This window comes from Streptomyces sp. NPDC096013, from assembly GCF_044763565.1.
Lineage (GTDB): Bacteria > Actinomycetota > Actinomycetes > Streptomycetales > Streptomycetaceae > Streptomyces.
Genome location: NZ_JBIWGK010000002.1, coordinates 426,239 through 482,427, shown reverse-complemented (window position 1 = coordinate 482,427; position 56,189 = coordinate 426,239). Strand labels below are relative to the sequence as shown.

Here is a 56,189-nt window from a genome sequence, read left to right as displayed (position 1 = left end):
TGCTGCCGCTGGTCTGCGCGACCGTGCTCTACCGCACCCGCTACCGGGTGGCCGGCAGCCGCCGGCTCTCCCCCGGGCGCGTGCCCGCCGGCTCCGAGGCCCGCGTCCACCTGCGCATGGACAACGTCTCCCGGCTGCCCACGGGCCTGCTGATGCTCCAGGACCGGGTGCCGTACGTGCTCGGTCCGCGCCCCCGCTTCGTCCTGGACCGGGTGGAGGCGGGCGGACGGCGCGAGGTGTCCTACCGGGTCCGCTCCGACCTGCGCGGGCGCTACCCCCTGGGCCCGCTCCAGCTCCGCCTGACGGACCCCTTCGGGATGTGCGAGCTGACCCGCTCCTTCTCGACCTTCGACACCCTGACGGTCATCCCGCGCGTGGAGGCCCTCCCCCCGGTCCGCCTCAGCGGCGAGGCCAAGGGCTACGGCGACGGCCGCAACCGCTCGCTGGCCCTGGCGGGCGAGGACGACGTGATCCCGCGCGGGTACCGCTACGGCGACGACCTGCGCCGCGTGCACTGGCGCTCCACCGCACGCTACGGCGAGCTGATGGTCCGGCGTGAGGAGCAGCCGCAGCGCGCCCGCTGCACGGTCCTGCTGGACACCCGGGGCATCGCCTACGCGGGCCAGGGCCCGGACTCGGCCTTCGAGTGGGCCGTCTCCGGCGCCGCCTCCGTCCTGGTGCACATGCTGGAACGGGGCTTCTCCGTAAGGCTGTTGAGCGACACGGGCAACTCGGTGCCCGGCCAGGACGCCGACGGGTTCGCGGGCGCGAGCCAGGAGTCGGCGGACGCGGCCGGACTGATGATGGACACCCTCGCGGTGATCGACCACTCGGACGGCTCGGGCCTGTCCCGGGCCTACGACGTCCTGCGCGGCGGGAACGAAGGACTGCTGGTGGCCTTCTTCGGCGACCTCGACGAGGAACAGGCGGCGGTGGTCGCCCGGATGCGCCAGCGCAGCGGAGGCGCCCTCGCCTTCGTGCTGGACAACGACGGCTGGGTCCGCGAGCCGACCGACGTACCCGGTCCCGGTGCCGGGCCCGATGAGCGGCTGCGGATGCTGCGCGACGCGGGCTGGACCGCCGTGGCCGTACCGCGCGGCGCGTCCCTGACGGAGCTGTGGCAGCTGGCGGACCGCGAGCGGAACGGCATCACCGCCACCGGGCTCGGGAAGGGATGGGCATGAGCGGGCGGGCACGACTGGCCATCTGCGCCTGGGTGGCCACGCTGATGGCGTCCTGCGCGATGCTGCCCCTGGTCTCCCCGGCGACCTGGATCATCCAGGCCGCCTTCATGCTGGCGGTCCAGACCGGCGTGGGCGCGGCGACCCGGCGGGTGCCGCTGGCCCGGCCGCTGACCGTGGCGGCGCAGGCCCTGGTCACCCTGCTGATGCTGACCCTGGTCTTCGCGCACGCGCAGGCCCTCGCCGGGTTCGTCCCGGGCCCGGAGGCCTTCCAGCACTTCGCGGACCTGCTGCGGGAGGGCTCCGACGACGTCTCCCGGTACGCGATCCCGGCACCGCTGCACGACGGCATCCGGCTGATGCTCATCGGCGGGGTCCTGGTGATCGGCCTCGTGGTGGACACGCTCGCGGTCACCTTCCGCAGCGCGGCCCCGGCCGGCCTGCCGCTGCTCGCGCTGTACTCGGTCGCCGCCGGGCTCTCCGAGAGCGGCGTCAGCTGGCTGTGGTTCCTGCTCGCCGCCGGCGGCTATCTGATGCTGCTGCTGGCCGAGGGCCGGGACCGGCTCGCCCAGTGGGGCCGGGTCTTCGGCGGGGCGCCGCGCACCACCCCGGGCTCGGAGTCCTCGGGCCCGCTCGCCCCGGTGCGTACCGGGCGGCGGATCGGCGCGGTCGCCGTGGCCATCGCCCTGCTGCCGCTGCCCACCATCTCGGGCGGCCTGCTGGACGCGGCCGGGACGGGTGTGGGCGTCGGCAGCGGAGGCGGCGGCACGATCTCCGCGGTCAACCCGCTGGTCTCGCTGCGCGACAGCCTGAACGTGGACGAGAACCGCCAGGTCCTGTCCCTGAGAACCAACACGAACGACCTCTCGAGCACGTATCTGCGGATCGTGTCCCTGGACGACTTCGACGGCACCACCTGGAAGCCGTCCCAGCGGCACATCGAGAGCGTGCCGAGCACGTTCCCCACCCCGACGGGCCTCGGCGCCGACATCAGGCGCACGAAGATCACGACCCGGATCTCGGCCGCCGACTGGTACGCCCAGGACTGGCTGCCGATGCCGTATCCGCCCAGCGGTGTGCAGATCGACGGCAGTTGGCGGTACGAGCCCGTGGGCATGACGGTCGTGGGCGACCACGGGCAGAACACCCGCGGGGCGACCTACGAGGTCACCAGCCTGGACGTCCAGCCGACGGCGGACCAGCTGGCCACAGCGCCGGAGCCGTCGACAGCCCTGCGCAACCAGTACACGAAGGTGCCGAAGTCGCTCCCGGCGGTGGTGGCCGAGACCGCCCGCCAGGTCACCGAGGGCTCGACCAGCCACTACGAGCAGGCGGTCAAGCTCCAGGACTACTTCGCGGTGAACGGCGGCTTCCAGTACGACACCCAGGTGGACGTCGGCACCGGCCGGGACGCGATCGCCAAGTTCCTGAAGGACAAGCAGGGCTTCTGCGTCCACTTCTCCTTCGCGATGGCAGCGATGGCCCGCACGCTGGGCATCCCGGCCCGGGTCGCGGTGGGCTTCGCGCCGGGCACCCCGGAGGCGGACGGCACGGTGTCGGTGGGCCTGAAGGACGCGCACGCCTGGCCCGAGCTGTACTTCGAGGGCGTGGGCTGGACCCGCTTCGAGCCGACCCCGAACCGCGGCTCGGTCCCCGCGTACACCCAGTCGACCACGCCCGGCAGTGACGTCCCGGACCCGGCCCGGCCCTCGGCCTCGACGAGCACGGAGCCGTCCGCGGCCCCCTCGGCGAGCGAGAGCTGCACGGCGCAGTTGCGGAAGCTGGACGCCTGCACCAGCCAGGCCCCGGCGATCGCGGCGGGCGGTGACCCGCGGGGCCCCTGGTGGTACGTGCGGATCGTGGCCCTCGGTCTGGGCGCGCTCCTGGTGCTGACGATCCCGTTCTCGCCGATGCTGTGGCGGACCCGGATGCGGTCGGTACGGCTGGGCGCTCATGGTCGTACGGAGTCCGAGGCGGCCGTCCACACGCTCGCGGTGTGGGAGGAACTGACCGATACGGCCTGGGACTTCGGGATTCCGCCCGACGAGTCGCTGACCCCGCGCAAGGCGGCGGCGAGGATCGTGCGGCTCGGGGAACTCGACCCGGCGTCCGCCGCGTCGGTGCACCGGGTGGCGGACGCAGTGGAGCAGGTCCTCTACGCGCCCCGGCCGCGTCCGGCCTCCGGGCTCGCGCAGGACGTGCGGCGGGTGGCCGTCGGTTTCCGGGACACGTCCGGCCGCTCGGTGCGGCTGCGCGCGCTGATCGCCCCGCGCTCGACCGTCCGGGTGGTGTGGGCGCTGTCGACCTGGTGGAGCTCGGTGACGACGCGGGCGGCGGCGCTCCGGCCGACGCTGCGCAAGCCGTCCGGGCAGCAGGGCTAGCGAGCGCGGCAGGGCATACGGGAGGGGGTGACCACCGGTTCGGTGGTCACCCCCTCACTCGTCTTCGAGGAGTGCCGCGCGTACTGCCGCGGGGCTTGGTGCTGCTACTGGCCGCCCTGTTGCTCGTCGCGGCGGCGCTGCCAGCGCTGCTCGATACGGTCCATGACCGAGCGCCGCTGCCGTCCCTGACGGCCGGCGTGCGCAGCGCCCGCTGCGGGCTGTTCGCCAGGCTTCGGAGCCTTGCGCCAGCCGGTCACGGCGAGTACCGCGCAGCCCAGCATGACGAGGAATCCCACCACGCTGACCCAAATCTGCAGCGTGACCATGCCGGCGATGAGGAGCGCGATACCTACGAGAAAGCCGGCCACCGCCTGGTAGACCCGTCGCCGGGTGTACGTGCGCAGGCCGCTTCCTTCGAGCGCTGTCGCGAACTTGGGGTCTTCGGCGTACAGCGCTCGCTCCATCTGCTCAAGCATTCGCTGCTCGTGCTCCGAGAGCGGCACGGAGTCCTCCTCATCGTGCAGTCGCCGGGGCGACCCGGGGGGTCCCTTCAGGATAGGCAGGGAATCGCCCCCGTGAAACCCGCCCCTCTACGCCAATTGGCCAACCGGAATCCGCCATGGCCGTCCGGCTCGCTGAAGCTTGCATTCCCCAGCGGCCGTCCTGTCATGCCGAGCGGTCTCCCTCGATCATACGGCGCCGGGCCCCCGATCGGGGGGCCTGTGGCGTACTCCATGTGCTGCCGCGCCCCTGATCAGCGGTCCGGCCCAGGAGGCCGCTCACGCCTCTGTGGCACCCCGTGTCTCGCCGAGCACATGAAGCTGCGTGGCCACGGAGTGGAACGCGGGCAGCTCGGCCGCCGCGGCCTCCAGCTTCAGCAGCGCGTCCAGGGCGCCGGGCTCGGTGTCGACCAGCACTCCGGGCACGAGGTCGGCGAAGACCCGCACCCCGTGGACGGCGCCGACGGCGAGGCCCGCGCCCTCGACGAACGCGGCGAGCTGTTCGGCGGTGAAGCGGTGCGGGACGGGATCGGCGTCGCCCCAGCGGCCGTTCGGGTCGTCCAGGGCCTGCCGGGCCTCCGTGAAGTGGCCGGCGAGGGCGCGCGCGAGCACGGCACCGCCGAGTCCTGCGGCGAGCAGGCTGAGGACGCCCTCGGGGCGCAGCGCGGCCACCACCGTGCGGACGCCCTCGGCGGGGTCCTCGACGTACTCCAGGACGCCGTGGCACAGCACCGCGTCGTAGCCGCCGCGCTCGACCACGTCGAAGAGGCCGTGCGCGTCGCCCTGGACGCCCTGCACGCGGTCGGCGACACCGGCCTCGGCGGCGCGGCGCTCCAGCGCGAACAGTGCGTTCGGGCTGGGGTCCACGACGGTGACGCGGTGCCCGAGGCGGGCGACGGGCACCGCGAAGTTGCCGCTGCCGCCTCCGGTGTCGAGGACGTCCAGCGCGTCCCGACCCGTGGCCTTGACCCGGCGGTCGAGGGCGTCCTGAAGGACGTCCCAGACCACGGCGGTACGGAGGGAGGCGCGGGGGCGGCTCGGGTCCGACACGGCAGTTGACTCCTCGGCGCGGCACCGCCTGTGCACGGCGGAGCGAACGGGCTGCCTCCCCGGCCCCGGTGGCTGGCGGAGGGAGGGCTTCAGGCGCCTTCCACCCTATTGCCTCCGGTGCCGTACCTGGTCATGTGTCTCGCGCGGCGAACGCCGCGTGCTCACCCGGCGCGGTCCCCCGGCCGCTCCGGGTCCTGGCGGGGCTGGGGCAGGACCGGCTGGAGGACGAGCATGCGCTCGACCAGGCGCAGGAACATCGCCACGTCGCGTATGAGGTCGTCGGCGTCCCGGCGGGTCGCCGCGCCCTGGATGCCCGCCTCGGCCCGCGCGCGGCGCCGGGCGCCGGAGGCGAACAGGGCGCTCCACTCGGTCAGTTCGGGTGCTATCTCGGGGAGGACTTCCCAGGCGCTGCGGATGCGGGCCCGGCGCCGGGCGGTGGGCTCCGGCTGGGCGCGCGCGGCGAGGACCGCGGCGGCGGTGCGCAGGGCGGCCAGGTGGGCCGTCGCGTACCGCTCGTTCGACGTCTCGAGGACGGCTGCCTCGTCCAGTCCGGCGCGGGCCTGGGCGAGGAGGTCGAGGGCGGCTGGTGGGGCCGTGGCCCGGCGGAGCACGGGGTGCACATCGCTCGCCGGGCCGGTCGGTGAGGGGGCAGGGCCGGAGGCGCGGCGCCGACGGGCGGCGGCTGCGGACGAGTTGGCCATGACGAACCTCCTGTCGTCGTGTGACGGCACGCCCAGTCAGGTAGTGCCGTATGTGACCCATCGTGGGGTATGGCACTGACAATCCGTTCTGACCTGCGCTTTTGCTTCGATCGAAGGTTCGGGTTACTTTTTGAACTGACCAGTCAGTGCAAAAATGCTCGACTCAAGGAGCAGGGGGCGGGGAACCGTGGGCGGGGCCGGTGTCACAGCCGAGGACTTCGGGGTGAGGGGGCCGCGCGGCTGGGCGTTCCGGGGAATCTCCCTGGATGCCGGGCCCGGGTCGCTGATCTCCGTGGAGGGGCCGTCGGGCTCCGGGCGTACGAGTCTGCTGCTCGCGCTCACCGGACGGATGAAGGCGTCCGAAGGGACCGCCACCGTGGGCGAGTCGACGCTGCCGAAGCAGTCGGCGGCGGTACGGCGCGTCAGCGCACTGGCCAATGTCGCCGGGGTCACCGACCTCGAACCGGCGCTGACCGTCGGCGAGCACCTGCGGGAACGGGCGCTGCTGCAACGGCGGTTCGGGGACTCGGTGCGCGGACTGCTGCGTCCCCGGTCCGAGCGGGCCGTCGAGGCGGGGCTGCGGATCGAGCGGGCGCTGACCGCCGCCGGGCTCGACCGCGAGGCGCTGCCCAAGGGCGCCAGGACCGCCGTACGGGATCTGGAACGGCCGCAGGAGCTGCGGCTGTCCATCGCGCTGGCGTTGATCGGGCGGCCCGCGCTGCTCGGTGTGGACGACGTCGATCTCAAGCTCCCGGATGCCGAACGGGACGGGATCTGGGCGCTGTTGAGGTCGATCGCCGACGCCGGGACGACGGTCGTGGCGGTATCCACCGAGGGGACGGAGAAGGCCGATGCACGCGCCACGACTGGCCGCGCTTGAGCTGAAGCGCTTCGGCAGGGGGAGGCTGCCGCGCGCCGCGCTGGTCGCCCTCCTGCTGCTGCCGCTGCTGTACGGCGCCCTGTACCTGTGGTCCTTCTGGGACCCCTACGGCCGCCTGGACCGCATCCCCGTGGCGCTCGTCAACGACGACAAGGGGGCGAGCGCCGACGGGAAGAAGGTCACCGCGGGCGACGACATCACCAAGGGGCTGCGGGACAGCGGGACGTTCGACTGGCACGAGGTGAGTGCGGACACCGCGCGGAAGGGCGTCGAGGACGGCACGTACTACCTGTCGCTGACCATGCCGGCCGACTTCAGCCGGCGCGTCTCCTCCAGTGCGGGCGACGACCCGGAGACGGGCGCGCTCCAGGTGCGGACGAACGACGCCAACAACTACATCGTCGGGCAGATCTCCAGGACGGTGTTCAGCGAGGTGCGGTCGGCCGCGTCCACGAAGGCCTCGCGGACCTTCCTGGACCGGATCTTCGTGTCGTTCTCCGACATCCACGGCCAGACCGTGAAGGCCGCCGACGGCGCCGACAAGCTGAAGGGCGGCATCGGGACGGCCGAGGCGGGCTCCAAGGATCTCGCCGACGGCCTGAAGGACGCCAAGAAGGGCAGCAGCAAGCTCTCCAAGGGCCTCAAGAAGCTCGACACGGGCGCGGGCACCCTGGCGGACGGCTCGGCGCAGGTGGCGGCCGGCACCCAGACCCTCGCGGACACGGTCAACGGGGTCGCCGACAAGGTGGGTCCCTTCCTGAAGGACAACGAGAAGACCATCGGGGACACCGCCCGGCTGGTCGCCGATTCCGCCGGGACGATCCGCGCCAACCTCGACGTCCTGGTGAAGACGGCCCCGGCCGCCGCCAAGGGCGCGCACGCGGCCTCGGACACCCTGGACGAGGTCTACAAGACGCGCTGCGAGAACGTCGTCCTGAAGGATGACGCCTGCCCCGACCTGAAGAAGGCCGCCACGGCCGCCTCCGACGTGGCGAAGGTCGCCGACGACGTCAACGGCCTGGTCGTCGACCAGCACGGCGACCTGAAGAAGCTCGACGCGAACCTGGCCACCCTCCAGACGCAGGCCCAGGCGCTCGCGGACCGCGCCCCGCACCTCTCCGAGGACCTCGACGACGCGGTCGCCAAGGTCAACAAGCTGAACGACGGCGCCGGAAAGGTCGCCTCGGGCGCCAGGACCCTGCACGCCGGGCTCGGCACGGCCCGCACCGGCGCCACCGAGCTGGACACCGGCATCGGCAAGCTGAAGACCGGCGCGGTGGACCTCAGCGGCGGCCTGTACAAGCTCGTCGACGGCTCCGGGAAGCTCGCCGGCGGCCTTCACGACGGCGCCGCGCAGATCCCGGACTACGACAAGCGGGACCGCGACCAGCGCACCGGCGTCATGGCCGACCCGGTCCACCTGGCCTCCCGGGACCTGCACAAGGCGCCCAACTACGGCACCGGGTTCGCCCCGTACTTCATCCCGCTGTCCCTGTGGGTGGGCGCGATGGTGGCCTACATGCTGATCGCGCCGATGAACCGGCGCGCCCTCGCCGCAGGCGCCTCGGCCTGGCGGATCGCCCTCGCGGGCTGGCTGCCCGTGGTCGCGGTCGGGGTGCTCCAGACGGTGGCCCTGATGGCCGTGCTGCACTGGGCGATCGGCCTGGAGATGGTGCGGGCGGCCGGCACGATCGGCTTCCTGTTCCTGGTGACGGCGTGCTTCGCGGCCATCGTGCAGTGGCTGAACGCCCGCTTCGGAGCGGCGGGCCGCATCCTCGTACTGGCCCTGCTGATGCTCCAGTTGACGTCGGCGGGCGGCACCTACCCGGTGCAGACGAGCCCCGGCTTCTTCAACGCGATCCACCCCTTCCTGCCGATGAGCTATGTCGTCGAGGCCCTCCGGAGGCTCATCACGGGCGGTGCCCTGGGACCCGTGTGGCACGCGTGCGTGGTGCTCACCGCGTTCACCGCGGGCGCCCTCGCGCTGACCGCGCTGTCGGCCCGCCGCCGCCAGGTGTGGACGCTGGACCGGCTGCATCCGGAGCTGACCCTGTGAGCGCGCGCAGGACCCCGGCACCCGTGCCCGCGGCGCAGGCCGGGCCTGTGACAATCAGGCCCATGGAAAGCAGCAACGCCCCGTCGGGCGGCAGTACGCGCCGCGAGGCCACCCGGCAGAAGCTCTACGAGGCGGCCGTCACGCTCATCGCCGAACAGGGCTTCTCCGCCACCACGGTGGACGAGATCGCCGAGCGTGCCGGGGTCGCGAAGGGCACCGTCTACTACAACTTCGCGAGCAAGTCCGTCCTCTTCGAGGAGTTGCTGCGGCACGGCGTGGGTCTCCTCACCGCCTCCCTGAGAGAGGCAGCCGAGCAGACGGCACGGGACGGCGGCAGCAAGGTCGACGCCCTGGACGCGATGATCCGCGCGGGCCTCGGCTTCATCGCCCGCTACCCGTCCTTCACCCAGCTCTACGTGGCCGAGCTGTGGCGCACCAACCGCTCCTGGCAGCCCACGCTGATGGTCGTGCGCCAGCAGGTGAACGCGGCCATCGAGGACGTGCTGCACGCGGGCGTGGCGGGCGGTGAGTTCAGCCCCGAGATCGATGTCCGGCTGACGGCCGCGGCGCTGGTCGGCATGGTCCTGGTGGCCGCCCTGGACTGGCAGTCGTTCCAGCCCGAGCGCTCCCTGGACGACGTCCACTCGGCGCTGTCCCGGCTGCTCCAGGGGCGGGTCAGCGGCGGCCACTGACGGCGGCTCACGAAGAGGACATACACAAGGAGCACCGACAGCAGCGCACACAGAAGCGCCGGTCCGCTGTGGCCGCGTCCCCCGCGGGCCACCTCGAACCGGCGCTCCCTTGTGCTTCCCCCGTACGTTCCCCCTGTCGGAACCCCCGTTGGTCGGTCCCAGGGTTCCCCCGTGCCTCGCTTCCGCCGGGAGATCCGGCGGAAGGAGCGGCCAAGGGCGCGGGCCCCGTTCCGCCGCCCCGTGTCGGCGGTTCCGGAGCCGCGCCCCTTTCCGTGCCCCTACTCTCTCGTTCGCGCAGGTCGCACCCCATCCGCGCGCGTACTCATCTCACTCCCTAGGTACGGATACTCAGCCGTACGCACTCAGGCCCAGGACGCCGAGTTGCCGAGTGGCTACTATCGCCTCCGTGTCCGTGCTCCCCCTGGTCTTCACCAGCGGCTGGGCCAGCGGCATCAACGCGTACGCGGTGGTGCTGCTGCTCGGGATCTTCGGAGCGACCGGGGTGACCGACGCGGTCCCCGAGTCGCTGCAACGCCCTGAGGTCCTCGTCACGGCGGGCGTCCTGTTCCTGTGCGAGGCCGTCGCCGACAAGATCCCCTACGTCGACTCCCTCTGGGACTCCGTGCACACGGTGATCCGGCCGGCCGCGGGAGCGTGGGTCGGCGCGGTGCTCGCCGGGCACAGCGGTTCGCTGAACGACGTGGCGGCGGGGCTGATCGGCGGTTCGTCGGCGCTGGCCAGCCATGCGGTCAAGAGCGGGACGCGGATGGCGATCAACACCTCGCCCGAGCCGTTCAGCAACGTGATCATGAGCTTCGCCGAGGATCTCGGGGTCGGCGCGATCGTCTCGTTCGCGATGTTCCATCCCGAGGCGGCGGCGATCATCGCGGCCGTACTGCTGGCGGCCGGGCTCACGGTCCTGTTCTTCCTCGTCTCCCGGATCCGCCGCTTCCTGCGCCGCAGAGCCCAGCGCCGCGAGGAGAAACGCCTCGCCGCACAGGTGGGGCACGCGCCCGGACGACCACCGGACCGAGAGCCCTGGTGACCTCCCGCGGCCGTGACTGTCAGTGGCGGCCGATAAAGTCGCAGGCATGGCACGGATTGCGGTGATCGGCGCCGGCATGGGCGCGATGGCGGCCGCTGCCCGGCTGGCCGTCGCGGGCCACCGGGTGGTGGTGTACGAGCGTACGGAGACGTACGGCGGTGCGGTGCGCCGCTTCGAGCGGGACGGGTTCGGCTTCGACACCGGCCCCGGGCTGCTGCCCGTGCCCGCGGTCTACCGCGACCTGTTCATCAAGACCGGCAAGGAGCCGCTGGAGGACCTGGTCGAGCTGGTCCAGGTCGACCCGTCCTCCCGGCACGTCTTCGCGGACGGTACGGCGGTGTCGCTGCCGAACGCCTCCCGCGCGGGCGTCGTCACGGCCCTGGACGAGGCGCTGGGCGGCGGCGCGGGCCGGCGCTGGGGCGACTTCCTGATCCGGGCCCGCGAGGCCTGGGACCGCACCCGCAGACCCCTCCTGGAGGAACCCCTGTGGCCCAACTGGTCGGTGCTGGCCGGCCAGGAGCCCTACCCCGCGGTCCCGCACAAGAAGCTGCTGCGCACCCGGCGCGCGACCACCCTCGCCGAGATCGGCACCTGGGAGCTGCGCGACGAGCGCCTCGCCGCCCTGCTGGAGAGCCACGCCCTCGCGTACGGCCTCGATCCCCGCACCGCTCCGGCGAGCGCGGCCGTGCTGCCGTACATGGAGCACGCCTTCGGCACCTGGTATGTGCGGGGCGGCATGCGGGAGTTGGCGCGCGCGGTGTACGAGCGGTGTGTGGCGAGACGGGTCGAGTTCGTCTTCGGGGCCGAGGTGACCCGGGTCCTGGAGAAGGACGGGCGCGCGGCCGGAGTCGAGCTCGCCGGGGGCACGGTGGTCGACGCGGACCATGTCGTCGCGGACGTGGACCCGGTGCGGCTGCGGTCCCTGACGGACCGTCCGCTGGACCAGGAAGGTGACGTACAGGCCGACTCGGGCTCGTCCCGGGCGGTGCGCTGCACGCTGCTGCTGGCCCTGCGCGGCCCGCGCGAGGCAGGGGCCGTGCACCGCACGGTCGTCCACGCGCCGGACCGCGAGGCCGAGTTGGACCTGCTGGCCTCCCCCGGTGGCGACGAGCCCGTCTGTCCCACGGTGACGGTGCTGCGCCCCGACGACCCCGCGCTCCGGCCGGACGACGCGCACGAGTCCGTGGTGGTGTCCGCGGTGCTGTCGGGCGATGCGGGCTGGGAGGAGGCGGGGACGGTCCGGCGGTACACGGACTTCCTCCTCGAAGCCGCCGGACGGGCCGTACCCCAGCTCCGGGAGCGCCTGTTGTGGCACGAGGTGCGTACGCCCGAGGACACGGAGGGCGAGACGGGCACCCGCCTCGGCGGAGTGCCCGCGCCGTCGCTCGCCGCCGGGCAGGGCCGTTTCCTGCACCCGGCGAACACCACGCGCGTGCCCGGCCTCTACCGTGTCGGCGGCTGGTCCCATCCCGGCGGGGGGCTGCCGCACGCCGGGATGTCGGGGGCGCTGGTCGCCGGACTGGTCGTGGAGGGGCCGCAGTTCAGAGGCTCGCAGTGAACGACCGTCCCGAGGCGGGCCCCGGCGACCGGGGCCCGGTGGACGACCGACTCTCCGTGAGCGGACCCTGGTAAAGGCCCTCAACAGGCTTCAGAAACGGTACTGCTCGTCGTAGCCGGGGCCCGACTGCGGCTGCTGCTGGGGCTGTTGACCGCCGTCGCCCTGGTAGGGGTACTGCTGGTCGGGGAGTTCGCCGCCGTAGGTCTCGTCGTTGCGCTGCTGCGGGACCCACACCCCGCCGGCCGGGGTCTCGCCGCCGTAGCCGCCGTTGCCGTACTGGTCCTGGGTGTAGCCCTGCTGGGGGTACTGCTGCTGGCCGTCGTAACCCGTGTCGTAGCCGGTGCCGCCGTATGTCTGGGTGCCGATGTACGGGTCGGAGTAGGCCGCGTACTGCTGCTGGCCGGTGGTGTCGTAGCCGTACTGCTGCTGGTCGTAGCCCTGGTACTGGTCGTAGCCGTAGTTCTGGCCGTCGCCCTGGGCCGCTGCGGCGTAGGCCTGGTCCTGGGTCTGGCCCGCGGCGGCGTACGCCTGGTCCGTGCCCGCGAAGTCGGGGTCGGTGGCGTTCGCGTACGCGGCGGTGTTGTACACGCCGTAGGAACCGGTGTCGTCCGGGAGGGGCTGCGGCTCGTAGACCGAGGTGGTCTCGGCGGCCGTGGGATTCAGGGGGCGGTTCGGGGTGAAGACGTCGTCGCGGTCGTACTCGTCGTCCTGGCCGAAGGCCTTGTTCCGGTCGTAGTCCTGGAAGGCGCCCTCGGCCGACTCGGGGCCGGGCGCGTCCGGGTTCGGGTCCAGGTCGTCCGGTTCGCCGCGGCGGCGCTTGAGGCCGCCCACGCTCGGCCGACCGGAGACCGCCCAGCCCGCTTCGAAGCCGCGCCGGAACGAGAGGGTGACGTAGGTCTGGCCGACGGCGAAGGCCACGGCGCCCAGGCCGATGACGACGACGGAGGGAATCAGCACACCCAGGACGACGCCCAGGAAGCCGACGAACGCGAGCAGTCGCCAGCGCAGGCGTGCCTTGTACTGCAGCAGCACCTCACCGAGCAACCACAGTGCGACGATGCCGAACGCGATGTAGAGGACCGTCCAGCCCATGTACGCCCCTCTCCCAGTGGCCGCTACGCAGTGTGTCGTATGTCCGGGCGGCCGGTCTAGGCCTGCGGTGGATGGTGCAGGCCCAGGTTCTCGTAGATTTCCAGCGTCGCCGTGGAGTTGTTGAGGGTGATGAAGTGCAGTCCTGGTACTCCCTCGGCCAGCAGCCGGGCGCAGAACTCCGTGGCGAAGTCGATTCCGATCGAGCGTACAGCCGCCGGATCGTCTTTGGCTGTGAGGATTCGCTCTTTCAGAGCGGCCGGAATGTCGGCGTTGCTGAGCTGTGGCAGGCGCTCCAGCATCCGCACGCTGGTCACCGGCATGACCTCGGGGATGACGGGGGTCGCGCAGCCCGCGGCCTCGACGCGGTCGCGCAACCGCAGGTACGACTCGGGTTCGAAGAACATTTGCGTGATGGCGTAGTCGGCACCGGCCCGGCACTTGTCGACGAAGTGCGCGACGTCCGTGTCCCAGTCCGGGGAGCGCGGGTGCATCTCCGGGAAGGCGGCGACGCCGACGCAGAAATCGCCCGACTCCTTGATGAGCCGCACCAGTTCGGCCGCGTACGTCAGCCCCTGGGGGTGTGCCACCCAGTCGGCCATGGGGTCGCCGGGCGGGTCGCCGCGCACCGCGAGGATGTTGCGGATGCCCGCGTCGGCGTACTGGCCGATGATGTTGCGCAGTTCGGCGACGGAGTGGTTGACCGCGGTGAGGTGGGCGACCGGGGTCAGCGTGGTGTCGGCGACGATCTGCTCGGTCTCCTTGACGGTGCCCGCGCGGGTGGAGCCGCCGGCGCCGTAGGTCACGGAGACGAAGTCGGGGGCGACGGCCTCGACCCGCCGCAGCGCGCTCCACAGGTTCCGCTCGCCCTTGGGGGTTTTCGGCGCGGAGAACTCGAACGAGTACGTCCTTTTGCCGGTCGCGAGCATGTCACGCACGGTACGTGCGCGATCAGTCCTGGTGGATGCGGTTCCGAAGGCCATACCCGCAGGTTAGTCAGGGGGCGGCGGACACCCAACCGGAACAGGGAATTTGCCTGTTTTGTCGCCCTGTTGTCCACCCATCGGACAGCGGGCCTCAAGGCGCGTGCCCTGTCAGGCCTGCCGCAGCCGCTTCGCGAACTCGGCCGCTGCCGCGCCCGGGTCGTCCGCGTCCGTGATGGCCCGTACGACGACGACACGGCGGGCGCCCGCTTCGAGCACCTCGTCGAGGGTGCCGAGGTCGATGCCGCCGATGGCGAACCAGGGGCGGTCGGTGCCCAGCGCGGCCGTGTACCGGACCAGGTCGAGGCCGGGGGCGTGGCGGCCGGGCTTGGTGGGGGTGGGCCAGCACGGGCCCGTGCAGAAGTAGTCCACGCCCTCCTGGACGGCCGCGGCGGCGGCCTCGGACTCGGCGTGCGTGGAGCGGCCGATCAGGACGTCCTCGCCGAGGATCGCGCGGGCCGCGGGCACCGGGAGGTCGCCCTGCCCGAGGTGCAGTACGTCGGCGCCGGCGGCGTGGGCGACGTCCGCGCGGTCGTTTACCGCCAGGAGTCTGCCGTGCCGGGCGCAGGCGTCGGCGAGGACCTGGAGGTACTCCAGCTCCTCGGCGGCCTCCATGCCCTTGTCGCGCAACTGCACGATGTCGACCCCGCCGGCCAGGACCGCGTCCAGGAACTCCGCCAGGTCGCCCTGGCGCCTGCGGGCGTCCGTGCAGAGGTAGAGCCGGGCGTCGGCGAGTTCCGCGCGGGCGGCTGCTGCGGCGGTGTCGGGCATGCGTGTGTCCCCCGTGGTCCGGTGTGTGGTGGTGTCGTGCACGGGCCGCGGTGAGCTTCCCCGCAGCCCGTGCACCTGGCGGTCGTCCGGGTCAGACGGCGAGCGCCTGGGCGCGGCGCTTCACCTCCGTGCCACGATTCTCGCTCAGGGCCTGCGCGGGGGTGCCGGGCAGGCTGGGGTCGGGGGTGAAGAGCCACTCCAGCATCTCTTCGTCGGAGAAGCCGTCGTCCCGCAGGAGCGTCAGGGTCCCCGTGAGGCCCTTGACGACCTTCTTCTCGGCCCCGTCGATGAAGGCGGCGGGGACGTGCAGCGCGCGGTTCTCACCACGGCGTACGGCGATGACTTGGCCGTCCTTGACCAGCTGCCGCACGCGTGTCACCTCGACATCGAGCATCTCTGCGATGTCGGGCAGCGTGAGCCAGGCGGGGACGAGAGCATCGATTTTTGCGTCAATCTCGGTCACGTAAACAGCGTGCCATCCCGGACTGACAGTCGGAAGCCGGGCCGGTCCGACCCGGTGGGACGAACTAGGCGATAGCCGCCTTCATCGGGAGGGAAGCATCCGCCAGCCGCTCCTGGTCCATGGGGGTCGCCGCCTCGATCAGCCGACGGCCCTGGGCCAGGTCACGGGGGCGGCCGACCGCCAGGAGGGCCACCAGACGGTCCCCGCGCAGCCAGCAGACGCTCCACGCCGGGGTGGACGGGTCACCGCGCCACAGGGTGGTGTCGGCGGACGCGTGATGACCGGCGTACTGGACGAAGCGGCCGAACTGCTCGGACCAGAAGTACGGCACCGGGTCGTAGACCGCCGGGGTCTCCCCGACGATGTTCGCGGCGACCGTGCGCGGCCCCTGGAGGGCGTTGTCCCAGTGGTGGACGAGAAGCCGCTCGCCGTACCTCCCCGAAGGGAAGGAGGCGCAGTCGCCGACCGCGTAGACGTCCGCCACCGAGGTGCGCAGGTGGTCGTCGGCCAGGACCTCGCGGTGGGCGCCCAGTGCGATGCCGGAGCCCGTCAGCCAGCCGGTGGCGGGGCGGGCGCCGATGCCGACCACGACGGCGCCCGCGGCCAGCCGGGTGCCGTCGTCCAGGACGACCTCGCCGGGCTCGACGTGCGCCACGCGCGCGTGCGTCCGCAGGGAGGCCCCGGCGGCGGCGTACCAGGCGGCCATCGGCGCGGCCACCTCGGCGGGCAGGGCCCCCGCGAGCGGCCGGTCGGCCGCCTCCACGACGGTCACCGCGCAGCCCGCCTCGCGCGCGGCGGTGGCGAACTCGGCGCCGATCCAGCCCGCGCCGACGACCACGATGTCGTGCTGCCGGGCGAGCACCGGGCGGAGCCGCTCGGCGTCGTCCAGGGTGCGCAGCAGATGCACGCCCGGGATGCCGTCGGCGCCCGGGAGCCGGATCGGTTCGGCACCGGTGGCGAGGACGAGGACGTCGTAGGGCACCGGGCCCTCGGCGGTGTCCAGTTCGTGGTCGGCGGGGCGCAGGCCCACGACCTCGCGCCCCAGCCGCACTTCGAGACCGAGCGCCTCGAAGTCGACGTCGAAGGCGGAGCCCTCCGCCTTGCCGAGCAGGACGGCCTTGGACAGCGGGGGCCGGTCGTACGGCTGATGGGGTTCCGCGCCGATCAGGGTGATGGCGCCGGTGAAGCCCTGCTCCCGGAGGGCGACCGCGGTCTGCACCCCGGCCATGCCCGCGCCGACGACGACCACGCGTCGCTCTGCCACCGTGCCCTGGTCCCGCGTCTGCTCGCTCACTCGATCACCATAGACACCTGACGATTTGTCAGTCAGCGGGCGCGTCAGGTGAGCTGTTCCACAGTGCTGGTCCCGTTTCCCTCCTGGGACTCCCACTCCCAGGTCTCCTCCAGGCGGACGCGGCCGTCCGGCACCTCGGTCACCAGGGAGACGCAGTGCCCGGAGGACGTCGTCCCGTCCGTCTTCAGCTGGACGTACCGGAAGTCGATCCGGTCCCCCGCGCGCGTGCCGACGAGATGCCCCCGTACGACGTCGCCGCCCGCGTACTCGGCCCAGATCTCGCCGTCCTGCTCGTGGTAGGTGAACCGGGTGCGGGTGCCGACCTGACCCGGGGCCTGGTCGGCGACGGGGGCGAGGACGAGACCGTCGAGCGAACGGGCCATGGACAGAGGCTCCCTTACTGACGCACAGGGCACGGGCTAGGGTGGCAGACGTGCCGCGACTCCCGGGGATGTCCCCCGGACCCGCGGCAGAAAAGAGTAGAACGCTCGCGGGAGCCTGGGCGCACTGGGCTGAGAGGGAGGCTGGCGGCCTCCGACCGTACGAACCTGATCCGGGTCATGCCGGCGAAGGGAGGGGCTGGACGCCCATGCCTGCACGCACATCAGACGTCCTCGTCGTCGGGGGCGGGATCATCGGCCTGGTCACGGCCTGGCGCGCGGCCCAACGCGGCTTCGCCACGGCCGTGCTGGACCCGGAGCCGGGCGGCGGGGCCGCCCAGGTGGCCGCCGGGATGCTGGCCGCCGTCACCGAACTCCACTACGGCGAACAGACCCTGCTCGCCCTCAACCTGGCCTCGGCGCACCGCTACCCGGACTTCGCGGCCGAGCTGACCGACCTCACCGGCCTGGACCTCGGCTACCGCCGCTGCGGCACGCTGGCCGTCGCCCTGGACGCCGACGACCGGGCCCATCTGCGTGAACTGCACGCGTTGCAGCAGCAGTCGGGCCTGGACTCCGAGTGGCTGTCCGGGCGCGAGTGCCGGCGCCTCGAACCGATGCTCGCACCGGGCGTGCGCGGGGGGCTCAGGGTCGACGGGGACCACCAGGTCGACCCGCGGCGGCTGGCGGCGGCGCTGGTGGCCGCCTGCGAGCGGGCCGGGGTCGTCTTCCACCGGACCTGGGCCGAGCGGCTCACGGTCGCGCGGGACCGTGCCACGGGGGTCGTCACACGGGAGGACACCCCGCTCACCGCGGACCAGGTCGTGCTCGCGGCCGGCAGCCTCAGCGGGCGGCTGACGGGCGTCCCCGACGACGTCCTGCCACCCGTACGGCCCGTGAAGGGCCAGGTCCTGCGGCTGACCGTGCCGGAGCGCCACGCGCCGTTCCTGAGCCGCACCGTGCGGGCCGTGGTGCGTGGCAGCCACGTCTACCTCGTGCCGCGCGAGAACGGCGAGCTGGTCGTCGGCGCGACCAGCGAGGAACTGGGCTGGGACACCACGGTGACCGCCGGCGGTGTCTACGAACTGCTGCGCGACGCCCATGAGCTGGTCCCCGGGATCACCGAACTGCCGCTCACCGAGACCCGGGCCGGACTGCGCCCCGGGTCCCCCGACAACGCGCCGCTGCTCGGCCCGACCGCGCTGCCGGGACTGCTGCTGGCCACCGGGCACTACCGCAACGGTGTGCTCCTCACGCCGGTCACCGGCGATGCCCTCGCGCATGCCCTGAGCACCGGTGAACTGCCGGACGAGGCACGCCCGTTCACCCCCAAGCGGTTCGCCCGCACGGAACTCGTGGAGCAGCCCGCATGAACATCTCCGTCAACGGCGAGCACCAGGAGATCGCTCCCGGCACGCCCCTGGACGTGCTCGTCCGGTCCCTCACCCCGGCCCCCTCCGGGGTGGCCGCCGCCCTCAACGAAACCGTCGTCCCGCGCGCGGAGTGGCCGTCGACCGCCCTCTCCGAGGGAGACCGCGTCGAGGTCCTCACCGCCGTCCAAGGAGGCTGACCCATGGCCGACGACCCCTTCGTCCTCGGTGGTACGTCCTTCGCGTCCCGGCTGATCATGGGCACCGGGGGTGCGCCCAGCCTCGACGTCCTGGAGCGCGCGCTGGTGGCCTCCGGTACGGAACTCACGACGGTCGCGATGCGGCGCGTCGACGCCTCCGTCCATGGCTCGGTGCTGTCCGTGCTGGAGCGGCTCGGTGTCCGGGTGCTGCCCAACACCGCGGGCTGTTTCACGGCGGGCGAGGCCGTGTTGACGGCGCGGCTGGCCCGGGAGGCTCTCGGGACCTCGCTGATCAAACTCGAAGTGATCGCGGACGAGCGCACGTTGCTGCCCGATCCGATCGAACTCCTCGACGCCGCCGAGACATTGGTCGACGACGGGTTCACGGTGCTGCCGTACACGAACGATGATCCCGTGCTGGCGCGGAAGCTGGAGGATGCCGGGTGTGCGGCGATCATGCCGCTCGGGGCGCCGATCGGGTCGGGGCTCGGGATTCGCAACCCGCACAACTTCCAGTTGATCACCGAGCACGCGCGTGTGCCGGTAATTCTGGACGCGGGGGCGGGCACGGCGTCCGACGCGGCGTTCGCGATGGAGCTGGGATGTGCGGGGGTGATGCTCGCATCGGCGGTGACGCGGGCGCAGGAGCCGGTGCTGATGGCGTCGGCGATGCGGAGCGCGGTGGAGGCGGGGCGGCTGGCGTTCCGGGCGGGGCGTATCCCCCGCCGCCATTTCGCCTCGGCGTCCTCTCCCGCGGAGGGCCTCGCCGCCCTGGACCCCGAGCGGCCCGCTTTCTAGACACCCCGCGCCCCGCCGAGGCCGTCGAAATCGACGGCCTCGGGCAGGTGCGATGCGTCACAGGTCCGCTTCAGTACTGCCCCGAACCGGACGAAAACGCCATGGTGTCGGCGTCGGCTCGTACACTCACCTGCGTGGATACGACCCTTCATGACCCTCTCGTCGGGCAGTTGCTCGACGGCCGGTATCGCGTCGACGCGCGGATCGCCGTCGGCGGGATGGCCACGGTCTACCGGGCCGTGGACACCCGCCTGGACCGGATTCTCGCGCTCAAGGTGATGCACCCGTCGCTCGCGGCCGACGGTCACTTCGTGGACCGTTTCATCCGTGAGGCGAAGTCGGTGGCGCGGCTGGCGCATCCGAACGTGGTGCAGGTCTTCGACCAGGGCGCCGACCGGACGTACGTCTATCTGGCGATGGAGTACGTCGCCGGCTGCACCCTGCGGGACGTGCTGCGCGAGCGCGGGGCGCTCCAGCCGCGGGCCGCCCTGGACATCCTGGAGCCGGTGCTGGCCGCGCTGGGCGCCGCGCACCGGGCCGGGTTCGTGCACCGGGACATGAAGCCGGAGAACGTGCTCATAGGGGACGACGGCCGGGTCAAGGTCGCCGACTTCGGGCTCGTCAGGTCCGTGGACACCGTCACCAGCACCACCGGGTCCGTGCTCGGCACGGTGTCGTATCTCGCGCCGGAGCAGATCGAGGGCACCCAGGCCGACCCCCGGGTCGATGTGTACGCGTGCGGTGTCGTCCTGTACGAGATGCTCACCGGCCGGAAGCCGCACGAGGGGGACTCGGCCGCGATCGTGCTCTACAAGCACCTGCACGAGGACGTCCCGCCGCCCTCGGCCGTCGTGCCGGGCCTGGCGTACGAGCTGGACGAGCTGGTCGCCACCGCCACCGCGCGCACCCCCGACCTGCGGCCGTACGACGCGGTCGCGCTGTTCGGTCTGGTCCGCGAGGCACGGGCGCGGCTGAGCGAGGGGCAGCTGGACGCGGTGCCGCCGCAGGCGCTGGCCTCGGAGCATCCGAACGCGGAGAACCGTACGAGTGTGATCCCCCGCTCGCTGACCGTCCCCACCTTCGGCTCCGCTCGCGCGGGGGGACCCCCGTCGCGTCCGCTGCCGCTCGACGGGGACGGCGGGGCGGGCGATCCGGTCGACCGGACCAGCCGGTTCGAGAGCGGTCCGCCGCTGCCGCCCCGGCGGCGCGACGCGCGGCGGCCCCGGCGCGGGCTGCTGGCGGTCGTCGCCGCGCTGCTGCTGGTCATGGGGGTCGGGGCGGGCGTCTGGTACATCAACTCGGGCCAGTTCACGAAGGTCCCGCCGCTGCTGTCGAAGTCCGAGGCGCAGGCGACGGAGCGGCTCAAGGAGGCCGGTCTCGACGTCGGGAAGGTCGACCACGCGTACAGCGACACCGTGCGGCGCGGCACCGTCGTCAGCACCGACCCGGAGCCCGGCGCCCGCATCCGGGACAACGACTCGGTGGCCCTGACCATCTCGGACGGCCCGGAGACCGTGAAGGTCCCGGACCTGACGGGCCTCCGCCTGGACAAGGCGCAGAGCCGGCTGAAGCGGGACGGGCTCGCGGCCGGAATGGTCACCAGGGAGTTCAGCGACGACGTCCCCAAGGGCTCCGTGATCAGCACGAGCCCGGACGCGGGCACCGAGCGGCACGCAGGTTCCGCGATAGCCCTGACCGTCAGCAAGGGCAGCGCGGTCGACGTGCCGGACGTCACCGGTGAGGACCTGGACAGCGCGAAGGCGGACCTCCAGGAGGCCGGTCTCACGGTGAAGGTGGCGGCCACCCAGGTCACCTCGGAGTACGACGCGGGCCAGGTCGCCCAGCAGACCCCGGCCGGCGACAGCCAGGCCGCCGAGGGCGACACGGTGACGCTGACCTTGTCGAAGGGCCCGGAGATGGTCGAGGTCCCGAGCGTGGTCGGCGCGAGCGTGGACGACGCGACGAAGCTCCTCGAACAGTCGGGCTTCGAGGTCAAGGAGGACCGCGGTCTGCTCGGCCTGTTCGGCGACACCGTGAAGAAGCAGTCCGTGGACGCGGGCCAGCAGGCCCCCAAGGGGTCCACGATCACGATCACCATCCGGTGACGGAGGCGGCACGCACACGTGACACCCTGGTCGGGTGAGCAGCAAGCCCCCCTCCCCCGTCTCCCGCAACCCCGTCGGCGGCCATGTCCCCGTGGCCGGCGGGCTCCACTCCGTGGGCCTGTCCTACGCCCGTGAGCTGGCCGCCGAGACCGTGCAGGTCTTCGTCGCCAACCCGCGCGGCTGGGCCACACCGGCCGGGAACCCGCGCCAGGACGAGGAGTTCCGCGCGGTCTGCGAGGCGGAGTCGATCCCGGCGTACGTGCACGCCCCGTACCTGATCAACTTCGGCTCGCACACCGAGGCCACCGTGGAGAAGTCGGTGGAGTCCCTGCGGCACTCGCTGCGGCGCGGCCGGGAGATCGGCGCGCTCGGTGTCGTCGTGCACACCGGGAGCGCGACGGGCGGGCGGGAGCGGTCGGTGGCGCTGGCCCAGGTGCGGGAGCGTCTGTTGCCCCTGCTGGACGAGCTGACCCACGACGACGACCCGTTCCTGCTGCTGGAGTCGACGGCCGGCCAGGGTTTTTCGCTCTGCTCCCGGACCTGGGACTTCGGTCCGTACTTCGATGCGCTGGACGCCCATCCGAAGCTGGGCGTCTGCCTGGACACGTGCCACATCTTCGCCGCCGGACACGACCTGACCGGCCCGAGCGGCATGCACCAGACCCTCGACCTGCTGGTCGACACGGTCGGCGAGGGCCGGCTGAAGCTGATCCACGCCAACGACTCCAAGGACGTCGTCGGCGCCCACAAGGACCGCCACGAGAACATCGGCTCCGGCCACATCGGCGAGGACCCCTTCCGCGCCCTGATGACCCACCCGGCGACCGAGGGCGTACCGCTGATCATCGAGACGCCCGGGGGCAGGGAAGGGCATGCGGCGGACGTGGAGCGGCTGAAGAAGCTCAGGGACGCGTAGGGCTCACAGTTCGGGTCCCTCGCCGGGGCCCTCCTGGTACGAGTACCGCTGCTCCTTCCACGGGTCGCCCACGTTGTGGTACCCGCGCTCCTCCCAGAACCCGCGCCGGTCCGCCGTCATGTACTCCACGCCCCGGACCCACTTCGGGCCCTTCCAGGCGTACAGGTGGGGGACGACCAGGCGGAGGGGGAAGCCGTGTTCCGCGGTGAGGAGTTCGCCGTCCTTGTGGGTGGCGAAGATGGTGCCGTCGGCGGCGAAGTCCGTGAGCCGGAGGTTGGCGCTGAAGCCGTACTCCGCCCAGACCATGACGTGGGTGACGGAGGGGGCCGGCGGGGCGATGTCGAGGATCGTGCGGGCGGGGATGCCGCCCCATTCGGAGCCCAGCATGCTGAACTTCGTGACGCAGTGCAGGTCGGCCACCACGGAGTCGTAGGGCAGGGCCGTGAACTCGTCGTGGTTCCAGCAGTGCTTCTCACCGTCGGCGGTGGCGCCGAAGACCCTGAACTCCCACCGCTCGGGGCGGAACTTGGGCACCGGGCCGTAGTGGGTGACCGGCCAGCCGCGCTGGAGCCGCTGGCCCGGTGGCAGCTCGGACTGTTCGACCCCTCTCTGACCCATGACTCCATCCTGACAGACCGGGGGCGGTGCACATGACCGGCTCTGGGTGGATTCGGGCAACTCCTACTAAGCATGCACTTACTGGACGGCGTCTTCGCGCCGGTGCAATCATGCGGCGCAACCCGCCAGTTCCCCCCGTTTCCGGAAGGAGCCTCTGCGATGCAGGGCGACCCCGAGGTCCTCGAGTTCCTCAACGAGCAGCTCACCGGTGAGCTGACCGCGATCAACCAGTACTGGCTGCACTACCGCATCCAGGACAACAACGGTTGGACCAAGCTCGCCAAGTACACGCGTGAAGAGTCCATCGACGAGATGAAGCACGCGGACAAGATCACCGAGCGCATCCTGATGCTCGACGGTCTGCCGAACTACCAGCGGCTCTTCCACGTCCGGGTCGGCCAGACGGTCACCGAGATGTTCCAGGCGGACCGGCAGGTGGAGGTCGAGGCGATCGACCGCCTCAAGCGCGGGATCGAGGTGATGCGCACGAAGGGGGACATCACGTCGGCCAACATCTTCGAGGACATCCTCGCGGACGAGGAGCACCACATCGACTACCTGGACACCCAGCTCCAGCTGATCGAGCAGCTCGGCGAGGCGCTGTACATCGCGCAGCAGATCGAGCAGCCCAGCTAGGGTCCGCCCCTAAGCGGCCTCGTCCAGTTCGGCCACGTCGGCGAAGACCGGCGCGCCCTCTTCCGCGAGATCGCGGCGCGGGCAGCTGCCGCGGCCGAGGATCGCCTGGATCCGGCGGACGCACGAACCGCAGTCGGTACCGGCCTTGCAGGCGGAGGCGATCTGGCGGGGCGTGCAGGCACCGCCACCCGCGTGCTGCTGGACCTGCGCCTCGGTCACCTGGAAGCAGCTACAGACGTACACGCGGATTCACCTCCTGCCGGAACTTGATAAGGCCAACCTAACCTTACCCGGCCCGAAGCTGCCACAAAAGTGCCGTGGGGCGGGGATCGTATGTGATCCCCGCCCCACGGCACACTGCTGTAACAGGTGAAACGGCTACTGGTCCCTGTACATCTCGGCGACGAGGAAGGCCAGGTCAAGCGACTGGCTGCGGTTCAGCCGGGGGTCGCAGGCCGTCTCGTAGCGCTGGTGCAGATCGTCGACGAAGATCTCGTCGCCGCCGCCCACGCACTCGGTGACATCGTCGCCCGTGAGCTCGACGTGGATGCCGCCCGGGTGGGTGCCGAGGCCCTTGTGGACCTCGAAGAAGCCCTTCACCTCGTCGAGCACGTCGTCGAAGCGGCGGGTCTTGTGGCCGGAGGCCGCCTCGTAGGTGTTGCCGTGCATCGGGTCGGTGATCCAGGCGACGGTCGCGCCGGACGCGGTGACCTTCTCGACCAGCTCGGGCAGCTTGTCGCGGACCTTGTCCGCGCCCATCCGCACGATGAAGGTGAGCCGGCCGGGCTCGCGGTCCGGGTCGAGGCGCTCGATGTACTGGAGCGCGTCCTCGGCGGTCGTCGTCGGGCCGAGCTTGATGCCGATCGGGTTGCGGATCTGGGAGGCGAACTCGATGTGCGCGCCGTCCAGTTGGCGGGTGCGCTCGCCGATCCACACCATGTGCCCGGAGACGTCGTAGAGCCGGCCGGTGCGGGAGTCGACGCGGGTCAGGGCCGACTCGTAGTCCAGCAGGAGCGCCTCGTGCGAGGAGTAGAACTCGACGGTCTTGAACTCCTCCGGGTCCGTGCCGCACGCCCGCATGAAGTTCAGCGCGCTGTCGATCTCGCGCGCGAGCTGCTCGTAGCGCTGGCCGGACGGGGACGACTTCACGAAGTCCTGGTTCCAGGCGTGCACCTGGCGCAGGTCGGCGTAACCGCCGGTGGTGAAGGCGCGGACCAGGTTGAGCGTGGAGGCGGACGCGTTGTACATCCGCTTCAGGCGCTCGGGGTCCGGGATACGGGACTTCTCGTCGAAGGCGAAGCCGTTGACCGAGTCTCCCCGGTACGTCGGCAGGGTCACGCCGTCACGGGTCTCGGTGCCCTTGGAGCGCGGCTTCGAGTACTGGCCGGCGATCCGGCCGACCTTCACGACCGGCACGGAGGCCGCGTACGTGAGGACGGCGCCCATCTGGAGCAGGGTCTTCAGCTTGTTGCGGATGTGGTCGGCGGACACCGCGTCGAAGGCCTCGGCGCAGTCGCCGCCCTGGAGGAGGAACGCCTCTCCCTTGGCGACGGCCGCCAACCGGGCGCGCAGCTGGTCGCACTCGCCCGCGAAGACGAGCGGCGGATACGACTCGAGGTCCGCGATCACTGCGCGCAGAGCCTCGGTGTCGGGGTACTCGGGCTGCTGCGCCGCGGGCAGGTCTCGCCAGGTGTTGCCAGCGCTGGCGCTGGTCTTAGCGTTCACGGTCACGGCCTCAACATTACGGGGTCGTGTCGAGCTATTTTCGCGCGGCTCGACAGGTGAGACACCCGCTCGCTCAGGTGCGCGTGGGGTAGGGTGCCTCGCATGTTCGCGCACTCGACCCGTAACTGGTGGTGGACCGCTCATCCGGCGGCCCACTGACTGCGCGTACTCCCAGTACTCCGCGAAGGCCGCCCGAGGGGCGGCCTTCGGTGTGTCCGGGGTCCGTTCCTCTCCACGAGAAGGAACCAAGGACCCATGCATCTGGACGACCTGCTCAGCGATCCCCGCCCGTTCGCCCTGCTGCGCCGTCGCACCCCGGGCCACGACCAGGACGTGATCGAGGTCATGCGCGGCCCGGTCGCCTCCTACGACCGCCTCGCCGACCTGCCGGCCGAGGGCCTGGCCCTGATCCCCTTCCGCCAGATCCGCGAGCGCGGCTTCGACGTCCGCGACGACGGCACCCCGCTGACCTTCCTCACGCCCGAGGAGTCGTACGAGATCCCGCTCGCCGACGCCCTGGCGCAGCTGCCCGCGCACGACGTCCGGGTCGAGGGCGGCGGCTTCGACGTCGACGACGAGGCCTACGGCGAGATCGTCGGGCGGGTGCTCCGGGAGGAGATCGGACGGGGCGAGGGCGCCAACTTCGTCATCCGGCGGACGTACGAGGGGGAGATCCCGGGGTACGGCAGGGCCGAGGCGCTGGCGCTGTTCCGGCGGCTGCTGGTCGGGGAGCGGGGCGCGTACTGGACGTTCGTCGTGCACACCGGAGATCAGAAGGGGCCCGAAGGGCCTTCCCTGGAAGGGCGGGGGCGGGAGACGGGTGGGCGGACGCTCGTGGGCGCCAGCCCCGAGGTGCATGTCCGGATGTCGGGCGGGACCGTGGTCATGAACCCGATCAGCGGGACGTACCGCTATCCGGCCGAGGGCCCCACCCCCGAGCACCTGCTCTCCTTCCTCGCCGACGGGAAGGAGATCGAGGAGCTGTCGATGGTCGTCGACGAGGAGCTCAAGATGATGTGCACGGTCGGTGACATCGGCGGGGTCGTGATCGGGCCGCGGCTGAAGGAGATGGCCCATCTCGCGCACACCGAGTACGAGTTGCGCGGCCGTTCCTCGCTGGACGTGCGCGAGGTGCTGAAGGAGACGATGTTCGCGGCGACCGTCACCGGATCGCCGGTGCAGAACGCCTGCCGGGTCATCGAGCGGCACGAGGTCAGCGGGCGCGGCTACTACGCCGGTGCCCTCGCGCTGCTCGGCCGCGACTCAGGCGGCGCCCAGACACTCGACTCCCCCATCCTCATCCGCACCGCCGACATCGACCCGGCCGGCCGGCTGCGGGTCCCGGTCGGCGCGACCCTGGTCCGCGGTTCGGACCCGGCGAGCGAGGTCGCGGAGACTCACGCGAAGGCGGCGGGAGTGCTGGCGGCCCTGGGCGTACGACCCTCCCGGCCGCGTGACGAGAGTGCGCGGCCCCGGCTGGCCGACGACCCGCGGGTGCGGGCCGCGCTCGACGGGCGCCGGTCCTCGCTCGCCCCGTTCTGGCTGCGGATGCAGGAGCGGTCCGAGGAGCTGACCGGGCACGCGCTGGTCGTCGACGGGGAGGACACCTTCACGGCGATGCTCGCGCACGTACTGCGGTCGAGCGGGCTCGACGTGACCGTGCGGCGGTACGACGAGGAGGGGCTGCGGGAGGCGGTGCTCGCGCACGAGGGGCCCGTGGTGCTGGGCCCCGGGCCGGGCGACCCCTCCGACACGGCCGACCCGAAGATGCGGTTCCTGCGCGCGCTGACCGCCGAGGTCCTCCGGGCGAACCGGCACGGTGTCCTCGGCGTCTGCCTCGGCCATGAGCTGATCGCGGCGGAGCTGGGCCTGGAGACCGTACGGAAGGAGGTGCCGTACCAGGGGGCGCAGACGGTGATCGATCTGTTCGGGCGGGCGGAGACCGTCGGCTTCTACAACAGCTTCGTGGCGCGGTGCGACGACGAGGCCGCCGCCGAGCTGGCCGCGCACGGGGTCGAGGTGAGCCGGAGCGGGGCGGGCGAGGTGCACGCGCTGCGCGGACCCGGGTTCGCCGGCGTCCAGTTCCACCCGGAGTCGGTGCTGACGCTCAACGGGGCCGCTGTCGTACGGGAGTTGGTGGGTCAGCTGCGTGGGACGAGCACGTTCTCGGAGCGGCGGCCCTCGGTGTAGTCGAGGACGTTCCGGACGGTGGCCTCGATGATCTGGCCGACGGCGTCCTCGGTGTAGTACGCCTGGTGCGAGGTGACCAGGACGTTCGGGAAGGTGACCAGGCGGGCCAGGGTGTCGTCGTCGACCGCCTCCAGGGACTTGTCGAGGAAGAACAGGCCCGCCTCCGCCTCGTAGACGTCCAGGCCCACGCCGGTGAAGCGGCCCTCGCGGAGTTCGGCGACGAGGGCCGCCGTGTCGATCAGGCCGCCGCGGCTGGAGTTGACGAGGATCGCGTCGTCCTTCATGACCTTCAGGGCGTCGGCGTCGATGAGCCGCTGGGTCGCCGGCATCAGCGGGACGTGCAGGGTGACGAGGTCGGACTCGGCGAGGAGCTGGCCCTTGGGGACGTAGATCATGCCGAGTTCCACGCAGGCCGGGTTCTCGGTGACGTCCCAGCCGAGCAGGCGCATGCCGAAGCCGTGGGCGATCCGGGTGAACGCCTCGCCGATCCTGCCGGTGCCGAGAACGCCGACCGTACGGCCGCGCAGATCCCGGCCCATCAGACCGTCGAGCCGGAAGTCGAAGTCGCGGGTGCGGGTCGCGGCGCGGACGATACGGCGGTTGACGGCCATCGCCAGGGTCCAGGCGAACTCGGCGACGGAGTACGGCGAGTAGGAGGAGACGCGGGCCACCGTGAGGCCGAGGCGTTCGGCGACGTCGAGGTCGATGTTGTTGAAGCCGGTGGAGCGCTGAGCGATGAGCTGGGTGCCGCCGGCCGCGAGGGTCTGGAGGACCCGGGGGTTCAGATCGGCGTTGACGCTGGTGGAGATGATCTCGTGCCCGGCGGCGATCGGTGCGGTGTCCTCGTCGAGGAAGACGCTCAGACAGCGGATCGCGTGCCGGCCGGCGAACGCGCTCTCGATCAGCGGCTTCTCGTCGGCCTGGACGCCGAAGGCGAGGATCTCCACGAGCGCTCCCGTTCTGGTGGGTTATGGGCCGAATATACGGCCCATAACCCACCGGCGCCGGTTCAGCCGAAGAAGACGCCGACCTCGTCGTACAGCTTCGGATCGACGGTCTTCAGCTGGGCCGTGGCCTCCGCGATCGGGACGCGGACGATGTCCGTGCCGCGCAGCGCGACCATCTTGCCGAAGTCGCCGTCGCGGACGGCCTCGATGGCGTGCAGGCCGAAGCGGGTGGCGAGCCAGCGGTCGAAGGCACTCGGTGTGCCGCCGCGCTGGATGTGCCCGAGGACGGTGGTGCGGGCCTCCTTGCCGGTCCGCTTCTCCAGCTCCTTGGCCAGCCACTCGCCGACCCCGGACAGCCGGACGTGACCGAAGGAGTCGAGGGTCCCGTCCTTCAGCACGACATCGCCGTCCTTGGGCATGGCCCCCTCCGCGACGACCACGATCGGGGCGTACGACGCCTTGAAGCGCGAGGTGATCCAGGCGCACACCTGGTCCACGTCGAAGCGCTGCTCGGGGATGAGGATGACGTTGGCGCCGCCCGCGAGGCCGGAGTGGATGGCGATCCAGCCGGTGTGCCGGCCCATGACCTCGCAGACCAGGATGCGCATGTGCGACTCGGCGGTGGTGTGCAGCCGGTCGATCGCCTCGGTGGCGATGCCGACGGCGGTGTCGAAGCCGAAGGTGTAGTCGGTGGCGGACAGGTCGTTGTCGATGGTCTTCGGTACGCCGACGCAGGGCACGCCGCTCTCGTCCCAGAGCCGCGCGGCCACGCCGAGGGTGTCCTCGCCGCCGATCACGATGAGCGCGTCGACCTCCTGCGCGGCGAGGTTGTCCTTGATGCGCCCGATGCCGTTCTCCAGCTTGAGCGGGTTGGTGCGGGAGGAGCCGAGGATGGTGCCGCCGCGGGGCAGGATGCCGCGCACGGCGGGGATGTCGAGCCGGACGGTGTCACCTTCGAGCGGGCCTCGCCAGCCGTCCCGGTAGCCGACGAAACCGTAGCCGTACTCCTGCACGCCCTTGCGGACGATGCCCCGGATGACGGCGTTGAGTCCGGGGCAGTCGCCGCCTCCGGTCAGTACTCCGACGCGCATGGAAATATCCCTTCGCCGCGGTTTCCTGTGAGGGCCACGCTAATGGTGATCCAGGTCACAGAGGGATGGGCGGGAAGGTCAATTCGGCCGAATTATGCGGGAGTTGATCTACCGGTCCGGCTACGCGTCGTCGAGACCGCGCTCTATGGCGTACCGGACCAGCTCCACGCGGTTGTGCAACTGGAGCTTGCCGAGCGTGTTCTGCACATGGTTCTGGACCGTGCGGTGCGAGATGACCAGGCGTTCGGCGATCTGCTTGTAGCTCAGGCCCTTGGCGACCAGGCGCAGCACCTCGGTCTCGCGGTCGGTGAGCTGGGGCGCCTTGGGCTCGTCGCTGCCCGCGGCCGGTGCCGGGTCGGAGGCCAGCCGGCGGTACTCGCCGAGGACCAGTCCGGCGAGCCCGGGGGTGAACACCGGATCGCCCACGGCCGTCCGGCGCACCGCGTCCAACAGCTCTTCCGTGGAGGCCGACTTGAGCAGATAGCCGGTCGCCCCCGACTTCACCGCCTCCAGCACATCGGCGTGCTCACCGCTCGCGGAGAGGACCAGGACGCGCAACGCCGGGTTGGCGCCCACCAGTTCCTTGCAGACCTGGACACCGGGCATCGCCGGCAGGTTCAGGTCGAGCACGAGGACGTCCGGGGCGGCGGCCTTCGCCCGCCGCACCGCCTGCTCGCCGTCACCGGCGGTCGCGACTACGTCGAAGCCGGACTCGGCCAGGTCGCGGGCGACGGCGTCGCGCCACATCGGGTGGTCGTCCACCACCATGACCCTGATCGGGCCCCGCTGCTCACTCATCGTGTCCCCGCCTTCCCCCGTGCCTTCGGTACCTTCAGTTCAACTTCCGTGCCCTGTCCGGGAATCGACACCAGCTCGGCGCTGCCGCCGAGGTCCCGCAGCCGCCCCCGGATCGATTGGGCGACCCCGAGCCGCCCCTCCCCCTCGGCCTGTGCGAGCCGTCCCTCGGGAATCCCGGGCCCGTCGTCCCGCACGGTCACCACGACCTCGCGAGGCTCGTCCTCGACCAGGATCCACGCCCGCGCGTCCTCCCCGGCATGCCTGCGCACATTGTCCAGCGCGGCCCCGACAGCCGCGGCCAGTTCCTTCGCCGCGGGCGCGGGCAACGGCACCGGCGCCCCGGGCTCGGCGAAACTCACCTTCGCCGCGGCATACGGCGCGAGCAGCGCCCGCAGATCGACCGCCCCGTCACCGTCGTCCTCGTCCACGTCCTCTTCGTCCACGGCCCGCACGACCGCGCCCTCCGCCGCGTCCAGGGAGACCCGGGACACGGGCACCAGGCCGCCTGAGACCAGGGTGCGCAGCGCGATCTCCTGCTCGCCCGCCAGCCGGCCCAGCTCGCCCGCCTCACCGCCGAGGACCGCACCGCGCCGCTGGACCATCGCCAGCACCTGGAGGACGCCGTCGTGGATGTCACGGGCGAGGCGCTCCCGTTCCCGGGTGGCGGCCTCGATCTCCAGGGCGCGGGCGAGGGTGCGCTCGGAGGCGCGGGCGACCTCGACGACGTAGCCGATGGCGATGGAGGCGACCCAGACGAGGACCACGTTGTGGACGGTGTCACGGGCCGGAAAGCCGCGCTCGATCAGGTTGGCGACGGCGACCGGGGTGGAGGCGAAGGCGGCCCAGCGCCAGCCGCCCTTGATGGCGTAGGCGAGGACCGAGCCCGCGGTCCATATCGACGGAAGGGTGGGGCCGCCGCTCTGTATGTGGTGGTCGTCGGCCGCGATCGGGGTGAGGACGATGCCGGTCAGCGCGATCGCGAGGTCGATGGCGAGGAAGCGCTTGGTGCAGGCGACCGCGCTCTGCACCCGGGGCAGGGTGGCGAGCGTCCAGACGGCCAGGACGACGTAGAAGGCGATGGCGATGCCGGGGCGGTCGAACTCGTCGTAGGCGGAGGCGAACAGGCCGATCGCGTACAGCATGGTCAGCACGCGGTAGCCGGTCAGGGCACGCCAGAGCGGCTGCTCGACGGACATCCTGATGACGCGTACCCGCTTGGCCATCTCCCCCACCCCCGACACAGACTCCGGCCCGCCTAGGGGCTGGTCTGTTCCTTCTCCGTCTGTGCGAGCGCGGCCTTGGCCGCCTTGTCCGCTTCCTTGTCGGCCTTCGCCGCGTCCGCGATCCGGCGCTTGGCCGCCGTCGCGTAGATGTCGACGTACTCCTGGCCGGAGAGCTTCATGATCTCGTACATGACCTCGTCGGTCACCGCGCGGAGGACGAAACGGTCGTGCTCCATGCCGTTGTACCGGCTGAAGTCGAGCGGCTTGCCGATCCGGATACCGGGCCGCATCAGCTTCGGCATGACCTTGCCGGGCGGCTGGATCTTCTCCGTGTCGATCATCGCGACCGGGATCACCGGAGCGCCGGTGGCGAGCGCCACGCGCGCGAGGCCGCCGGGCTTGCCGCGGTAGAGGCGGCCGTCCGGGGAGCGCGTGCCCTCCGGATAGATACCGAACAGTTCACCGCGCTCCAGGACGTCGATCCCGGCCTTGACCGCGGCCTCGCCCGCCCCGCGCGCACCGGAGCGGTCCACCGGAAGCTGGCCGGCGCCCTTGAAGAACGCGGCCGTCAGCTTGCCCTTCACGCCAGGCGTCGTGAAGTACTCGGCCTTCGCGATGAAGGTGACCTTGCGGTCCAGCACCGCAGGCAGGAAGAACGAGTCCGAGAACGAGAGGTGATTGCTCGCCAGGATCGCGGCACCCTCGTCCGGAATGTTCTCCAGGCCCTCCACCCAGGGCCGGAAGGCGACCTTCAGCGGTCCCCCGATGGCGACCTTCATCGTGCCGTACAACAACCGAGTGCCTCCCGTGTCTGTCGATCAGACCTTAACCCGGAGCACTGTCAAAGGACCCGACGACCCTGGTCGGTGTCAGTGCGGTCGCGTACGGTTAACCGCACCTGGACTTGTTCACACCCCTCTGAAGCACATCCCTCTCAAGCGCATCTCTCTCATGGACACGCGTCTCAAGACCACGCCCCTCTCATGAACAGGAGACCGAAGGTGCCGGTCCTCCCCGGAGCCGAGCCGTACCGCCACGAGGGCGGGGAGGTCGGAGTTCTCCTCTGCCACGGCTTCACCGGTTCCCCGCAGTCGCTGCGCCCCTGGGCGGAGCATCTGGCCGAGCGCGGCCTCACCGTGTCGCTGCCGCTGCTTCCCGGGCACGGCACCCGCTGGGAGGACATGCAGCTCACCGGCTGGCAGGACTGGTACGCGGAGGTGGACCGCGAGCTGCGCGCCCTGCGCGAGCGCTGCTCGCAGGTCTTCGTCGCGGGCCTGTCCATGGGCGGCGCGCTGGCCCTGCGGCTGGCCGCGAAGCACGGCGACGAGATCAGCGGTGTCGTGGTCGTCAACCCGGGCATCAAGGTGCACGGCCTCGCGGCGTACGCCCTTCCGGTGGCCCGCCATCTGGTGCGTACGGCACCGGGCATCGCCAGCGACATCGCGAAGGAGGGCAGCGAGGAGGTCGGCTACGACAAGGTGCCGCTGCACTCCGCGCACTCCCTGCGTATTTTCTTCCGGCTGGTCGACAGCGAGCTGCCCCAGGTCACCCAGCCGCTCCTGCTGCTGCACAGCCCCCAGGACCATGTGGTCCCGCCGGCCGACTCGGCCCGTGTCCTCAGCCGGGTTTCCTCCACGGACGTGACGGAGATCCTGCTGGAACAGAGCTACCACGTCGCGACGTTGGACCACGACGCGGACCGGATTTTCGAGGAGAGCTTCGCGTTCATCGGCCGGCTCGCACCCAGTGTCGGCAAGCAGGCGTCCGACACGGGCCGGGTGAGCGAGCAGGAAGGGACGGCCACAGGTGGCTGAGCACGACTCCGACCGCGAGGGCCTCGAACCGGACGAGCAGGGCGTCCCGTTCGACGAGGAGGCCGCGTGGGCCGCGATCGTCGCGGGATACGGCGAGGAGCCCAAGGATCCGCCGGGCGCCAAGCCGTTCAAGTCGATCGAGGACCTGGCACTGCTCGACCCCGAGAAGAACGACGAGCCGCCCGCGTCCAAGAAGCGGGGCGAGGACGGGACCGCGGCCGGGACCGGGCCCGCGGACGGGGGCAAGGACGCCGGTGCGGAGGAGCCGCCCGCGCCCGCCAAGCCGCTGGGCAGCTCGGTCTCCTTCGCGCCCGGGGTCGGCGGACCCCGTGACTACACCGCGCCGGCCTCCTCCGAGGAGGACTTCGACGAGGACGACGAGGGCCACTTCGTACCGCCGGAGCCGCCGCCGCTGCCGGCCGCCGACACCACGGCCAAGTTCGCCTGGCTCGGGGTGATCGGCGGCCCGATCCTGCTGCTGCTCGCGGTGCTGCTCAGCTGGGACATGACCTGGTGGCTGGCGACCATCGGCATCGGCGGTTTCCTGGGCGGTTTCGGCACGCTGGTGATGCGGATGCGGACGGACGAGGAGGACGGGGACGATCCGGGGCGGGGCGCGGTCGTCTAGTCCGGCGAGCTGGTCCGGCTCGGGGAGTCGGTCCGGCTCGGGGAGTCGGTCCGGCTCGGGGAGTCGGTCCGGCTCGGGGAGTGTGCGGGGATTCTGAGGGCGGCCAGGACCGGGAAGTGGTCCGTGGCCGCCCTTACGTCTGCCTCCGTGACGCCGGGCAGGCCGAGAGGTACCCCGCAGCCGAGCACCTCGATGCCGTGTGTGGCGAAGATCGCGTCGATGCGCTGGAAGGGGTTGCCGGGGGTCCAGGTGTGCTCCTCGCCCCAGGGGGCGGTGGCCCAGCAGTCCTGGAGTTCCTTGGCCAGCCGCTCGAAGGTCCGGCCGTCGGGGCGGTCGTTCAGGTCGCCGCCCGCGATCACGTGGTCCACGCCCATTCCGGCCAGCCGGTCGAGGAGCATGCCGCCCTGCTCGTACCGCTCGTCCTCGCGGAGGCTCAGGTGGCAGCTGAGGACGCCCAGCCGGGTGCCGCCGATCCGTACGACCGCGGTCGCGAAGCCGCGGCGGTGTTCGCCGGGGGTCAGGGGGAGGAGTACGTCCTCCGAGCGCTCGACGGTCGCCCGGAGCGAGCACAGCAGGGCGGGGCCCGCGGCGGTGCCTCCGCCGCCGAGGACGACGAGGTCGGACGCGGATGCCAGGCGGGCGAGTTTCTTGCGCCAGCGGAAGAAACGGGGGGCTTCCTGGAGCAGGACGAGGTCCGGGGCGCAGGCGCGGATGATCCGGGCCAGGGCGTCTGTGTCGTCGCGCAGTGAGCGGATGTTGTAGCTCAGGACGCGGATGATCGCTGAACCGTCGGGTTCGGTGCGGGAGTTGGGGAGCGGCGCCATGTGGATCAATCTACGCCTGCCAGCGGGGTGGCGGCTGCCGGCTGTGTGGGGGTGGTCGCGCCGTTCCCCGCGCCCCTTAAAAGCAGAAAACGGGGGCGCGAGGCTCGTGGGCGACTGCCGGCTGTGTGGGGCTGGGCGCGCCGTTCCCCGCGCCCCTTAAAAGCAGAAAAACGGGGCGCGAGGCTCGTGGGCGACTGCCGGCTGTGTGGGGCTGGTCGCGGTGGTCCTCGCGCCCCTGGGAGTGGCGGGCGAAAAAGGGGATTTACATGATCGGGTCTGGTTCTCTTGCCAGGTCTGCTGCTCCGACCATGCCCGCCTTGTTGCCCAGTTGTGCTGCGATCACGTCGGCGACCGGGCGCCAGTTGCCGCCTACCAGCCAGCGCTTGTAGGACTTGCGGATCGGGTCGAGGACCAGTTCGCCCTCGTCCGAGAGGCCGCCGCCGACGATGAACGCGGAGGGGTCGAAGAGCGAGGCCAGGTCGGCGAGGCCGGCGCCGGCCCAGCGGGCCAGTTCGCGGTACGAGTCGACGGCGACCGGGTCGCCCTGCCGGGCGGCCATGGAGATGTGCTTGCCCTCGATGCCCTCGGGGCTGCCGTCGCCGAGCGAGAGGAGCACCTCCGCGGCCTCGGGAGTGGCGTTCGCGCGCTGCTTGGCGTAGCGCACGAGGGCGCGACCCGACGCGTACTGCTCCCAGCAGCCCTGTGAACCGCAGCCGCACAGCAGCCCGTCCGGCACCATGCGGATGTGCCCGAACTCCGCGGCCACACCGAAGTGTCCGCGGCGCAGCTTGTTGCCGATGATGATGCCGCCGCCGAGGCCGGTGCCGAGCGTGATGCAGATGACGTTGCGGTGGCCCTTGCCGGCGCCGAACTTGTACTCGCCCCAGGCCGCGGCGTTCGCGTCGTTCTCCACGACGACGGGGAGGCCCACGCGGGCCTCGACCTTCTCCTTCAGCGGCTCCTGGCGCCAGTCGATGTTCGGCGCGAAGTAGACCGTGGAACGCTGACGGTTGACGTATCCGGCGGCACCGATGCCCACGCCGACGATCTCGTGCCCGGCGCGCGCCCCGTCGACCGCGGCGGCGATGGCGTCCACGATGCCCTCGGCCGTGCCCGGGGTCGGCACCTTGTGGGTCGAGAGGATGTTGCCTTCCTCGTCGACCACCCCGGCCGCGATCTTGGTGCCGCCGATATCGACGCCGATGGTGAGTCCCATGAATCCCTCAGTTTCGGTCGAGCCCCGCTACGGCCCACCGTACCCGAGGGCCTGCCGCCGGAATCGCGTCGTTCGCCCGTAGGGCATGGCCGACGGGCTCCGGTGCGGGGAGCCGCAGGGCGCGGGAGGGGGTCATGGGCGAGCCATGGCCACCGCTACGACGCCGCGGATCCGCGTGCCGGACCCCGCCGGGCGGACGCGCAGCCGGCGGCAGGCCCTCGGGGCCCTCCGGTCCAGATCGATGCGTTCAGTCCAGGTCGATGCGTTCGCCGGGGCCGGAGTCGTCTCCGCCGTCGCCGTGGCCGTCCTTGAGGTCCTTCAGTTCGCGGTCGCGGGAGGTCCAGCGCTGTTCCTGGGCCTGGACGGCGGAGCGGTACGCGGCGAGGAGTTCGTTGCCCGCGGCCGCGAGGTGGTCGAAGACGTCCGGGTTGCGTTCGATGACGGGCTCGACGGCGGCCCTGGCCTGCTGGACGACCTGCTTGACCACCTGCTGGGCGGCCGGCCCCGCGACCTGGCCGAGCAGCGGGGACTGGAGGCCTGACAGCTTGTCCGCGACGGTGTCGACGAGCTTGCGCAGTTCCTCGGCGGCCGAGCCGGGCGGCGGGCCGTACTCGGTGCGGCGGCGGGCTTTCTCCGCGGCGAGGTCTTCGGCGGCCGCCGTCGCCCAGGCGTCGGCGTCAAACGCCCGTGCCTCGTCGCGCGCCTCTTCCGCTCCGGCCTCGGACGGGGGGAGGTCTTCGCTCATGACGGACTCCTGACTACGGTTCGTCTCTACGACGTTACCCGAATGGGCGCACGTGCTTCACGGCCCCGCATCCACCGATTCTCACCGTCCCCGCGGCCACAGGTCCGGGTCGGGGGCGAAGCGGATGCGCAGTTCGCCCTCGCGCAGGGCGGCACCGGCGACCGTGCAGCGGCGCAGGGCCGACGGCAGCGGCACGATCCGGCGGAACCGGCCGACGGTGACGACGAGTTCGTCACCGCGCCGGATCAGGTCGAGTTCGTCGCGTGTGGCGCCGGGCAGCGGGATGTGCCAGACCAGCACACCGTCCTCGGCCAGCCGGTCGGTGACCGGCCACTCGACCGCGGAACCGGCCTCGTCGGCACCGGGCACGGCAAGCGCGGCGAGGTCGTCGGTGCCGCGCGGATCGTGGCCGAGGTGGCGGACGGTCCGGACGTCGTACGTTCCCCGCCACTCGTCCAGCGTCTTGCGCTGCTGCGCGTGGAGACCGGCGAGCCAGGTGTCCTCGGCCGGCTCGGGCAGCACCCGGTTGGCGACCAGCACGTCGGGGCGCAGGCCGCGCAGGGCGAGCGCGAGTCCGGCCGACCGGACGGCGTCGGCACCGGCCGGTCCGGGCTCGGCGACCAGTCGTACGGTCGTGTGCCGGTCGGCGAGGACCGCTTCCACGGCGGCCAGTTCCACGTCCCAGCGGCCTGCCGTGTCGTAGAGCCACTCCGAGGGCATCGGGACGCCGGCGAGGCGGCCGAGGACCGGGCGGAGGGCGCGGGCCGCCTGGCGCTCCGCGGGAAGGAGGCGGCGGAGGTAGCGGCGGAGTTCCTCGGGGAGGGCGAGAAGGGCGAGCGCGTGGGGGGTGGGCGGGAGGTCCACGACGAGGAGGTCGTACCTCTCGGACAGGGCCGCGTCCCTGAGGGCTCGGAGGAGGGCCAGTTCCTCGGCGCCGGGGAGGGGGGTCAGTTCTTCCGCGTCCAGGCGGGCCGCGCCGAGGAGTTCGAGGGCGGTGGCGGCTCTGTCCTGGAAGGCGGTGAGGTCCGCGCGGAAGGACTCCGTGGCGTCGGGGCGCCACGCCGTGAGGTGCTCGGCGGCCTGCGTGGGGGCCGCTCCCGTCACCACGCCCAGGGCGGCGCCCAGGGTGTCCGCGCGGTCGGCGCCCAGGACCAGGGTCCGGGTGCCGGTGCGGGCGGCGGCTTGTGCGGTGGCTGCGGCGAGGGTGCTGCGGCCGCTGCCGCCTGGGCCGGTGATCAGGAGGGTACGCATATGAGTGAACGGTAGTCGCTCGGCGGGGGTAGGGGGCGCTGCCTCCGGACCCCCGTCGGCCCTGAAGGGGCCTCGTCCTCAGACGCGGAACGGGCCGGCACCGGACGGGCCGACCATGGGCCCCTGCTACTTCTCCCCCGACTCCACGCGCTTCTTCAGCCCGGCCAACGCCCGGTCGATGATGACCTTCTCGGCCTTGCGCTTGATCATGCCCAGCATCGGGATCTTGACGTCGACCGTGAGGAGGTAGGTGACCTCCGTCGCCCCGGCACCCGCGGACTTGAGGACGTAGGAGCCGTCCAGGGAGCGCAGCATCTGGGACTTGACGAGGGTCCAGGAGACCTCGTTGTCGCCGGTCCAGGTGTACGCGAGGGTCTGGTCGTCCTTGATCGCGCCGGCGTCCATGACGAGGCGGACCTGTTCGGCGCGGCCCCGTGCGTCGGTCTTGAGGACGTCCGCCTCCTTCACCTCACCGGTCCAGTCCGGGTAGCGGGCGAAGTCGGCGATCACTTCCATCACATCGGCCGGTGCCGCCTCGATCGTGATGCTCGAACTGGTGTGTTCCGCCATCGCTGTGGCTCCTCCAGATGCGGACCGGCAGGGCGTCGTCGTGCGCGTGTGCGTGCAGCGTGAAGGCTACCTCCCCGCCAACCCCCTTACCGCACCCCCTACCTGCGGACATCAGGGGGCGGTCACCATTCCAGCGCCCAGGGCTTGCCGGTCCCGGCGAAGTGGCCGACGTTCACGCACTCGGTGGCCCCGATCCGCATCCGTCGTACGAGCGGCTGGTGGACGTGTCCGAAGAGCGAGTAGCGGGGTCTGGTGCGGCGGATGGCGTCCAGGAGGGCGCGGCTGCCGCGTTCGAAGCGGCGCGCGACGGTGTCGTAGACCAGCTCGGGGACCTCGGGCGGGATGTGGGTGCACAGGACGTCCACCTCGCCGACCGCCTCGATCTTGGCCGCGTACTCCTCGTCGCTGATCTCGTAGGGGGTGCGCATGGGGGTGCGGAGGCCGCCGCCGACGAAGCCGAAGGTCCGGCCGCCGATCTCCACGCGCTGGCCGTCGAGGACCGTGGTTCCGGGGGCCGCGTACTCGGGCCAGAGGGCCGGGATGTCGACGTTGCCGTAGGTGGCGTACGTCGGGGTGGGGAAGGCGGCGAACATCTCGGCGTACTGTTTGCGGACCGCCTTCTCGATCAGGGTCGCGCGGTCGCCGCCGACCGAGTCCCAGAGGCGGGCGCCGAGTGCGCGGGCCTCCTCGAAGCGGCGGGCCGTGCGCAGCTCGACGAGGCGGTCGGCGTTCTCCTCGCCGAACAGCTCGGGGAAGATCCCGCGCGTGTGGTCGGCGTAGTCGAGGAAGAGGACCAGGTCGCCCAGGCAGATCAGGGCGTCGGCACCCTCGCCGGATCTGGCCAGGTCACGCGCGTTGCCGTGCACGTCGCTGACCACATGGACGCGCGTTGCGGAGTTTCCGGCTGGTGTGGGTGCCATGGCGATCAAGCGTAGGCGTGTGCGGCAAACGTGAACAGTGGCGGCCGGGCTTGCCGTTACTGGCCAGTCAAGAAAGGCGTGGACTACTGTGCGCGAGGAAACACCAATCTGTGTGACGCAGCGAACATCTCGCCGGGACCCCCTGTCGTAGGAGCCATACCGGCGGGTAACGTCCGGGCAGTCCAGTCGTGCTCAGGATTTCAACCACCGGGTCCTGACGCACCTGCCCGAGCCGTGGACCGGACCGTCGCATCACACAACGTCGTGGCGCCGGCGCCCTATGAGGAGCAGCAGTCTTGCGCGAGTTCAGCCTTCCGGCTTTGTACGAGGTCCCCGCGGACGGCAATCTGACCGACATCGTCCGCAGAAACGCCGCGCAGCACCCAGATGTCGCCGTCATCGCCCGCAAGGCGAACGGGGGCTGGCAGGACGTGACCGCCACGGTCTTCCTCGCCGAGGTGCACGCCGCCGCCAAGGGGCTCATCGCCTCCGGCGTCCAGCCCGGCGACCGGGTCGGCCTGATGTCCCGCACGCGGTACGAGTGGACGCTGCTCGACTTCGCGATCTGGTGTGCGGGCGCTATCACGGTGCCGGTGTACGAGACCAGCTCGCCGGAGCAGGTCCAGTGGATCCTCTCCGACTCGGGCGCCACCGCCGTGATCGTCGAGCAGGACGGGCATGCCGCCGCCGTCGAGTCGGTGCGGGAGCACCTGCCCGCGCTCAAGCACGTGTGGCAGATCGACGCCGGCGCCATCGACGAGCTGGACCGCGCGGGCAAGGACGTCACCGACGCGACCGTCGAGGAGCGCAGCTCGCTGGCGAAGGCCGACGACCCGGCGACCATCGTCTACACCTCCGGTACGACGGGACGTCCCAAGGGCTGTGTGCTGACCCACCGCAGCTTCTTCGCCGAGTGCGGCAACATCGTGGAGCGGCTGCGCCCGCTGTTCCGTACCGGCGAGTGCTCGGTGCTGCTGTTCCTGCCGCTCGCGCACGTCTTCGGCCGGCTGGTGCAGATCGCGCCGATGATGGCGCCGATCAAACTGGGCCTGGTCCCGGACATCAAGAACCTCACCGATGAACTCGCCTCGTTCCGGCCGACGTTGATCCTGGGTGTGCCGCGCGTCTTCGAGAAGGTCTACAACTCGGCGCGCGCCAAGGCGCAGGCGGACGGCAAGGGCAAGATCTTCGACAAGGCCGCGGACACCGCGATCGCCTACAGCCAGGCGCTGGACACCCCGTCTGGTCCGTCCCTTGGCCTGAAGATCAAGTACAGGACGTTCGACAAGCTGGTCTACAGCAAGCTGCGCGCGGTGCTCGGCGGCAAGGGCGAGTACGCGATCTCCGGCGGCGCCCCGCTGGGCGAGCGCCTCGGTCACTTCTTCCGCGGCATCGGCTTCACGGTCCTTGAGGGCTACGGCCTCACCGAGTCCTGCGCGGCCACCGCGTTCAACCCCTGGGACCGCACGAAGATCGGCACGGTCGGCCAGCCGCTGCCCGGCTCGGTCGTACGCATCGCGGACGACGGCGAGGTGCTGCTGCACGGCGAGCACCTGTTCAAGGGCTACTGGAACAACGAGGCCGCCACGGCCGAGGCGCTGGCCGACGGCTGGTTCCACACCGGGGACATCGGCACCCTCGACGAGGACGGCTACCTCAGGATCACCGGCCGCAAGAAGGAGATCATCGTCACCGCGGGCGGCAAGAACGTCGCCCCGGCCGTGATCGAGGACCGCATCCGCGCGCACGCGCTGGTCGCGGAGTGCATGGTCGTCGGCGACGGGCGGCCCTTCGTGGGCGCGCTGATCACGATCGACGACGAGTTCCTGGGCCGGTGGGCGGCCGAGCACGGCAAGCCGGTGGGTGCCACCGCGGCGTCGCTGCGTGACGACCAGGATCTGCTGAGCGCGATCCAGGACGCGGTCGACGACGGCAACGCCGCGGTGTCGAAGGCGGAATCGGTGCGGAAGTTCCGCATTCTGTCCTCCCAGTTCACGGAGGAGTCGGGCCACCTGACGCCGTCCCTGAAGCTCAAGCGCAATGTGGTGGCTAAGGACTACGCGGACGAGATCGAGGCCATCTACCAGAAGTAGCCCGGTAGTTGGGGCGTTCGGCTCAGAAGTCCTCGGCGAGGACCCGTTCCAGCGTGCGCTCGGCGAGCGCCGTGATGGTGACGAACGGGTTCACGCCGATGTTGCCGGGCACCAGCGAACCGTCCGTGATGTACAGCTTCGAATACCCCTTCACCCGGCCGTAGTTGTCGGTCGCCTTGCCCAACACGCAGCCGCCGAGCGGGTGGTAGCAGAAGTCGTCGGCGAAGACCTTGTTGGCGGTGCCGAACAGGTCGTAGCGGTAGATCGTCGCGTTGGCCGCGTTGATCCGGTCGAACAGCTTCTTGGCCATGGCGACCGACACCGCGGACTGGGCCGCGGTCCAGCCCAGTTTCACCGTGCCGCTCGCCGAGTCGTAGGTGAACGAGGCCCGTTGGGGGTTCTTGGTGATCGCCAGATAGAGGCTCACCCAGGTCTCGAACCCGATGGGCAGCGGGGCGATCTCCGCGAAGACCGGGTTGGCGGTGTTGGCCCAGTCGTCGATGCCCATGACCGGCATCGTCGCCTGGTTGGCTCCGGTGGTGTCCCAGACGTGGTTGGCGCGGCCCACCATGGTGTTGCCGTTGGGTCCCCAGCCCGCCCCGACCGTGGCGTCGAGCGCGGGCAGTGTGCCCGTGTCCCGTGCGCGGACGAGGAGTTCGGTGGTGCCGAGGCTGCCGCCGCCGAGGAACAGATAGGTGCAGCTGTACTGCTTGGTCTCGACGACCGCGCCGGTGTTGTCGATGCGGTCGACGGTCAGGACGTACGACCCGTCGCTCGCCCGGGTGACCGACCGCACCTTCTCCAGGGTGTGGATGGTGACCTTGCCGGTGCCGAGCGCGGCGGCGAGGTAGGTCTTGTCGAGGCTCTTCTTGCCGTAGTTGTTGCCGTAGATGACCTCCTGGGCGAGCGCGGACTTCGTGGCGGTGCCGGCCGCCTCCTGCTGCATGTAGCCGAAGTCGTAGACGTTGGGCACGAAGGTGGTCTTCAGGCCCGCGTTGGTGGCGGCCTTCCGTGAGGTGCGGGTGAACTGGTACCACTCCGTCGACTCGAACCAGGCCGGGTCGACGGTGTTGACGCCGAGCATGGTGCGGGCGCGCGGGAAGTACGTGCCGTACATCTGGGCGGCGTCGACGGTGGGGAACTGCTCGGTGAAGTACGACTGGAGCGGGGTGACGGCCATGCCGCCGTTGACCAGCGAGCCGCCGCCGACGCCGCGGCCCACGTACACGGACATGTTGTCGTAGTGCACGCGGTCCAGGACGCCGGGGTACAGGCTGATGTCCTTGTTGACGACGTCCAGCCACAGGAAGGTGGCGAGCGGGGCCTCGGTGCGGGTCTTGAACCACATGGAGCGCTGGTCCGGGGCGGCGGTGGAACAGAAGACCTTGCCGTCCGAACCCGGGGTGTTCCAGAGCCGGCCCATCTCCAGCACGAGGGTGGTGATCCCGGCCTGCCCGAGCCGGAGCGCGGCGACCGCGCCGCCGTAGCCGGAGCCGATGACGATCGCGGGGGCGGATTGGACCGCGGCGGGTTCGACTGCGTCGGGCTCTGCGGCTTGGGCGGACTGGAGGCTGACACGGGTGAGACCGGCGGCTGCGGCGGTCTGGAGGGCGATCATGCCCAGTATGTGACGTCTCGTCAGCTGATGCTGCGTCAGTTTTGCTGTCATGCGCGCAGCATGTGCGGATTATCGGATTCCGCCAAGGGGCTGCGCCGGTTTTGGGTGCGGCATAGGGGGATGCCGGGTGCGGTGCGTGGGCGAGTGCGGGTTGTGGGTGGCTGGTCGCGCAGTTCCCCGCGCCCCTAAAAGCAGGGGATGGCGCCATGCCCGTCTTTTAAGGGGCGCGAGGAACTGCGCGACCAGCCCCCACCGACCCGCAGCCAGACTCGCCCCCTCAGCACACCCCGTCTTTCAGGGGCGCGGGGAACTGCGCGACCAGCCCCCACCGACCCGCACCCACCCGACCACCGCACCCGGCACCCGCACCCGCACCCGCACCCCACCCGGCGCTCCTAAAGGAGTGCCCGGAGTTTCTCTGCCAGGAGGTCCCAGCGCCAGCGTTCCTCCACCCACTGCCGCCCCCGCTCCCCCATGTTCCGACGGAGTTCCGCGTCGGCGAGCAGCGCGAGGATGCGGTCGGCGGCCTGTTCCGGGGAGCCGCCCCGGACGACCCAGCCGGTCTCCCCGTCGAGGACCGCGTCGGGCGCGCCCCCGGAGTCCCCGGCGACGACGGGCAGCCCGGTGGCGGACGCCTCCAGGTAGACGATGCCGAGCCCCTCGACGTCGAGCCCCCCGCGCCGCGTCCGGCAGGGCATCGCGAAGACGTCACCGGCACCGTAGTGCGCGGGCAGCTCGGCCCAGGGCACGGCACCCGTGAACCGCACGGAGTCGGTGACCCCGGTCTCGCGCGCGAGACGGCGCAGATCCTTCTCGTACGGCCCGCCGCCCACGATCAGCAGCACGGCGTCCGGCTGCCGGGCAAGAATCCGCGGCATCGCGAGGATCAACGTGTCCTGCCCCTTGCGCGGGACGAGCCGGGAGACACAGACGACCACCGGCCGGTCGGTGAGCCCGAGCCGCGCCCGGACCTCCGCTCCACCCGACCCGGGGTGGAAGACCTTCTCGTCCACGCCGGGCGGCAGTTGGACCATCCGCGCCGCCGCCCCGGGGCTCAGCGCGGGCGCGATCCGCGAGCGCGTGTACTCCCCGAGGTAGGTGATCGTGTCGGTGGACTCCCCGATCCGGTGCAGGAGTTGACGCGAGGCGGGCAACTGCGCCCACCCCGCCTCGTGCCCGTGGGTCGTGGCGACCAGCCGTTCCGCGCCGGCCTTCCGCAACGCCGGCGCCATCAGCCCGAGCGGCGCCGCCGCCCCGAACCACACCGCCGTACACCCGTGTTCCCGCAGCAGCCCGACGGCCGTACGGGTCGCTCCGGGCGTCGGCAGCAGCATCGTGGTGGTGTCCCGTACGACGGTGAAGGGCTGCTCGGCGTCGAACGCGGCCGTCGCCTCGGCGCCCTCCCGCCCCCGCTTCCACGTCGAGGCGTACACGACGAGCCGCTCGGGCTCCAGCCGTAGCGCCATGTTGTGCAGAAAAGCCTGGATGCCGCCGGGCCGGGGCGGAAAGTCATTGGTCACGATCAGGGTCTTGCGCACGCGGCAGACCCTACCGGCCGCACCGGACGACGACTCACAGGCCCGCACGGCCGCGCTTCATGGCCATCGCACAGCAGATCGGGAGAACATGTGGCCCACATCCGCAGGCACGGCACGGAACAGGGGCTCAGGTGGAGATCGCGGGCGCGGGACGGCGGCTGGCGCCGCTGCTGGGAACCTGGGGCCTGACCCGAGTCGTACTCCTGCTGTTCGTCTTCAAGGTGCTCGTGTTCCCCGGCCCGGACGTCACCAGTGACGTGTCGGTGATCTACCACGGCTGGTACGAGACGCTCCGCCACGGCGGCTTCCCGCTGGACGACGTCACCTGGCAGTACCCGCCCGCCGCCGCCCTCCCGGTCCTCTCCCCCGCCCTGCTGGGCTTCCTGGACTACGCGTCGGCGTTCTTCGTCCTCGCCTTCCTCGCCGACCTGACCGTCCTGGCCCTGCTCGTGTACACGGGCCTGCGCCCCGGCCGCACCCTGCGCGGCGCCTGGGTGTGGACCGCGGGCGTCCCCCTCCTCGGCCCCACCGTCTACGCGCGCTACGACGTGATGGTGACCGCGGTGGCCGTGGCGGCCCTGCTCGCCGGCGCCCGCCACCCCCGCGTGATGGGAGCGCTGGCCGGCTTCGGCGCCCTCCTGAAGGTGTGGCCGGCGCTGCTCCTGCTGGGCGCGGTCAGGCGCCGCGCGTGGGGAGCGGCGGCGCTGACGGTGGCGGCGACCGCGGGCCTCTTCGCGGTGTCGATGCCGGGCGCGTTCGCCTTCCTGACCTTCCAGCGCGGCCGCGGCACAGAGGTGGAGTCGCTGGGCTCGCTGGGCTTCCACGTGGCCCGGCACTTCGACTGGCAGGGCCAAGTCCTCCTGAACTACGGCTCGGTGGAGTTCGTCGGCCCCTATGTCAACTGGGTCAGCACCGCCGCTCTCGGCCTGACCGCGATGGCCTTCGGCTGGCTCATGCTCTGGCGTCTGATGGCGGCCCGCTTCCTCCCGCACACCCTCGCGGACGCGGCCTTCGTGGCGGTCCTGATGTTCACGGTCACCAGCCGCGTCATCAGCCCCCAGTACATCGTCTGGCTGATCGGCCTCGCCGCCGTCTGCTCCTGCTTCCGCGCCAGCCGCATGCGCCGCCCGGTCGCCCTGGTCCTCGGCGCCGCCTTCGTCACGGTCCTGGAGTTCCCGATCTGGTTCGCCCACGTCGTCGCCAGCGACGCCCTGGGCGTGACCCTGCTGATCGTCCGCAACGGCCTGCTGGTGGCGGCGACGCTCATCGCCGCACGGGAGTTGTGGCGGGCGTCGGTCACTTGGGCGGACGTACCGCCGCTGCCCACTCAGGCCACGCGCTCGAAGGCCACGTCGGCGTCTTCCTGACGCATGTCCCGCCCGGATCAGCCGAGTTGGCTCCCGAGATACTCCCGCCACTCCCCCGTGAACTCCGCCGGCGTCACCCCGAGCACGCTCTTCAACGCGTCCTCCACCGCCCCCGGCCGCTTCTTGTGGGTGCCGACCGCCCGGTAGAACGCGCCCAGTCGAGCGGCCCCCCACCGGTCCTCGATCATCCGGCAGGCCATCCAGCCGCCCTCGTACGCCCGGGCGAGCTTCGCCGGGTCGCTGCTGAAGCCGAAGTCCTTGTCGGCGGGGAGGGCGGTGGGGAGGTCGCCGACCTCGACGGCGCTGTGGAGTTCGGGGGCGGCCTGCGCGGGGGTGCGGCCGGTGCCCCGGTAGCCGATCCAGTCGGCGTAGCCCTCCGAGAGCCAGAGGGGGGTGGCGGAGGTGGTGTGGGCGCGGGTCGCCACATGGGTCGTCTCGTGGGTCAGCACGACCTGCTTGCCCACCGCGCCCAGCATCGCGTACGCCTCCGGGTTGACGATGATCCGGTCGGCGGGCGCGCTGCCCGAGCCGCCGGCCACCTCGCCCGTCGTCACCGCGGCGATGCCCCGGTAGGACGCGGCCGGTGAGCCCAGGAGGCCCGCCATGCCGTCCAGGGTGCCGGGGACGAGGACCACGACGTGCCGGGTCCAGTCCGTGCCCCAGGCGCCGGACACGGCCGGTACGGCGTGGTCGGCGAGGGCGCGGTAGTCGTCGAGGGTGTCGGCGGACTGGCCGACCCCCATCACCAGGCTGTGCGCGCCCTTGACGACGCTCACCCTCCCCTGGTCCCAGAGTTGCTGGCCGGACTTCTTGGCGGGCTTGTCAGAGTCGACGTACCACTTCCCGTCGGCGGTGAGGCTGAGGGTGAGGACGCGGCCTGCGGTGACGGGGGCGGTGTCGTAGGCCCTGACCTGGTAGCGCAGTTCGGCGTCGGCGGTCGCGGTGGCGCCGGTGCGGTGGAGGGCGGTCAGGCGGTAGGACCAGGAGGCGAAGGGGACGGCGCTCAGGTTCTCGTACGCGGTGCGCACGCCGGTGCGCGTGTACGCCGTCTCGTCGTGGTGCAGGACCGCCGCCGACCGGCTGTCCAGCAGGCGCTGGACCTGGGCCTTCGCGCTGTCCGCCGCCGGCTGTCCGCCGCACGCCACCAGCGAGACGAGCAGCAGACACAGCGCGAACACTCCGGAGCGCGACGCCCGCCTGCGACCAGTCACTTCCCGATCGTACGACCCTTTCGCGCCGGTTCAGACCCTCGTGACCGACGAGACGGGCATCATGCCGACCGGGTCGTAGCGCACCGGCGCGCCGGGGTAGGGGGCGTGGATGACCTGGCCGTTGCCGACGTACATGGCGACATGGCTGGCGTCGGAGCGGTAGACGACGAGGTCGCCGGGCTGGGCCTGGGAGAGCGGGACGTGGTGGCCGGCGTAGCGCTGTTCCTGCGAGGTGCGCGGGAGGTGGACGCCCGCGTGGGCGTACGACCACTGCATCAGGCCGGAGCAGTCGAAGCCGCCGGGGCCGTTGGCGCCCCAGATGTACGGCTTGCCGAGGGCGGAGCGGGCGGCGGCGACGGCGGCCGCGGCGCGGCCCGAGGACGGGACGCCCGCGCCGAGGTCGGGGATGTCCTCGCGGGAGGAGCGGGAGGCCCGGTCGAAGGAGGCGCGCTCGGCGAGCGGCATCTGGTTGAGCAGCTGTCTCGCCCTGGCGAGCTTGTGCTCGACGGTCCTCTTGTGGGTGGCGACGGCCTCGCGGCTGCGCTCCAGTTCGGCGAGGTGTCCGGCGGCCTCGGTGCGCTCCTGGGCGAGTTCGCGCATCGCCTCCTGGAGGTCCTTGAGCTGCTGCGCCTGCTGGGCGGTGATGCGGTCGAGGACGGAGGCCTTGTCGAGGTAGTCGGCCGGGTCGTCGGAGAACAGCAGCGCGACGGTGGGGTCGATGCCGCCGGAGCGGTACTGGGCGCCGGCGAGTGAACCCAGCGCGTCCCGCATGGTGTTGATGCGCTGCTGCTGCCGGGCGATCCGGTCCTGGGCGTCGCTCACCTGCCGGTGCAGTTGCCCGGCGCGCTCGTCGGCCTTGTCGTAGGCCTCGGTCGCCTGCTCGGCCTCGTGGTAGAGCCGGTCCACCTCGGTCTTGGAGTCGGCGTGCGGCGCGGCCACGGCGGAGGTGGCCGGCAGGGCGCCGAGGGCGGCGGCTGCGGCGCTCAACACACAGACCGCAGCGCCGGCGCCTCGGTCGAACCCGGACGGTGCAGGGCGGCGACGGGATCCCACGGGGAGTCGCACTCCTTCCGCTGGCGGACACGGACCGCTTCCCCTGAGCGGGGAAACGCGCCAGACAGTAGCTCTGTGAAGGGGCGCGGGCCAAAGACCGCCGCAGGCACACAACGTGACGCCCCGCCTATGACGCAGGTCATCGGCGGGGCGCGGGGTCAGCCGGGTGTGTCGTAATTCGCCCGTTCGGGCGGTGCACAGGGGCCGGGGAACGACCGGAGGGGAACCGGATGCGGACGGATCAGATCCGGACGCCGAACTCGAAGGTCATGTTGCCGATCGCCTCGTAGCGGACCACGGCACCGGTGTGCGGGGCGTGCAGCACCTGGCCGTTGCCCGCGTAGAGGCCGACGTGGTGGAAGTCGCCGTAGAAGATGACCAGGTCGCCGACCTTGAGGTCGCTCTGGCTGTAGATGCGGGTGCCGGCGTTCGCCTGCGCCTCCGACGTCCGGGGGATGGAGACGCCCGCCTGGGCGTAGGCCCAGGAGGTGAGGCCGGAGCAGTCGAAGGAGGACGGGCCGGAGGCGCCGTAGACGTACGGGGAGCCGATCACGGACTGGGCGGCGGCGAAGGCGGAGGCCGCGCGGCCCGAGGCGGAACCGGTGTTGCCGAGGTTCACGCGCGAGGTGGAGCGGGAGGCCGCCTGGGCCTGCTCCTGGTCGAGCGCTGCCTTCTCGGCCGCCGTCAGGGTGTTCAGGAGCTTCTGGGCCGTGGCCAGCTTGGCCTTGACCTCGTCCTTCTTCTTCTTGAGTTCGGTGCGGGTGGCGGAGAGGTCCTTGAGCTTGCTGCTGGCCTCCGCGCGTTCCTGGGCGAGTTCGCGCTGCTTGCCCTGGATCTTCGTGAGCGCCTCGACCTGCTGGCTGCTCAACTGGTCCATCGTGGACGCCTTGTCGAGGTAGTCGTCCGGGTCCGAGGACAGGAACAGCTGGATCGAGGGGTCGATGCCGCCGGTGCGGTACTGGGCGCTCGCCATGGTGCCGAGGCCGTCCCGGAGCTTGTTCAGCTCCTCCTGGCCGCGGGCGACGTTGTCCTGGATGGTGGAGATCTCCTTCTGGAGCTTCTCCTGCTTCTCCTGGGCGCCGTCGAGCTTCTCGGTGGCCTGCTCGGCCTGCTCGTAGAGGGCGTCGACCTTCGCCTTGACCTCGTCCTTGCTGGGCTTCTCGCTGGGCGCGGCATTCGCGGCCTGAGCGCTGAAGGCAACGGCGGCTGCGGCTGCGGTGGTCAGCACAGTCACACGCGTGCGGCTCGGCTGCTTCGGTCGACGATGGGACGCCACGGAGTCGAGCTCCTTCTATTGAGTGATCACCCGTTCGGAGGTTCGAGGCCTGACCCTAGTGATGTTTCTGTGATCAGTTCAAATCCTCACACGAAAAAATGCCGTCACTCAAAGCATTCTTTGCACATGACCCACGTGCAGTGATGGTCGATTGACGCTACGTTGCGTGACAGTTCGGCCAATTCAGGCATTAAACCTGTACGTTGACCTTCACGACAGTCGCTTCAGGAGTACCGCAGAAGCGACGGGCCGCGCGCCCGCCTTCGCGATGCCGTCGGCCACCTCGCGGTCGGTCGACGCGACGATCACCGGCCGGCCCGGCGGCTCGGCACGCACCAGCTGACGGATCAACTCGTCGGCGGTGACGCCCGGTTTGGAGAACAGCACCCGCACCCCGCGCGGCGGCGCGAGCAGCACGGGCGCGGCCAGTTCGGCCCCGTCGAAGACACAGGTGACCTCGGCGCCGGTCTGCGCGGCGAGCTGCGAGAGCTGCCCCAGAAGCCTCAACCGCTGCTTCTCCAGGGGCATTTGGGGATAGCCGGTCTTGGTGACGTTGTAGCCGTCGACGACCAGGTGGGCCTGCGGCAGCGCGAGCAACTGGTCGAGGATCGCGGGGTCGTTCTCCGACAACGCCCGCGCCGCGATGTCCTTCGGGGTCATTCGTCCCGGTTCGACCGCGTCGACGGTCTCGGCCGGCCGCACGGACACCGGCGGCAACGCCAGCTCGCGGCGCAGCCCTTGGGCCGCGTCCAGCACCGTGTCGAGCAGCAGCCGCACCCGCATGTCCTCGACGCTGCGGCCCTCACGGGCGGCCTTGCGGGTGGCCTCAAGGGCCGCCTCCGCCTCGCCCAGACGGGCCTTCAGACGGCGGCTCTCGCTCTCGGCGGCCGACACCTGGGCCTGGCTCTCGGCGCGCGCGGTGTCCGTCTCGGCCCGCAGCTTACGCAGGGCGGCCTCGCCGCGCTTGACGTCACTGTGCGCGGCACGCAGCTTGCGGTGAAGCGATTCCGCTTCCTTCTTCGCCGCGTCCAGCTCGGTGCGCAGCCGCTCGGTCTCGGCCCGGGTCGCGTCCCGCGCCTGCGCCAACTCCTCGCGCAGCCGCTCCAGTTCGGCCCGGCTCTCCTCGTCGGCGCGCTCGGCGTCCGCGCGCAGCGCCTCCTCGCCCGCGGCGGTGACCAGCTTCACCCAGCCGGTGGGGCGCAGAACATAGGCCGCGGCCGCCACATCGAGCGGGTCCGCGGCCGGGGGCGGCGAGCCGGAGTCGAGGGCTCCGGCCAACTCCGGCTGGGCCTCTCTCAGTTTCTCCCCGATGCGCTGCCTGAACAGCGGATCGGTCTCCAGCGCGGCGGCCATCGCGTTTCCCGCGAACTTGGCGCGCCGGTTGGGGGCGAAGCGGGCGTACTGTCGTAGCTGCGCGGGCAGTTCGGCGACCGTGAGGCCGCCGAAGCCGTCCGACACGATCTGTACGACCCGCCTCCGCACGCCGTCGGGCAGCGGACGGTCGAGCACCTCGGCGGCGCCGTCGCCCGGCCCCCCGCCTGAGTTCTCCACCATCCTCACACCCCAATGTCTGTGCGGGGCCTCTCCCTCTCAGGAGGCGGCGCCCGGCCTGTCCACGAGTTCCACCTGATCCACGGCGTTGCACCAGCGGCAGCGCACCGACTCGATGGTCTCACTGACCACCTCGCGCTCCTCCACCTTCGGCTCACCGGCCAGGTCCAGGTGGAGGTACTCCACGACCTTCGACGAGCGCGTCACGTCGAAGCGCGTGAGGTTGCCGCAGAGGGTGCAGCGCCACCGCGTCGAGGCGGTCGGCAGGGGAACCGTCATCGTGGCTGTCCGCTTCCTTCGTTCCAGTTTCCGTGATCGCCGGTTTCCCCGGCGAGTGTGGCTCGTAACCCTACGGCCTGGCGGGTACTCGCCGCTCGGCCGTCCACAGCGGCGATTCACCCTGTCCCGTTGCGTCCCGTTACGTCATGCTCTGTAGCCATGATCAGCAACTGGGGCTCGGCCCTCGTCAGGACGTTCCGCGGCACATCGGCACCGATGACCTACGCCCTGATCGGCCTGTGCTGCCTGATCTTCGCCCTGGGCCCGGCCTCGGGCTTCGTCCCGTCCTACGGCACCGGGGACACGCTGCTCGCCGTGCAGCGGGCGTACTTCCGCCGCTGGGGGGTGGTCCCGGCCGACCTTTTCGCCCACCCCACCCGCGAAGCGCTCACCCCGGTCACGGCCCTGTTCATCCACGGCAGCTGGGTCCATCTCCTCGGCAACATGCTCTTCCTCTACGTCTTCGGAGCGATGACCGAGGAACGGCTGGGCCGGGTCGAGTTCACCCTGTTCTACGTGGTCTGCGGGTACCTCGCGCTGCTGGGCTACGCGGTGGCCAACACCGACTCCGAGCAGTCGCTGGTCGGCGCGTCCGGGGCGATCTCGGCGGTCCTCGGGGCGTTTCTGTACTTGTTCCCCCGGGCGCGCGTGACGAGTCTCCTGCCCTTCCTCTTCTTCCTGCCGCTGCGCTTTCCCGCGTGGGTCGTGCTGCCGTTCTGGGCGGCCCTTCAGTGGCTGGCGGCGGGCCAGGCGGCGACGGGGCCGGGGGTCGCGTACCTCGCCCACCTCGTGGGCTTCACGCTGGGGTTCGGCTACGCGTGGGTGAGATTCGGTCGTACCACTAGAGTTGGGGCCGCCCCAGCAACGGTCCCCGAGGGAGAGAACCAGCCGTGATCACCGCGATCGTCCTCATCAAGACCAGCGTGGACCGGATTCCGGAGATCGCCGAGTCGATCGCCGCGCTCGACTCCGTGAGCGAGGTCTTCTCTGTCACCGGTACGTATGACTTGATCGCGATGGTGCGGGTGCGGGAGCACGAGGATCTGGCCGATGTCATCCCCGGGCGGATCTCCAAGATTCCCGGGGTGGAGGGGACGGATACGCACGTGGCGTTCCGGACGTACTCGCAGCATGACCTTGAGGCGGCTTTTGCTATCGGGTTGGACTCGTGAGGTCGGGCGCCTAATCGTGTGCGGGGCGCGGAGCATGTGCGGGTGACCGGTCCGTCGTGGCTGGTCGCGCAGTTCCCCGCGCCCCTGGGGGGGTTGCCCTTGAGCCGCGTTGCAGCGCACCCCCTTCACAGCAGCCGGCAGATCACACCGCCGGTACGCAGCGGCCGTTTTCCGTGTGGTAGGTCCACTTGGCGCCCTTGGTGACCAGTTCGCGGACCGCGCTCACGAAACGCTCCACGTGCTCGTCCGGGGTGCCCGCGCCGAAGCTGACGCGGATGGCGTTGAGGGACTTTTCGCCGGGGGCCGCTTCGGGGGCGCCGCATTCGCCCTGGGTCTGGGGGTCCGTGCCCAGGAGGGTGCGGAGCAGGGGGTGGGCGCAGAAGAGGCCGTCCCGGACGCCGATGCCGTACTCGGCGGAGAGGGCTGCGGCGAAGTGCGAGCTGTTCCAGCCGTCGACGACGAACGAGATGACACCGACCCGCGGGGCGTCGTCGCCGAACAGGGACAGCACCTTCACCTCGGGGACCTCGGCCAGGCCCGCCCGTACCTTCTCGATCAGGTGCTGCTCGCGGGCGACCAGGGTGTCGAAGCCCGCCTCGGTGAGCGCCTTGCAGGCCGACGCGATGGAGTAGGCGCCGATGACGTTCGGGGAGCCCGCCTCGTGCCGCGCGGCGCTGTCGTGCCACTCCACGTCCACTCCCCCGTCCTCGCGCCGGGTGACCTTGCGGCTGGCGCCGCCGCCCGCGAGGTAGGGGTCGGCCGCCTGGAGCCAGTCGGCCCGGCCGGCCAGGACGCCCGAGCCGAAGGGGGCGTAGAGCTTGTGGCCGGAGAAGGCGATCCAGTCGACGTCGAGGTCCTGGACGGAGACCGGGTGGTGCGGGGCTAGCTGGGCGGCGTCCAGGACGATCCGGGCGCCGTGGGCGTGCGCGGCGGCGGCCAGCTCCCGTACCGGCCACAGCTCGCCGGTGACGTTCGAGGCGCCGGTGACGCAGACCAGGGCCGGGCCGTACGGGTCGCGGGCGGCGAGGGCCCGCTCCAGGATCTCCACCGCCTGGCCCGGGGTGCGCGGGGCGTCGAGGTAGCTGACCCGGGCGTCCTGCCAGGGCAGCAGCGAGGCGTGGTGCTCGGTCTCGAAGACGAAGACCTGGCAGTCGGCGGGGAGCACCGCGGCGAGGAGGTTCAGGGAGTCCGTCGTGGAGCGGGTGAAGATCAGCTGGTCGTCGGGGCGGCAGTCCAGGAACTCCTCGACCGTCCTGCGGGCGTTCTCGAACAGGTCGGTGGAGAGCTGCGAGAGGTAGCCGGCGCCGCGGTGCACGCTGCCGTAGTACGGGGCGTAGGCGGCGACGTCGTCCCAGACGCGCTGGAGGGCGGGGGCGCTGGCCGCGTAGTCGAGCGCCGCGTAGGTGACCTCGCCGCCCGTGACGAGCGGGACGGTGACATCCCGGCCGAGAACGGGCAGCGGGGCGCAAATGGTCCGGGCGGCGGCAACGGTGGTGACAGACATGGCGAACTCCCGTGAGAGGCAGGCGAATTCACTGCGCGAGCCGACACGGCCGCGGCGCAGGAAAAGAAGAAGGGGGTATGCGGAGGCGGGGCTCGACGCCCTATCGCATTCGCTTGCTCACAGAGGGCTCCCTCGATGACCAGGACCCCTGGTGTCTTTCGAGGGGCCCGCGCTTGCCGCAGACCTCGCTGCCTACGGCCTGGTCTTCACCCGGGGCACCCCGCCACGGACGGAGGGTTGCCGGACAGTCGGCCGGGGCCTCATGACTGTCACTCATGACCTGGTCGGAAAACCTACGCGAGCTGATCGTCGTCCCGCAACCCGTGTCCGGATCGCGGGACGACGCCCTGCTCGGTCACGCGTTGCTGGCGGCCGCCCAGCGCTCCAGGGTGCGCTTCGCGGCCCCGGAGTCGATCGACTCCCGCGCCTTCTCCATCCCGGCCCTGATCCGGTCCGCCAACGGCCCGTCCCCGGCCTCGAGCGCCACCAGGGCAGCCGCCGAGTTCAGCAGTACGGCATCCCGCACCGGGCCCGTCTCGCCGTCCAGGAGACGGCGGGCCACGTCCGCGTTGTACTCGGGGTCGGCACCGCGCAGGGCCTCCACCGGGACCAGTTCGAGGCCCACGTCCCGCGGGTCGAAGGACTCCTCCGTGACCTTGCCGTCACGGACGTTCCACACCCGGGAGGTGGCCGTGGTCGTCAGCTCGTCGAGGCCGTCGTCGCCGCGGAACACCAGCGCGGACGAGCCCCGTTCGGCCAGCACGCCCGCGATCAGCCCGGCCATGCGGGTGTCGAAGCAGCCGACCGCCGACGAGGTGACCTTGGCCGGGTTGGTCAGCGGGCCGAGGAGGTTGAACGCGGTCGGCACCCCCAGGTCCCGCCGGACCGCGCCCGCGAACCGCATCGTGGGGTGGAACTTGGCCGCGAAGCAGAACGTGATCCCGGCCTCCTCCACCACCTGCGCGACCCGCTCGGGCGACAGGTCGAGGTTGATGCCGAGCCGCTCCAGGACGTCCGAGGAGCCGCTCGCCGAGGAGGAGGCGCGGTTGCCGTGCTTGACGACCTTCGCACCGGCGCCGGCGATCACGATGGCGGACATCGTCGAGATGTTCACCGTCTTGGCCCGGTCGCCGCCGGTGCCGACGATGTCGACCGCCGGTCCCGGGATGTGCAGCGGCTTCGCGTGGGCGTACATCGTCTCGACGAGCCCGGTGATCTCCTCGACCGTCTCGCCCTTGGCCCGCAGCGCCACCAGGAAGCCCGCGATCTGCGCGTCGGCCGCCTCGCCGCTCATGATCCGGTCCATCGCCCACGCCGTGTCGGCGGTGCTCAGGTCCTGTCCGGCCAGCAGCGCGCTCAGTACGTCGGGCCAGGAACGGGCCGCCGCGGTGTCGCCTCCAGCGGGGGTCACAGCGCTCATACGGCCGCTCCTGAGTGTCGTAGAAACTGGGTTTGAACAGCGCCCCCACCCTATCCAGCGCGGGGCACGGCGAAGGGCCCCGTCCGGTGTTCGGACGGGGCCCTTCGACTGTGGCGTGGCGACGCCTCAGCGATCAGTGGTGGCCGTGGCCGCTCGTGATCTCCTTGTACTCCTCGACGGTGGGCTTGGGGATCTGGGACTCCTCGCCGTAGTACGCCTCGCTCAGCTTGGCGCGCAGCTTCTCGGAGCCCTTCACCTTGCGCTCCACGCCGTTGTCGTCGACGGTCGCGCCGATCGCGGCCGGCGCGTACTGCTCGTGCGCGGTGAGCGTGTGCAGCGCGTCCTGGCTGAGCGGCTCGTGGATCTCGACGAACTCACCGTGCGGCAGGCGCTTGATGATGCCGGACTCGCGGCCGTGCAGCACCTTCTCCCGGTCCCGGCGCTGGAGGCCGAGGCAGAACCGCTTGGTGGCGATGAAGACCAGCACCGGCACCACGA

54 protein-coding genes and 2 riboswitches (2 of these 56 running past the window's edge) are annotated in these 56,189 nt (G+C 71.4%); of the genes, 21 read left to right on the top strand and 33 right to left on the bottom strand.

The features are described from left to right. Nucleotides 1-1,184: the 3' portion of a DUF58 domain-containing protein gene (locus ACIRB1_RS09665; protein ID WP_352183677.1), read on the top strand. Its footprint begins 172 nt before the window's first position; only the last 1,184 of its 1,356 coding nucleotides appear in the window; its start codon lies off the left edge, out of view; the stop codon is at nt 1,182-1,184. Continuing rightward, on the top strand, nt 1,181-3,562 hold the full coding sequence (locus ACIRB1_RS09660) for a DUF3488 and DUF4129 domain-containing transglutaminase family protein (RefSeq protein ID WP_403465169.1): 2,382 nt from the start codon (nt 1,181-1,183) through the stop codon (nt 3,560-3,562). Before ACIRB1_RS09665 ends, ACIRB1_RS09660 begins: the two co-directional genes overlap by 4 nt. 104 nt (nt 3,563-3,666) lie before the next feature. Here the strand turns inward: ACIRB1_RS09660 and ACIRB1_RS09655 are convergent, their stop codons facing one another. From ACIRB1_RS09655 to ACIRB1_RS09645, 3 genes are all read right to left on the bottom strand, one after another. Further along, complete coding sequence (locus ACIRB1_RS09655) at nt 3,667-4,065, bottom strand: DUF3040 domain-containing protein (RefSeq protein ID WP_352183675.1); 399 nt, start codon at nt 4,063-4,065, stop codon at nt 3,667-3,669. 276 nt (nt 4,066-4,341) lie between these two features. Continuing rightward, entirely contained in the window at nt 4,342-5,112 is a 771-nt protein-coding gene (locus tag ACIRB1_RS09650) for a methyltransferase (RefSeq protein WP_403465168.1), read from the bottom strand. Between the two features lie 161 nt (nt 5,113-5,273). Then, entirely contained in the window at nt 5,274-5,813 is a 540-nt protein-coding gene (locus ACIRB1_RS09645; protein ID WP_403465167.1) for an SAV_6107 family HEPN domain-containing protein, read from the bottom strand. A 187-nt stretch (nt 5,814-6,000) separates the two neighbouring features. Between ACIRB1_RS09645 and ACIRB1_RS09640 the strand changes: the two genes are divergently transcribed. From ACIRB1_RS09640 to ACIRB1_RS09620, 5 genes are all read left to right on the top strand, one after another. Next, nucleotides 6,001-6,693, top strand: coding sequence for an ATP-binding cassette domain-containing protein (locus ACIRB1_RS09640; protein ID WP_352183856.1), 693 nt, complete (start codon nt 6,001-6,003; stop codon nt 6,691-6,693). Continuing rightward, complete coding sequence (locus ACIRB1_RS09635; protein ID WP_403465166.1) at nt 6,665-8,749, top strand: YhgE/Pip family protein; 2,085 nt, start codon at nt 6,665-6,667, stop codon at nt 8,747-8,749. The genes ACIRB1_RS09640 and ACIRB1_RS09635 overlap by 29 nt, the downstream gene beginning before the upstream one ends. 62 nt (nt 8,750-8,811) lie before the next feature. Further along, nucleotides 8,812-9,441 carry a TetR/AcrR family transcriptional regulator gene (locus ACIRB1_RS09630; RefSeq protein ID WP_403465165.1) on the top strand — a complete coding sequence of 210 codons (630 nt, stop codon included), beginning with the start codon at nt 8,812-8,814 and terminating at the stop codon, nt 9,439-9,441. Nucleotides 9,442-9,847: 406 nt separating this feature from the next. Then, nucleotides 9,848-10,486: a DUF4126 domain-containing protein gene (locus ACIRB1_RS09625; RefSeq protein ID WP_403465164.1), complete on the top strand. Its 639-nt coding sequence runs from the start codon at nt 9,848-9,850 to the stop codon at nt 10,484-10,486. Between the two features lie 46 nt (nt 10,487-10,532). Further along, the gene (locus ACIRB1_RS09620; RefSeq protein ID WP_403465163.1) at nt 10,533-12,044 is read left to right on the top strand and encodes a phytoene desaturase family protein; all 1,512 of its coding nucleotides are present in this window, start codon (nt 10,533-10,535) and stop codon (nt 12,042-12,044) included. Nucleotides 12,045-12,134: 90 nt separating this feature from the next. On the opposite strand, the gene ACIRB1_RS09615 is transcribed toward ACIRB1_RS09620, so the two are convergent. The 6 genes from ACIRB1_RS09615 to ACIRB1_RS09590 all read right to left on the bottom strand — a co-directional run bounded on the left by ACIRB1_RS09615 (nt 12,135) and on the right by ACIRB1_RS09590 (nt 17,027). Next, entirely contained in the window at nt 12,135-13,136 is a 1,002-nt protein-coding gene (locus ACIRB1_RS09615) for a hypothetical protein (RefSeq protein ID WP_352183668.1), read from the bottom strand. Between the two features lie 56 nt (nt 13,137-13,192). After that, nucleotides 13,193-14,116, bottom strand: coding sequence for a methylenetetrahydrofolate reductase [NAD(P)H] (gene metF / locus ACIRB1_RS09610; RefSeq protein WP_403465162.1), 924 nt, complete (start codon nt 14,114-14,116; stop codon nt 13,193-13,195). Nucleotides 14,117-14,227: 111 nt separating this feature from the next. Continuing rightward, a complete protein-coding gene (gene thiE, locus ACIRB1_RS09605; protein WP_403465161.1) occupies nt 14,228-14,887 on the bottom strand; it encodes a thiamine phosphate synthase in 660 nt (219 codons plus the stop codon). A 91-nt stretch (nt 14,888-14,978) separates the two neighbouring features. Next, nucleotides 14,979-15,350, bottom strand: a complete 372-nt coding sequence (locus ACIRB1_RS09600; RefSeq protein WP_352183665.1) for an Rv2175c family DNA-binding protein — start codon at nt 15,348-15,350, stop codon at nt 14,979-14,981. Nucleotides 15,351-15,414: 64 nt separating this feature from the next. Further along, nucleotides 15,415-16,644: an NAD(P)/FAD-dependent oxidoreductase gene (locus ACIRB1_RS09595; RefSeq protein WP_403465160.1), complete on the bottom strand. Its 1,230-nt coding sequence runs from the start codon at nt 16,642-16,644 to the stop codon at nt 15,415-15,417. Between the two features lie 44 nt (nt 16,645-16,688). Then, nucleotides 16,689-17,027 carry a hypothetical protein gene (locus ACIRB1_RS09590; RefSeq protein WP_403465159.1) on the bottom strand — a complete coding sequence of 113 codons (339 nt, stop codon included), beginning with the start codon at nt 17,025-17,027 and terminating at the stop codon, nt 16,689-16,691. Between the two features lie 97 nt (nt 17,028-17,124). Further along, nucleotides 17,125-17,237, top strand: a riboswitch (TPP riboswitch). On the opposite strand from ACIRB1_RS09590, the gene thiO reads away from it, so the two are divergent. The 5 genes from thiO (at nt 17,234) to ACIRB1_RS09565 (ending at nt 22,413) form a co-directional block, all read left to right on the top strand. Further along, nucleotides 17,234-18,397, top strand: a complete 1,164-nt coding sequence (thiO, locus tag ACIRB1_RS09585; protein WP_403465158.1) for a glycine oxidase ThiO — start codon at nt 17,234-17,236, stop codon at nt 18,395-18,397. It overlaps the preceding riboswitch by 4 nt. Then, nucleotides 18,394-18,594, top strand: a complete 201-nt coding sequence (gene thiS, locus ACIRB1_RS09580) for a sulfur carrier protein ThiS (RefSeq protein ID WP_266767819.1) — start codon at nt 18,394-18,396, stop codon at nt 18,592-18,594. Before thiO ends, thiS begins: the two co-directional genes overlap by 4 nt. A 3-nt stretch (nt 18,595-18,597) precedes the next feature. After that, nucleotides 18,598-19,392, top strand: a complete 795-nt coding sequence (locus ACIRB1_RS09575; protein WP_403465157.1) for a thiazole synthase — start codon at nt 18,598-18,600, stop codon at nt 19,390-19,392. 134 nt (nt 19,393-19,526) lie between these two features. Next, nucleotides 19,527-21,497 carry a Stk1 family PASTA domain-containing Ser/Thr kinase gene (gene pknB / locus ACIRB1_RS09570; protein ID WP_403465156.1) on the top strand — a complete coding sequence of 657 codons (1,971 nt, stop codon included), beginning with the start codon at nt 19,527-19,529 and terminating at the stop codon, nt 21,495-21,497. A gap of 34 nt (nt 21,498-21,531) precedes the next feature. Next, entirely contained in the window at nt 21,532-22,413 is an 882-nt protein-coding gene (locus tag ACIRB1_RS09565; protein ID WP_352183659.1) for a deoxyribonuclease IV, read from the top strand. Nucleotides 22,414-22,416: 3 nt separating this feature from the next. On the opposite strand, the gene ACIRB1_RS09560 is transcribed toward ACIRB1_RS09565, so the two are convergent. Next, a complete protein-coding gene (locus tag ACIRB1_RS09560) occupies nt 22,417-23,031 on the bottom strand; it encodes a sulfite oxidase-like oxidoreductase (RefSeq protein WP_352183658.1) in 615 nt (204 codons plus the stop codon). Nucleotides 23,032-23,190: 159 nt separating this feature from the next. On the opposite strand from ACIRB1_RS09560, the gene bfr reads away from it, so the two are divergent. Further along, nucleotides 23,191-23,667, top strand: coding sequence for a bacterioferritin (gene bfr, locus ACIRB1_RS09555; RefSeq protein WP_352183657.1), 477 nt, complete (start codon nt 23,191-23,193; stop codon nt 23,665-23,667). A gap of 9 nt (nt 23,668-23,676) precedes the next feature. On the opposite strand, the gene ACIRB1_RS09550 is transcribed toward bfr, so the two are convergent. Then, on the bottom strand, nt 23,677-23,910 hold the full coding sequence (locus ACIRB1_RS09550; RefSeq protein WP_403465155.1) for a bacterioferritin-associated ferredoxin: 234 nt from the start codon (nt 23,908-23,910) through the stop codon (nt 23,677-23,679). 135 nt (nt 23,911-24,045) lie between these two features. Continuing rightward, nucleotides 24,046-25,398 carry a class II 3-deoxy-7-phosphoheptulonate synthase gene (locus ACIRB1_RS09545; protein ID WP_266767826.1) on the bottom strand — a complete coding sequence of 451 codons (1,353 nt, stop codon included), beginning with the start codon at nt 25,396-25,398 and terminating at the stop codon, nt 24,046-24,048. Between the two features lie 96 nt (nt 25,399-25,494). Between ACIRB1_RS09545 and ACIRB1_RS09540 the strand changes: the two genes are divergently transcribed. Together ACIRB1_RS09540 and ACIRB1_RS09535 are read left to right on the top strand one after the other, a co-directional pair. Then, entirely contained in the window at nt 25,495-25,551 is a 57-nt protein-coding gene (locus ACIRB1_RS09540) for a trp operon leader peptide (RefSeq protein ID WP_073735655.1), read from the top strand. Between the two features lie 96 nt (nt 25,552-25,647). Beyond that, nucleotides 25,648-27,582 carry an anthranilate synthase family protein gene (locus tag ACIRB1_RS09535; RefSeq protein WP_403465154.1) on the top strand — a complete coding sequence of 645 codons (1,935 nt, stop codon included), beginning with the start codon at nt 25,648-25,650 and terminating at the stop codon, nt 27,580-27,582. On the opposite strand, the gene ACIRB1_RS09530 is transcribed toward ACIRB1_RS09535, so the two are convergent. The 5 genes from ACIRB1_RS09530 to ACIRB1_RS09510 all read right to left on the bottom strand — a co-directional run bounded on the left by ACIRB1_RS09530 (nt 27,534) and on the right by ACIRB1_RS09510 (nt 32,420). Beyond that, a complete protein-coding gene (locus ACIRB1_RS09530) occupies nt 27,534-28,529 on the bottom strand; it encodes a 2-hydroxyacid dehydrogenase (RefSeq protein ID WP_403465153.1) in 996 nt (331 codons plus the stop codon). The two genes, ACIRB1_RS09535 and ACIRB1_RS09530, sit on opposite strands and share 49 nt — an antisense overlap. A gap of 62 nt (nt 28,530-28,591) precedes the next feature. Beyond that, the gene (locus ACIRB1_RS09525; protein ID WP_352183653.1) at nt 28,592-29,620 is read right to left on the bottom strand and encodes a 6-phosphofructokinase; all 1,029 of its coding nucleotides are present in this window, start codon (nt 29,618-29,620) and stop codon (nt 28,592-28,594) included. A gap of 120 nt (nt 29,621-29,740) precedes the next feature. Next, complete coding sequence (locus ACIRB1_RS09520; RefSeq protein WP_352183652.1) at nt 29,741-30,418, bottom strand: response regulator transcription factor; 678 nt, start codon at nt 30,416-30,418, stop codon at nt 29,741-29,743. Beyond that, nucleotides 30,415-31,641 carry a MacS family sensor histidine kinase gene (gene macS / locus ACIRB1_RS09515; RefSeq protein WP_403465152.1) on the bottom strand — a complete coding sequence of 409 codons (1,227 nt, stop codon included), beginning with the start codon at nt 31,639-31,641 and terminating at the stop codon, nt 30,415-30,417. The genes ACIRB1_RS09520 and macS overlap by 4 nt, the downstream gene beginning before the upstream one ends. Nucleotides 31,642-31,673: 32 nt before the next feature. Further along, nucleotides 31,674-32,420 carry a 1-acyl-sn-glycerol-3-phosphate acyltransferase gene (locus ACIRB1_RS09510; protein WP_352183855.1) on the bottom strand — a complete coding sequence of 249 codons (747 nt, stop codon included), beginning with the start codon at nt 32,418-32,420 and terminating at the stop codon, nt 31,674-31,676. Nucleotides 32,421-32,642: 222 nt separating this feature from the next. Between ACIRB1_RS09510 and ACIRB1_RS09505 the strand changes: the two genes are divergently transcribed. Both ACIRB1_RS09505 and ACIRB1_RS09500 read left to right on the top strand, forming a co-directional pair. Next, nucleotides 32,643-33,455 (top strand): alpha/beta hydrolase, encoded by an 813-nt coding sequence (locus tag ACIRB1_RS09505; RefSeq protein ID WP_403465381.1) that lies wholly within the window; start codon nt 32,643-32,645, stop codon nt 33,453-33,455. Beyond that, nucleotides 33,448-34,083, top strand: a complete 636-nt coding sequence (locus ACIRB1_RS09500; RefSeq protein WP_352183650.1) for a hypothetical protein — start codon at nt 33,448-33,450, stop codon at nt 34,081-34,083. The genes ACIRB1_RS09505 and ACIRB1_RS09500 overlap by 8 nt, the downstream gene beginning before the upstream one ends. Here ACIRB1_RS09500 and ACIRB1_RS09495 read toward each other — a convergent pair. From ACIRB1_RS09495 to ACIRB1_RS09470, 6 genes are all read right to left on the bottom strand, one after another. After that, nucleotides 34,080-34,907, bottom strand: a complete 828-nt coding sequence (locus tag ACIRB1_RS09495; RefSeq protein WP_403465151.1) for an endonuclease/exonuclease/phosphatase family protein — start codon at nt 34,905-34,907, stop codon at nt 34,080-34,082. The two genes, ACIRB1_RS09500 and ACIRB1_RS09495, sit on opposite strands and share 4 nt — an antisense overlap. Nucleotides 34,908-35,169: 262 nt before the next feature. After that, nucleotides 35,170-36,123, bottom strand: coding sequence for an ROK family glucokinase (locus tag ACIRB1_RS09490; RefSeq protein WP_019062366.1), 954 nt, complete (start codon nt 36,121-36,123; stop codon nt 35,170-35,172). 247 nt (nt 36,124-36,370) lie between these two features. Further along, complete coding sequence (locus tag ACIRB1_RS09485; protein WP_352183648.1) at nt 36,371-36,868, bottom strand: DUF5304 domain-containing protein; 498 nt, start codon at nt 36,866-36,868, stop codon at nt 36,371-36,373. An 81-nt stretch (nt 36,869-36,949) separates the two neighbouring features. After that, entirely contained in the window at nt 36,950-38,119 is a 1,170-nt protein-coding gene (locus ACIRB1_RS09480; protein WP_403465150.1) for an ArsA family ATPase, read from the bottom strand. 126 nt (nt 38,120-38,245) lie between these two features. Further along, a complete protein-coding gene (locus ACIRB1_RS09475) occupies nt 38,246-38,689 on the bottom strand; it encodes an SRPBCC family protein (protein WP_403465149.1) in 444 nt (147 codons plus the stop codon). A 122-nt stretch (nt 38,690-38,811) separates the two neighbouring features. Then, the gene (locus ACIRB1_RS09470; protein ID WP_403465380.1) at nt 38,812-39,567 is read right to left on the bottom strand and encodes a metallophosphoesterase; all 756 of its coding nucleotides are present in this window, start codon (nt 39,565-39,567) and stop codon (nt 38,812-38,814) included. Nucleotides 39,568-39,905: 338 nt separating this feature from the next. On the opposite strand from ACIRB1_RS09470, the gene ACIRB1_RS09465 reads away from it, so the two are divergent. Further along, on the top strand, nt 39,906-41,702 hold the full coding sequence (locus ACIRB1_RS09465; RefSeq protein ID WP_352183645.1) for an AMP-dependent synthetase/ligase: 1,797 nt from the start codon (nt 39,906-39,908) through the stop codon (nt 41,700-41,702). A gap of 22 nt (nt 41,703-41,724) precedes the next feature. On the opposite strand, the gene ACIRB1_RS09460 is transcribed toward ACIRB1_RS09465, so the two are convergent. Continuing rightward, nucleotides 41,725-43,320: a GMC oxidoreductase gene (locus ACIRB1_RS09460; protein ID WP_403465379.1), complete on the bottom strand. Its 1,596-nt coding sequence runs from the start codon at nt 43,318-43,320 to the stop codon at nt 41,725-41,727. Between the two features lie 395 nt (nt 43,321-43,715). Next, nucleotides 43,716-44,858: a glycosyltransferase family 4 protein gene (locus tag ACIRB1_RS09455; protein WP_352183644.1), complete on the bottom strand. Its 1,143-nt coding sequence runs from the start codon at nt 44,856-44,858 to the stop codon at nt 43,716-43,718. A 131-nt stretch (nt 44,859-44,989) separates the two neighbouring features. Between ACIRB1_RS09455 and ACIRB1_RS09450 the strand changes: the two genes are divergently transcribed. Then, nucleotides 44,990-46,225, top strand: coding sequence for a glycosyltransferase 87 family protein (locus ACIRB1_RS09450; RefSeq protein WP_403465148.1), 1,236 nt, complete (start codon nt 44,990-44,992; stop codon nt 46,223-46,225). 17 nt (nt 46,226-46,242) lie between these two features. Here the strand turns inward: ACIRB1_RS09450 and ACIRB1_RS09445 are convergent, their stop codons facing one another. From ACIRB1_RS09445 to ACIRB1_RS09425, 5 genes are all read right to left on the bottom strand, one after another. Further along, on the bottom strand, nt 46,243-47,436 hold the full coding sequence (locus ACIRB1_RS09445; RefSeq protein WP_403465147.1) for a hypothetical protein: 1,194 nt from the start codon (nt 47,434-47,436) through the stop codon (nt 46,243-46,245). 30 nt (nt 47,437-47,466) lie between these two features. Continuing rightward, entirely contained in the window at nt 47,467-48,489 is a 1,023-nt protein-coding gene (locus ACIRB1_RS09440; RefSeq protein ID WP_352183641.1) for an NlpC/P60 family protein, read from the bottom strand. 241 nt (nt 48,490-48,730) lie between these two features. Then, entirely contained in the window at nt 48,731-49,765 is a 1,035-nt protein-coding gene (locus tag ACIRB1_RS09435) for an NlpC/P60 family protein (protein ID WP_366319950.1), read from the bottom strand. Nucleotides 49,766-49,975: 210 nt separating this feature from the next. Next, on the bottom strand, nt 49,976-51,319 hold the full coding sequence (locus ACIRB1_RS09430) for an NYN domain-containing protein (protein ID WP_352183640.1): 1,344 nt from the start codon (nt 51,317-51,319) through the stop codon (nt 49,976-49,978). Nucleotides 51,320-51,355: 36 nt separating this feature from the next. After that, nucleotides 51,356-51,595 carry a hypothetical protein gene (locus ACIRB1_RS09425; RefSeq protein ID WP_093625796.1) on the bottom strand — a complete coding sequence of 80 codons (240 nt, stop codon included), beginning with the start codon at nt 51,593-51,595 and terminating at the stop codon, nt 51,356-51,358. A 159-nt stretch (nt 51,596-51,754) separates the two neighbouring features. On the opposite strand from ACIRB1_RS09425, the gene ACIRB1_RS09420 reads away from it, so the two are divergent. Together ACIRB1_RS09420 and ACIRB1_RS09415 are read left to right on the top strand one after the other, a co-directional pair. Continuing rightward, complete coding sequence (locus ACIRB1_RS09420; protein WP_352183639.1) at nt 51,755-52,489, top strand: rhomboid family intramembrane serine protease; 735 nt, start codon at nt 51,755-51,757, stop codon at nt 52,487-52,489. Next, nucleotides 52,486-52,767, top strand: a complete 282-nt coding sequence (locus ACIRB1_RS09415; RefSeq protein WP_352183638.1) for an Lrp/AsnC ligand binding domain-containing protein — start codon at nt 52,486-52,488, stop codon at nt 52,765-52,767. Before ACIRB1_RS09420 ends, ACIRB1_RS09415 begins: the two co-directional genes overlap by 4 nt. A 142-nt stretch (nt 52,768-52,909) precedes the next feature. Here the strand turns inward: ACIRB1_RS09415 and ACIRB1_RS09410 are convergent, their stop codons facing one another. The 3 genes from ACIRB1_RS09410 to ACIRB1_RS09400 all read right to left on the bottom strand — a co-directional run. Beyond that, the gene (locus ACIRB1_RS09410; RefSeq protein WP_403465146.1) at nt 52,910-54,271 is read right to left on the bottom strand and encodes an aminotransferase class V-fold PLP-dependent enzyme; all 1,362 of its coding nucleotides are present in this window, start codon (nt 54,269-54,271) and stop codon (nt 52,910-52,912) included. A 164-nt stretch (nt 54,272-54,435) separates the two neighbouring features. Next, nucleotides 54,436-54,552: riboswitch (SAM riboswitch) on the bottom strand. Between the two features lie 74 nt (nt 54,553-54,626). Then, on the bottom strand, nt 54,627-55,691 hold the full coding sequence (trpD, locus tag ACIRB1_RS09405; protein ID WP_352183636.1) for an anthranilate phosphoribosyltransferase: 1,065 nt from the start codon (nt 55,689-55,691) through the stop codon (nt 54,627-54,629). Nucleotides 55,692-55,824: 133 nt separating this feature from the next. Then, on the bottom strand, nt 55,825-56,189 hold the 3' portion of the coding sequence (locus ACIRB1_RS09400) for a cytochrome bc complex cytochrome b subunit (RefSeq protein WP_352183635.1). It continues 1,273 nt past the right edge of the window; 365 of the gene's 1,638 nt are visible here — the last part of the coding sequence; the start codon falls outside the window, past its right edge; it ends in the stop codon at nt 55,825-55,827.

Coding starts and splice junctions, on each gene's coding strand:
- ACIRB1_RS09475 (WP_403465149.1), bottom strand. CDS start 38,689: ATGGCGGAACACACCAGTTCGAGCATCACGATCGAGGCGGCACCGGCC.
- ACIRB1_RS09535 (WP_403465154.1), top strand. CDS start 25,648: ATGCATCTGGACGACCTGCTCAGCGATCCCCGCCCGTTCGCCCTGCTG.
- ACIRB1_RS09615 (WP_352183668.1), bottom strand. CDS start 13,136: ATGGGCTGGACGGTCCTCTACATCGCGTTCGGCATCGTCGCACTGTGG.
- macS (WP_403465152.1), bottom strand. CDS start 31,641: ATGGCCAAGCGGGTACGCGTCATCAGGATGTCCGTCGAGCAGCCGCTC.
- ACIRB1_RS09410 (WP_403465146.1), bottom strand. CDS start 54,271: ATGTCTGTCACCACCGTTGCCGCCGCCCGGACCATTTGCGCCCCGCTG.
- ACIRB1_RS09480 (WP_403465150.1), bottom strand. CDS start 38,119: ATGCGTACCCTCCTGATCACCGGCCCAGGCGGCAGCGGCCGCAGCACC.
- trpD (WP_352183636.1), bottom strand. CDS start 55,691: ATGAGCGCTGTGACCCCCGCTGGAGGCGACACCGCGGCGGCCCGTTCC.
- ACIRB1_RS09430 (WP_352183640.1), bottom strand. CDS start 51,319: ATGGTGGAGAACTCAGGCGGGGGGCCGGGCGACGGCGCCGCCGAGGTG.
- ACIRB1_RS09575 (WP_403465157.1), top strand. CDS start 18,598: ATGGCCGACGACCCCTTCGTCCTCGGTGGTACGTCCTTCGCGTCCCGG.
- ACIRB1_RS09630 (WP_403465165.1), top strand. CDS start 8,812: ATGGAAAGCAGCAACGCCCCGTCGGGCGGCAGTACGCGCCGCGAGGCC.
- ACIRB1_RS09495 (WP_403465151.1), bottom strand. CDS start 34,907: ATGGCGCCGCTCCCCAACTCCCGCACCGAACCCGACGGTTCAGCGATC.
- ACIRB1_RS09525 (WP_352183653.1), bottom strand. CDS start 29,620: ATGCGCGTCGGAGTACTGACCGGAGGCGGCGACTGCCCCGGACTCAAC.
- thiE (WP_403465161.1), bottom strand. CDS start 14,887: ATGCCCGACACCGCCGCAGCAGCCGCCCGCGCGGAACTCGCCGACGCC.
- ACIRB1_RS09590 (WP_403465159.1), bottom strand. CDS start 17,027: ATGGCCCGTTCGCTCGACGGTCTCGTCCTCGCCCCCGTCGCCGACCAG.
- ACIRB1_RS09490 (WP_019062366.1), bottom strand. CDS start 36,123: ATGGGACTCACCATCGGCGTCGATATCGGCGGCACCAAGATCGCGGCC.
- ACIRB1_RS09660 (WP_403465169.1), top strand. CDS start 1,181: ATGAGCGGGCGGGCACGACTGGCCATCTGCGCCTGGGTGGCCACGCTG.
- ACIRB1_RS09620 (WP_403465163.1), top strand. CDS start 10,533: ATGGCACGGATTGCGGTGATCGGCGCCGGCATGGGCGCGATGGCGGCC.
- thiS (WP_266767819.1), top strand. CDS start 18,394: ATGAACATCTCCGTCAACGGCGAGCACCAGGAGATCGCTCCCGGCACG.
- ACIRB1_RS09460 (WP_403465379.1), bottom strand. CDS start 43,320: ATGATCGCCCTCCAGACCGCCGCAGCCGCCGGTCTCACCCGTGTCAGC.
- ACIRB1_RS09645 (WP_403465167.1), bottom strand. CDS start 5,813: ATGGCCAACTCGTCCGCAGCCGCCGCCCGTCGGCGCCGCGCCTCCGGC.
- ACIRB1_RS09635 (WP_403465166.1), top strand. CDS start 6,665: ATGCACGCGCCACGACTGGCCGCGCTTGAGCTGAAGCGCTTCGGCAGG.
- ACIRB1_RS09510 (WP_352183855.1), bottom strand. CDS start 32,420: ATGAAGGTCGCCATCGGGGGACCGCTGAAGGTCGCCTTCCGGCCCTGG.
- ACIRB1_RS09485 (WP_352183648.1), bottom strand. CDS start 36,868: ATGAGCGAAGACCTCCCCCCGTCCGAGGCCGGAGCGGAAGAGGCGCGC.
- ACIRB1_RS09425 (WP_093625796.1), bottom strand. CDS start 51,595: ATGACGGTTCCCCTGCCGACCGCCTCGACGCGGTGGCGCTGCACCCTC.
- thiO (WP_403465158.1), top strand. CDS start 17,234: ATGCCTGCACGCACATCAGACGTCCTCGTCGTCGGGGGCGGGATCATC.
- metF (WP_403465162.1), bottom strand. CDS start 14,116: ATGGCCTTCGGAACCGCATCCACCAGGACTGATCGCGCACGTACCGTG.
- bfr (WP_352183657.1), top strand. CDS start 23,191: ATGCAGGGCGACCCCGAGGTCCTCGAGTTCCTCAACGAGCAGCTCACC.
- ACIRB1_RS09420 (WP_352183639.1), top strand. CDS start 51,755: ATGATCAGCAACTGGGGCTCGGCCCTCGTCAGGACGTTCCGCGGCACA.
- ACIRB1_RS09560 (WP_352183658.1), bottom strand. CDS start 23,031: ATGGGTCAGAGAGGGGTCGAACAGTCCGAGCTGCCACCGGGCCAGCGG.
- ACIRB1_RS09520 (WP_352183652.1), bottom strand. CDS start 30,418: ATGAGTGAGCAGCGGGGCCCGATCAGGGTCATGGTGGTGGACGACCAC.